This window comes from Scytonema sp. UIC 10036, from assembly GCF_009725235.1.
Genome location: NZ_WJFC01000104.1, coordinates 1 through 44,140 on the forward strand (window position 1 = coordinate 1; position 44,140 = coordinate 44,140).

34 protein-coding genes and 1 pseudogene are annotated in these 44,140 nt (G+C 40.7%); 16 read left to right on the plus strand and 19 right to left on the minus strand.

The features are described 5' to 3' along the window. Positions 1 to 221, plus strand: a 221-nt coding sequence (locus tag F7734_RS36000; RefSeq protein ID WP_155749288.1) for a DUF928 domain-containing protein, incomplete at its 5' end; no start/stop codon positions are given. A 119-nt stretch (positions 222 to 340) separates the two neighbouring features. Here F7734_RS36000 and F7734_RS36005 read toward each other — a convergent pair. The 4 genes from F7734_RS36005 to F7734_RS36020 form a co-directional block, all read right to left on the minus strand. Continuing rightward, positions 341 to 1,444 (minus strand): hypothetical protein, encoded by a 1,104-nt coding sequence (locus F7734_RS36005; RefSeq protein WP_155749289.1) that lies wholly within the window; start codon positions 1,442 to 1,444, stop codon positions 341 to 343. Positions 1,445 to 1,993: 549 nt separating this feature from the next. Then, positions 1,994 to 4,777: a CHAT domain-containing protein gene (locus F7734_RS36010; RefSeq protein ID WP_155749290.1), complete on the minus strand. Its 2,784-nt coding sequence runs from the start codon at positions 4,775 to 4,777 to the stop codon at positions 1,994 to 1,996. A gap of 126 nt (positions 4,778 to 4,903) precedes the next feature. After that, positions 4,904 to 9,067 (minus strand): filamentous hemagglutinin N-terminal domain-containing protein, encoded by a 4,164-nt coding sequence (locus tag F7734_RS36015; protein WP_155749291.1) that lies wholly within the window; start codon positions 9,065 to 9,067, stop codon positions 4,904 to 4,906. Continuing rightward, positions 9,019 to 10,755: a ShlB/FhaC/HecB family hemolysin secretion/activation protein gene (locus F7734_RS36020; protein ID WP_243147276.1), complete on the minus strand. Its 1,737-nt coding sequence runs from the start codon at positions 10,753 to 10,755 to the stop codon at positions 9,019 to 9,021. Before F7734_RS36020 ends, F7734_RS36015 begins: the two co-directional genes overlap by 49 nt. Positions 10,756 to 11,340: 585 nt before the next feature. Between F7734_RS36020 and F7734_RS36025 the strand changes: the two genes are divergently transcribed. Beyond that, positions 11,341 to 11,997 carry a hypothetical protein gene (locus tag F7734_RS36025; protein WP_155749293.1) on the plus strand — a complete coding sequence of 219 codons (657 nt, stop codon included), beginning with the start codon at positions 11,341 to 11,343 and terminating at the stop codon, positions 11,995 to 11,997. A gap of 195 nt (positions 11,998 to 12,192) precedes the next feature. Here the strand turns inward: F7734_RS36025 and F7734_RS36030 are convergent, their stop codons facing one another. Continuing rightward, the gene (locus F7734_RS36030) at positions 12,193 to 15,594 is read right to left on the minus strand and encodes a filamentous hemagglutinin N-terminal domain-containing protein (RefSeq protein WP_166482365.1); all 3,402 of its coding nucleotides are present in this window, start codon (positions 15,592 to 15,594) and stop codon (positions 12,193 to 12,195) included. A 382-nt stretch (positions 15,595 to 15,976) separates the two neighbouring features. Here F7734_RS36030 and F7734_RS65615 point away from each other — a divergent pair, with 382 nt between their 5' ends. The 5 genes and pseudogenes from F7734_RS65615 to F7734_RS36050 form a co-directional block, all read left to right on the plus strand. Continuing rightward, a complete protein-coding gene (locus tag F7734_RS65615; protein ID WP_279239798.1) occupies positions 15,977 to 16,111 on the plus strand; it encodes a hypothetical protein in 135 nt (44 codons plus the stop codon). Between the two features lie 17 nt (positions 16,112 to 16,128). Continuing rightward, entirely contained in the window at positions 16,129 to 17,706 is a 1,578-nt protein-coding gene (locus tag F7734_RS36035) for a hypothetical protein (protein WP_155749295.1), read from the plus strand. Positions 17,707 to 17,727: 21 nt separating this feature from the next. Then, positions 17,728 to 19,254, plus strand: coding sequence for a DUF1822 family protein (locus F7734_RS36040; protein ID WP_155749296.1), 1,527 nt, complete (start codon positions 17,728 to 17,730; stop codon positions 19,252 to 19,254). A 262-nt stretch (positions 19,255 to 19,516) separates the two neighbouring features. Beyond that, the gene (locus F7734_RS36045; protein ID WP_155749297.1) at positions 19,517 to 21,901 is read left to right on the plus strand and encodes a dynamin family protein; all 2,385 of its coding nucleotides are present in this window, start codon (positions 19,517 to 19,519) and stop codon (positions 21,899 to 21,901) included. Positions 21,902 to 22,041: 140 nt separating this feature from the next. Continuing rightward, positions 22,042 to 22,392, plus strand: a pseudogene (locus F7734_RS36050) (Uma2 family endonuclease); the annotation flags it as partial. 175 nt (positions 22,393 to 22,567) lie between these two features. Here the strand turns inward: F7734_RS36050 and F7734_RS36055 are convergent. The 4 genes from F7734_RS36055 to F7734_RS36070 form a co-directional block, all read right to left on the minus strand. After that, a complete protein-coding gene (locus F7734_RS36055; protein ID WP_155749298.1) occupies positions 22,568 to 23,305 on the minus strand; it encodes an ABC transporter ATP-binding protein in 738 nt (245 codons plus the stop codon). Positions 23,306 to 23,445: 140 nt separating this feature from the next. After that, complete coding sequence (locus F7734_RS36060) at positions 23,446 to 24,633, minus strand: FtsX-like permease family protein (RefSeq protein ID WP_155749299.1); 1,188 nt, start codon at positions 24,631 to 24,633, stop codon at positions 23,446 to 23,448. A gap of 91 nt (positions 24,634 to 24,724) precedes the next feature. After that, positions 24,725 to 25,894: a glycosyltransferase gene (locus F7734_RS36065; protein ID WP_155749300.1), complete on the minus strand. Its 1,170-nt coding sequence runs from the start codon at positions 25,892 to 25,894 to the stop codon at positions 24,725 to 24,727. A gap of 75 nt (positions 25,895 to 25,969) precedes the next feature. Further along, a complete protein-coding gene (locus F7734_RS36070) occupies positions 25,970 to 26,368 on the minus strand; it encodes a hypothetical protein (protein ID WP_155749301.1) in 399 nt (132 codons plus the stop codon). Between the two features lie 289 nt (positions 26,369 to 26,657). On the opposite strand from F7734_RS36070, the gene shc reads away from it, so the two are divergent. After that, entirely contained in the window at positions 26,658 to 28,574 is a 1,917-nt protein-coding gene (shc, locus tag F7734_RS36075) for a squalene--hopene cyclase (RefSeq protein WP_155749302.1), read from the plus strand. A 324-nt stretch (positions 28,575 to 28,898) separates the two neighbouring features. Here the strand turns inward: shc and F7734_RS65620 are convergent, their stop codons facing one another. The 6 genes from F7734_RS65620 to F7734_RS36100 form a co-directional block, all read right to left on the minus strand. Further along, positions 28,899 to 29,030 carry a helix-turn-helix domain-containing protein gene (locus F7734_RS65620; protein ID WP_279239799.1) on the minus strand — a complete coding sequence of 44 codons (132 nt, stop codon included), beginning with the start codon at positions 29,028 to 29,030 and terminating at the stop codon, positions 28,899 to 28,901. Between the two features lie 42 nt (positions 29,031 to 29,072). Further along, complete coding sequence (locus tag F7734_RS36085) at positions 29,073 to 29,522, minus strand: PIN domain-containing protein (RefSeq protein ID WP_166482366.1); 450 nt, start codon at positions 29,520 to 29,522, stop codon at positions 29,073 to 29,075. Further along, positions 29,519 to 29,785 carry a hypothetical protein gene (locus F7734_RS36090; RefSeq protein WP_155749303.1) on the minus strand — a complete coding sequence of 89 codons (267 nt, stop codon included), beginning with the start codon at positions 29,783 to 29,785 and terminating at the stop codon, positions 29,519 to 29,521. Before F7734_RS36090 ends, F7734_RS36085 begins: the two co-directional genes overlap by 4 nt. Before the next feature lie 313 nt (positions 29,786 to 30,098). Then, positions 30,099 to 30,329 (minus strand): UPF0175 family protein, encoded by a 231-nt coding sequence (locus F7734_RS64210; protein WP_243147277.1) that lies wholly within the window; start codon positions 30,327 to 30,329, stop codon positions 30,099 to 30,101. 19 nt (positions 30,330 to 30,348) lie between these two features. Beyond that, positions 30,349 to 30,483, minus strand: coding sequence for a hypothetical protein (locus F7734_RS65625; RefSeq protein WP_279239800.1), 135 nt, complete (start codon positions 30,481 to 30,483; stop codon positions 30,349 to 30,351). A 130-nt stretch (positions 30,484 to 30,613) separates the two neighbouring features. Beyond that, entirely contained in the window at positions 30,614 to 32,197 is a 1,584-nt protein-coding gene (locus tag F7734_RS36100; protein WP_155749304.1) for an FAD-dependent oxidoreductase, read from the minus strand. Positions 32,198 to 32,444: 247 nt separating this feature from the next. Here F7734_RS36100 and F7734_RS36105 point away from each other — a divergent pair, with 247 nt between their 5' ends. Then, positions 32,445 to 33,470 (plus strand): GTP-binding protein, encoded by a 1,026-nt coding sequence (locus F7734_RS36105; protein WP_155749305.1) that lies wholly within the window; start codon positions 32,445 to 32,447, stop codon positions 33,468 to 33,470. A gap of 160 nt (positions 33,471 to 33,630) precedes the next feature. Here F7734_RS36105 and F7734_RS36110 read toward each other — a convergent pair whose 3' ends face one another. Next, positions 33,631 to 34,179 carry a pentapeptide repeat-containing protein gene (locus tag F7734_RS36110; RefSeq protein ID WP_155749306.1) on the minus strand — a complete coding sequence of 183 codons (549 nt, stop codon included), beginning with the start codon at positions 34,177 to 34,179 and terminating at the stop codon, positions 33,631 to 33,633. A gap of 344 nt (positions 34,180 to 34,523) precedes the next feature. Between F7734_RS36110 and F7734_RS36115 the strand changes: the two genes are divergently transcribed. Together F7734_RS36115 and F7734_RS36120 are read left to right on the plus strand one after the other, a co-directional pair. Further along, positions 34,524 to 34,841: a hypothetical protein gene (locus F7734_RS36115; RefSeq protein ID WP_155749307.1), complete on the plus strand. Its 318-nt coding sequence runs from the start codon at positions 34,524 to 34,526 to the stop codon at positions 34,839 to 34,841. Further along, a complete protein-coding gene (locus F7734_RS36120; RefSeq protein ID WP_155749308.1) occupies positions 34,838 to 35,200 on the plus strand; it encodes an aspartyl protease in 363 nt (120 codons plus the stop codon). The genes F7734_RS36115 and F7734_RS36120 overlap by 4 nt, the downstream gene beginning before the upstream one ends. A gap of 169 nt (positions 35,201 to 35,369) precedes the next feature. Here F7734_RS36120 and F7734_RS36125 read toward each other — a convergent pair whose 3' ends face one another. Further along, positions 35,370 to 36,335, minus strand: coding sequence for an SGNH/GDSL hydrolase family protein (locus F7734_RS36125; RefSeq protein ID WP_166482367.1), 966 nt, complete (start codon positions 36,333 to 36,335; stop codon positions 35,370 to 35,372). Positions 36,336 to 36,567: 232 nt separating this feature from the next. On the opposite strand from F7734_RS36125, the gene F7734_RS36130 reads away from it, so the two are divergent. The 4 genes from F7734_RS36130 to F7734_RS36145 all read left to right on the plus strand — a co-directional run bounded on the left by F7734_RS36130 (position 36,568) and on the right by F7734_RS36145 (position 41,571). Further along, positions 36,568 to 36,729, plus strand: coding sequence for a hypothetical protein (locus tag F7734_RS36130; protein ID WP_155749309.1), 162 nt, complete (start codon positions 36,568 to 36,570; stop codon positions 36,727 to 36,729). Positions 36,730 to 36,989: 260 nt separating this feature from the next. Then, entirely contained in the window at positions 36,990 to 39,878 is a 2,889-nt protein-coding gene (locus F7734_RS36135; protein ID WP_155749310.1) for a glycerol-3-phosphate acyltransferase, read from the plus strand. A 173-nt stretch (positions 39,879 to 40,051) separates the two neighbouring features. After that, the gene (locus F7734_RS36140) at positions 40,052 to 40,939 is read left to right on the plus strand and encodes a lipid kinase (RefSeq protein ID WP_155749311.1); all 888 of its coding nucleotides are present in this window, start codon (positions 40,052 to 40,054) and stop codon (positions 40,937 to 40,939) included. Between the two features lie 17 nt (positions 40,940 to 40,956). Beyond that, positions 40,957 to 41,571 (plus strand): exopolysaccharide biosynthesis protein, encoded by a 615-nt coding sequence (locus tag F7734_RS36145; protein WP_155749312.1) that lies wholly within the window; start codon positions 40,957 to 40,959, stop codon positions 41,569 to 41,571. A gap of 433 nt (positions 41,572 to 42,004) precedes the next feature. Here F7734_RS36145 and F7734_RS36150 read toward each other — a convergent pair whose 3' ends face one another. Together F7734_RS36150 and aroB are read right to left on the minus strand one after the other, a co-directional pair. Then, complete coding sequence (locus tag F7734_RS36150; RefSeq protein WP_155749313.1) at positions 42,005 to 42,613, minus strand: Uma2 family endonuclease; 609 nt, start codon at positions 42,611 to 42,613, stop codon at positions 42,005 to 42,007. A 45-nt stretch (positions 42,614 to 42,658) separates the two neighbouring features. Continuing rightward, entirely contained in the window at positions 42,659 to 43,762 is a 1,104-nt protein-coding gene (gene aroB / locus F7734_RS36155; protein ID WP_155749314.1) for a 3-dehydroquinate synthase, read from the minus strand. Positions 43,763 to 43,991: 229 nt separating this feature from the next. Between aroB and petL the strand changes: the two genes are divergently transcribed. Then, entirely contained in the window at positions 43,992 to 44,087 is a 96-nt protein-coding gene (gene petL / locus F7734_RS36160; protein WP_038081036.1) for a cytochrome b6-f complex subunit PetL, read from the plus strand. Positions 44,088 to 44,140: the final 53 nt, after the last annotated feature.

Below are 44,140 nucleotides of genomic sequence, written 5' to 3' on the forward strand. Positions count from 1 at the left end.
CTTCAGTTTATTTCTTTATTGATGGTCATGTAGAACGAGTTTCACCCAATAATTACACTCCAGAGAATATTTGGTTTGATAACTTAACTGATTTAGCAGAAAAGCTGTGTGTTTCACCACAAGATCCAACAATTAGAGAAGAATGGACAGCATTTCTACAAGATGGAGAATTGACAGAATTTGCGAAAGAGCCTCTATTGCCTTGCTGTTTAGCAAAGTAGCTTGGTAATTAAAATCATAGCTGTGTATTAAGGTATAGAAAAATAGCTTTTATTACAAGAACTTCGATATACTGTGCCAACTTTTCACTTCATGGGAGATCGCACTGTTGGTATAACATTTAGTTCTGCTTCGTAATGATAGTAACTGTAAAATCTCCTCTATTATCCATAAACCATATAGATTCGGAGTATGAGAGTTTTTCGTATATTTTTGCGTAGCGTTCTTCTTGATGTTGCATATATCTTTTCAAGTGTTGTGGTGCTTGCTTCTCTTGACTCAAGCATTCTGAGAACATTTTAAACTCTTCTTTTTTTTGAACGACACTGTCATTAATCGTAAAATATAGGGTATCTCCTTCCCAATTCTTTGCTGGAATATCGCGAATTTGATTGTCTCCTTTCTCGTCTACGTATGTTACCCGGTATAAGTTGGTTTTTGGAAGAAATTCAATTTCTGCCTGCTTTCCTACCATGAAAAACTTGTTTTTATCTTTGCTGGTCAATACTTTATCTGCCGATTTGTCATTATTGTTCGCCAGAAATGCAAGTAAAACTCCATATCCCAATTCAGGAACTAATTTTTTCTGGCGTGATTTCTCATCGATGCATTTAGACCCATAAATGTTATCTTCAGATTTGTTAGAGTCATATCCTTGAAGAAGTTTGCCGTCCGCCTCCCTCCAGCCTAAATAAACATCTTCATTAAATTCAAGCCTTGAAAGACGCCATCCTAATTCATTACTGAATTGCTTGTACAGTTCTCGTTCAAGATACCTAGGAATGGCTAAACCAGTTGCGACAGAACCAGTCGCTCTGATTTGCACCTTAGCACTGTTGCTAAGGGTAATTCCTGGGGATATCCATCGTTGGTATGCCGGAACACTAATAACCTGCAGTGACTGTTTCCCCTTAATTCTAATGATAGGATTACCTTCACCTGAAAAAGTTATTTCATCCACTTGCACGACAAAGCAATCGATAATTTCCAAAGCTATTTGTCTTAAAAATAAAAATATTAAAGTCAAAATAATGAGCGCACGAATCAGATTATTTCCTGATGAAATTGCTTTAACTAGAAAGGATGCTTCTTGTCCGTTATCTTTCTCAGAGAGCCAAAGTATAAGCTTTTTTAACCAAAGCTTTCGTTCCTTAGACTGTTTTTCCTCAAGATGTTTGTTTGTGGTTACTTCACTTACTTCTTTACTATTTTTTTGGTTATTCATAGATAATCTGATAAAAGGATTATTTCCTTCAAAAAAAGTTTACTCATCCAAACTGAACTCCTAACTTTTTCCAGTATTTGAAAGAGTTAGTTTTATAGATTAAGAGGGTGTTTAAAAAGTTGAATTAGGTCAAAAATTATGCAAGCCATAGAATCATAATACGTATCATTGCAATATAGATAATAGTCATAAACTTTCCTTCTATTAGACATCCGATCAAAAAAATTATAGGCACAAGAAATTTTGTGTTTCTACTAAGGTTGTAAATAACGCAAAATTAATTATTGGAGATATTTAGTGGGTAAATATTGAACGAATTGTATTTTTGCTCTCACTCTTGTATCAGGAGAGAAAAGTAAAAATATGCAATGGAAGACAAATGTAAATTTTAATATTCTTTAAGCTCAATCTCCGTAACTTCTACTAAAATTAGAGACAAATCAGCAGTCTTAAGCAAAATCTCGTGGCTGTGTTGGTTTTGTGTTTTGCACTGGAAACTTAATATTTGATGGGTTGCTCTGAGTTGTATTTGGCAGTCAAAGCCTTTCACTACAACCAGTTACCAACTAATGTGTAGGATGCCCAATAATAAGGTTCCTCTTTTTCTTTCAACAAAGCTATTTGAGCATTTTGCAAAGCCTGAACTTTGGTAATATTGGGATTGGTTAACTCTTTGTAAAATTGTTTCATTAACAAACTTGTAGACTCGTCAATTACAGGCCATAAGGTTGCTACCGTACTTCGTGCGCCAGCACGGATAGCTACGCCTGCAAGCCCCAGTGCAGCACGTTCATCACCGGAAGCTGTCTGACAAGCACTGAGAACTAATAACTCTATTGTTTGCTTTCTGTTTTGGTTGGTATCGGTACTACGCAGCAAATTATTCAGTTCTCTTGCTTTGAGCAAATTGTCCCACAGAAGCAAAAAGGTTTTGTCTGGATCGGAACTAAATTGACCGTGGGTTGCTAAGTGTACTACAGCGTAATTTTCTTGATTAATTTGGCGCTGTAGGTTGGGTTTGGTAAATAACTCGTTCAATAATTGTTTGCTACCTCGGACTTGAGATGTTATTTCTCGCAATTCTGATTCTACATATACAAGTTGGTCAAATTCTTGCCCTTCCATTTTGCGTTCTTCACTGACTCCGGCTGTGAGAGCGCTTAGCTCTATCTTAGCTAAAGGACGGGGGCTTAAAAGTTGCAGCCCAGGAGTAAGTGCGATCGCATATTTTTCCACTAAATATTTTTGTCCATCGTAAAGCACCCCCATAGGGATATTCCGCAGCGCACCATCTAAAACAAATACTAAAGTTTTGACCTGACTGGAATTTAATTTTTCCCGTACAGGTGCAATTATCCAGTTGTAAACCTCTTTTGATAACCTTTGTACATCCTTGGTTCGGTCTATTTGAGTTAAGGCTTGCTGTAGTTGGGCTATGGTATTTTTTGCCAGATTTTGTTCTAGAGGAGTACTGTAGTGCTGTAAATCATCTCCTGGCAATTTCAAAATAACTTCTAAGCTATTTTGAAGAAAGAAAGCATAAAAAACAGCCGTGCGAGGATTTGCCTTATCAACTATCTGGTCAATTTGTTCGGGTTTAGCATCAATGCAAGCTTCTCGGAAGAAATCATCTAATTCTGCTAACTGTAACGATTCAATGACTTCACGGGCTAATTTGAGATTAGGTTGCTTTTCTTTTAGTAGTAAATCAACCAGTTCTCGATAAACAGGTTCCACACTTTCACGGAAAGAAAACTGGATATCTGGATTAGTTGCTACTAAATCACCGCGCAAAGATTGAAGATTTTTAAATGCATCAGTATAGGCAGAAATTGCATTTTGAGAGTCTTTCCTAGACTTAGCAATTCGACCTAATTGCCATTGCCAACGGTAGGCAATATCAGGAGCTTTGGCGGTCATTGCTAAATTTAAGGCTTGGCGAGTCAAGGTATCCGCTTCTGGTAAATTTTGTTTTTGTTGATACACAGCACCTCGATAACCAAGAGCATAAGCTTCTGCTCGTTTATCTTGTAAAGTTTGCGCTTGTTCGCTAGCAGTTATTAATAATTTTTCAATATCTGACCATCCTAAAAGATTTTGGATTTTGGATTTTGGATTTTGGATTAGACGATTTTGGATTTTGGATTTTGGATTTTGGATTATATCTTTGAGATTTTGGTTACTTATTGGTGTTATGCTTGTAAGTGTTACATTTTGAGAATTTTCTGAAATTTGTTGATTGTTTGATGTAACGCATTGTTGTAAAATGGGTGAGTTCAATTCTGACTTTGTTAAATCCGGTTGTTTTAAGCAGATTAAGCTCTGAGCAAGATGCATTCGTGCATAAATATTTGCGCTGCTAGCAGGTAAATTATTTAGCTGTTCTAAAATTGGATTCCACATGGCTTGAGCTAATTGCCATTGTTGAGTTTCTACTAATAAATTAAGATTGTTTAACCGTGCTCGTACTTGCAAGGTCAGTGAAGAAGAATTTTCTGCTTGTTTGTAGTAATTAATTGCCTCTTGAATCTTCTTCTGGAAACGTGCTAAATTTCCCATACTCAGGTAAATATCACTTTTGTCTTGCGGTGGTTGTAAAGATTGGGCAATTTTCAAACTTTGCTGCAAATTGTCTTCTGCTTTTTGCAAGTCACCGGAGACGCTGAGGGTATTTCCCAAACTTAATAAAGCCCTGGCTTTTAACGATGAATCTGGTTGTGTTTGGAGAGTTTGCTTGACATCGTTTAAAATCGTAATAGCGCGTCGGTAAAGCCCTAAAGCCTGAAATGCTTGTGCTTGATTCATTTGATTTTGAATACTTCCTGTTGTATCATAAAGTTCTGAGTAAATTTTTGTGGCTTGTTGCCAAGTTGATAACGCTGAAGAAGCATCTCCTGTAGCAAGTTGTAATTTACCTTGAATTTCCAAAGTTTTTGCAAGTACTCGCCGTTGGTCTTCTCTATCGCTTGTTGGCAGCAAATTTAGACTATTTTTAATAGCTTCTTTCGCAGCTTGCCACTTTCCTAATTGTTGATATGTAAGAGAAAGATTACTCAATGCCATGGCTTGATTAGTTTTATCTCCTACTCTTGCAAAAGCATGAGATGCCTTTTGCCACACTTCAGCAGACTCAGAAAATTTTAGATTTTGGTACAAATATTTGGCTTGTGCGGCTAGTTGTAAGCCGTTATTTTGGCTTTGGATAACGGGTGCTTTTTCTGTAATTTGAGCAACAATAGGTGTAGTGGCAATAGTGAAGTAAAATACTATAATTGCTAGCATGAAAAAATGCGATCGCTTCCGCAAGTAAAGCTTGAAATTTCTCATATTCATAAGTTTTTGATTGATGAATGTTTATTCGTTTCTTCCTAAAGGATGTTTGGAAAATTTCAATCCATAGTGACTTTCTGAACCCAAAATCCCAAATCCCAAATCCAAAATCCAAAATCCAAAAGGGTATTATTTTGTTGGACAACCTAGAAAATTATGAGCTTGTCGTGAGATTTTTGTACCATGAGCGGCATAAGCTGTCAAAATAACCTCATCGCGATCGCTAACAACCCATCCTTGAGCAGGTATAATTTCAATAGCATTCATTTGTACGGGCTTTTGATTGGAAATATCATTCAAGGTGTTAGTTGATGGTTGTTTTTGAGCGATCGTCAATGGTGCTGGTTCAACCAAGTCAACTTCCACTGCATCTGCATTCAATGCTTGGTTAGGACTCGGTGGAAGCCCTCCCTTTCCTGTAACAACAAACTCACTACCAGCCCTTCGCACACAAGGATTTTGGGCTATTAATGCATCGGGATCGATAACTATTTGCGGTAATTCTACCAATCCTTGACTGGGGTCTACCTCAGGTTGATTGATGGTAATTTGTCCTTGTACCCCAAGTTGCGAACTAGCTGTGATGTCGTTTGTAGTATTTGTAAGTTTTGGACGGGCTTGAATCCCAAAGATACCTTGGGTGCGGATATTAACGTTACCACCTTTACCACTGTAGGCATTTGCTGTGATGTCGCTGTTAGAGTTGGGCAGTGCAACAATAAATTGGGAATTGATATTGACGTTACCCCCATCACCGCCTTTTTCCTCCGTACCTGCGTTGGTGGACATTTGGCTGTTGCGACGGAGTAGAAGCAAATCGCTATTGAGGTTGATGTTACCACCGTTACCGGATGCAGATTCGGCGTTAAGTCTGCCTTGGTTATCTAAGGTAATTTTGGGCGAGTTGATTTCGATGTCGCCTGTGATTCCTAAACCTCTGGAACTGACAAAAAAGCCACTGTTAGCACCAACATTTCTGATATTGTTAGGAAAATTAGTAACTCGGTCATTGTAGTTCTGGTCACTACCGCTAATAATTACTTTGTCAGTAGCGTTGACTGTAATTTTACCTGCACGTCCATTGCTTAGGGCGTTAGTAGTCAGTTGTCCGCCATTGAGTGTTTCAACAACATTCGCATTGAGCGTAATATTACCACCTCTATTGTTATTTTGGGTGCTTGCATCTAATAACGCACCATCTTTTAATAAGAAGGAACCAGTATCAATGGTAATATTACCTCCATTGCCTATGGTTTCTGTATCCACACTGCTGAACATTCCACTGGAAAATCCATTTTTTACACCAGCAATATCAACGTCCCCAGAAACTTTCACATTCACATTCCCTGCATCTCCTTGTCCTGCGGGTTGATTTGCAGATGCACCACGAGTAATTGTTACTAGCTGAGCGCCATCTTGTAGTGATAGGGTTGCAGCATTGATGTCGATATTACCACCCTTACCTATACCTCCTGCTTGTACTGCGCTGAAGATGCTAGCATTACCTGTAAGGGAAACAGCATCTTTTGCACTCACTGTCACATTTCCCGCATTCCCCTGTCCAAAGGTTGAAGCAGAAAGTTGAGCGCCATCTCTTAACCAGAAAGAACCAGCATCAATGGTAATATTACCCCCATTGCCTCTTGTCCCGGTATCCACACTACTGCCAATTGCACTCGAAAGCCCATTTTTTGCACCAGCAATATCAACGTCCCCAAAAACTTTCACATTCACATTCCCCGCATCCCCTTGTCCTGCTCTTTGATTTGCAAATGCACCACGAGTAATAGTTTGTAGTTGAGCACCATCTTGTAGTGATAGGGTTGCAGCATGGATGTTGATATTCCCACCCTTACCCACACCAGATGCTTCTACTGTGCTGAAGATGTAACTATTTCCTGTAAGGGAAACTGCATCTTTTGCACTCACCGTTACATTCCCCGCATTCCCTTGTCCACTCGTTGAGGCAGAAACTTGAGCGCCATCTTGTAACTTGAAGGAACCAGCATCAATGGTAATGTTACCCCCATTCGCGACTGTTCCTGTTTCCACACTGCTTGAAATTCCACTAGTAAATCCATTTTTCACACCAGCAATATTAACGTCTCCAGAAACTTTCACATTCACATTCCCTGCATCTCCTTGTCCTGCTCTTTGAGTATCAGATGCACCACGAGTAATTGTTAGTAGTTGAGTGCCATCTTGTAGTGATAGGGTTGCAGCATTGATGTTGATATTCCCACCCTTACCTACACCAGATGCTTCTACTGTGCTGAAGATGCTAGCATTACCCGTAAGGGAAACGCCATCTTTTGCTCGCACCGTCACATTCCCTGCATTTCCCTGTCCACTCGTTGAGGCAGAAAGTTGAGCGCCATCTCTTAACAAGAAAGAACCAGCATCAATGGTAATGTTACCCCCATTGCCTTTTGCTCCGATACCCACACTGCTGCCAATCGCACTCGAAAGCCCATTTTTTACACCAGCAATATCAACGTCTCCAGAAACTTTCACATTCACATTCCCCGCATCCCCTTGTCCTGCTCTTTGATTTGCAAATGCACCACGAGTAATAGTTTGTAGTTGAGCGCCATCTTGTAGTGATAGGGTTGCAGCATTGATGTCGATATTCCCACCCTTACCTACACCAGATGCTTCTACTGTGCTGAATATGTAACTATTTCCTGTAAGGGAAACGGCATCTTTTGCACTCACCGTTACATTCCCCGCATTCCCCTGTCCAAAGGTTAAGGCTGCAAGTTGAGTGCCATCTTGTAATTTAAAAGAAGCAGCATCAATAGTAATATTTCCCCCATTCCCTACTGCTCCTGTTTCCACGCGGCTCAAAATCCCGCTAGAAAATCCATTTTTCACACCAGCAATATTAACTTCCCCAGAAACTTTCACATTCACATTCCCTGCATCCCCTTGTCCTGCTCTTTGATTTGCAAATGCACGACGCGTAATAGTTTGTAGTTGAGCGCCATCTTGTAGTGATAGGGTTGCAGCATTGATGCCGATATTCCCACCCTTACCTACACCCCCTGCTTCTACTGTGCTGAATACACTAGCATTACCTGTAAGGGAAACGGCATCTTTTGCACTCACTGTCACATTTCCCGCATTCCCCTGTCCAAAGGTTGAAGCAATAACTTGAGCGCCATCTTGTAATTTCAAAGAAGCAGCATCAATAGTAATGTTACCTCCATTACCTTGCGAACCCGATCGCGCTAAATTCAGAATTCCACTGTTAAAACCAGCAATGTTGATTTCTCCAGTTGCATTCAGCCTAATATCCCCCCCAACAGTTTCAGGTGTACCCAAACCTTGACCAATACCAGCAAAAAGAAGACTTCCGCTCAATATATCCAAGTTTTGGGCATTAATTGCAATCTCACCCGTACCATTGCCACTCACGTCAACTATAGAACCATTAACAAGTATTACATCTGCCCGTTGCAAATTTTGAGGAAAGTTGAAACCCACATTATTACCATTAGCCTGAAGTTCTACTGTCCCTGCTGTGAGTCCTCCTAACTGAATTTGTCCCCCTGGTGTATTTAGAACACCAGCATTAATTTCCACTTCTCCTCCAACAAGCGCGAGCGTTTTTCCTGGAAGAACATTCAAGCCAAAGCCTGACAAACTACCTGCAAAACCAAATCCGTTTACGAAAATTTTCCCTGGGGGCTGCCTAAAATTCAAGCCAACAGGAATATTCACCGCCAGCAATGGTGCTGCTTCTGGGCTCATGGCGCTAAATTGACTTCCGCCATCAAATATCATTTCACTGGCAGTTGTCGCTACAAAAGAACCGCGCAAATCCAGAAATGCTTCGGAACCAAAAATAATCCCTTTGGGGTTCATTAAAAATAAGTTGGCATTGCCGTTAACTCCCAAACGCCCCAAAATTCTTGAAGGATTATTCCCTGTGACACGAGTGAGAATATTTTCAATTCCTACTGGATTATTAAAATATACACCCCTTCTGGCTTCTACATTAAATTCCCGAAAGCTGTGGAAAAGATTCGATCCCCGTCTTGCTCCACCTGTAATTAATTCAACAGGAACACCATTTATCGGAATGACTGTAGAGCTTTCACTACCCAATGTATTATCGGGAGATAGCTGCGCCTGCACTGTATGTGAGTCGATCGGGTTCCCCAAGATGATACTGCTAGTAACGAGCAAAACCTCTAAAAATTGCCCTGCTAAGAACTTACTTTTGCTACTATCTCTTTTAATTAAAAAGGCTTGACATTTACAGAAAAATACAGTCCATTTTCTTGCCATGTGCGGTTTCTCCCTTCAGCTTCAATCAGTGGTATTCCCCAGTCAAAACGAATATCTAGCCAGTCTCCCATTTGCCATTGCAAACCCAAACCAGCCGCCAGCAAAGTATTATTTGTTTCCCTACCTCCAGAACTATTCCAACCCACGCCAAAATCAACAAATGGCGCAAGTCGCAAAATCCCTCGCGATTCTGGTACTCTAAGAATTGGTAATTGCACCTCAGCAGATAAAAACGCACCGTTGTCTGTCAACAGCAAATCTTGCCGATAACCTCTGACGCTACCAAATCCACCGATCGCAAATTGTTCTAATGGTACGAGCGCACTACTGGCAAATTGCAAGTCAGAACGCAACAGTAGCAAGGTATACGGTGCAAGAAGCCGCACATATTGGCTTTGTCCGCGCCAGTTAAAAAAGCGACTGTCGGGAGGGAGATCGTTAGTGGTGGCGTTGAATACGTCGATACCGATATTGAATTGCGATCGCAACGCAAAAACTTCTCTAGGATTGCGAGTTGTCCACTCTTGGAAAAATCGCAGTGCAGAGATACGAGTTCTACCGTTATTGTCAGCACCAGGGGAAAGGGGAAAGTCAAATCCCAATAGTTCAGTTTTACTTTCTTGTTGCGAAAAGGTTAAACCCAAGGCAAATTCCTGAGATGGTTTTTGCAACACAGGCTGACGTAGAGTGACTTCCCAAGCATAGGAATCACCCAAAATATCCAAACGGTCAAATGGTTCTTCGATAACTTCAGTATTATTTCTGCTATAGTTAATTGTAAGTGTATCGTTTCTTGGACTTAAGGGAACTGTATAGCCAATCTCAAAAGCATGACTACCATCAGTATTTGTGTAAGTAGCCCGAATTCCATCACCAAAACCCAGTAAATTCCGCTCGTTAATTTGAATCCCTCTGCGAAAGGTTCCCACACTAGGAGCGCGACCGTTGTCTGCAAAAATGCGAGTGTCAAAAGAGTCTGCTTCTACAACTGTTACTTCCAGTAAGCTTAACTCTGGACGTGCTCCGGCAGTAAGGTTCGCAGAAATATTTTTAACGAGGGGATCGAGTTGTAACAGTTGCAGCGATTGTAACAACTGATTGCGGTTTAAAGGTTTCTTTGTGGCAATAGCTAAACGACTGCTAATATATCCAGAATTAAGTCTGCGGGTACCTCGGACTTTTATCGCTTCGATACCTCCTTCAACAATTTGAACTTTGACAGTACCTCCTTTACGGGGAAATTTTTGTCCTGCGGGAATCACTGCACCAGAATTTATATAGCCAGCTTTCTGATATTTTTGATTAATAATTTCTTCGATTTGTAAAACTTCTGCAAAGGTAATAGGTTGATTGATAAATTGCTGAATCTCTTCGAGTAATTCTTCGCTACTAAAGGCAGTATTCCCAATAAATTCAATATGTTTAATGATAAATGTTCCTGAAACTTCAGGTATTGGTTTTGGTTGAAGTTGGCTTGGAGGCGAAATTTGTAAGGGATCTTCACTTGGAGACGGTAGGGGAGTGGGAGGAGGTTCGGGAAGTGTTGGGGTAACTGGGGAAGGTATTTGACTAATGGTAGTATTTGGTATACTGGATATTTCTGTAGAGCGATCGATTAACTCAAAGTCAGGGATAAATACTTCGCTTGAAGTCGCTAAGGCTTTAGTTTTAGTATTTAATAATGGCAAGCAAACTACACAAAATAAACTTATTTTTAACAAAATTTTATTTTTTCTTTTTTGAGTTATATGCATTTTTAGATTCTCAGACCGCATCCTTTCCTTCTTCTTGAGACCTTTGTCTGAAAAATGTATTTAACCTAAATTCACTATAAGAGAAAGGCTCAAAACTAGGCAGGGGAACAGTATGAACATTACATAGAGAATGTGAGAATCTTGTGAGGATTTTGTATTTTTTTAATTGCTTTAACTTAGAGGATGTTTTAAAAGTCATTTCATCAGTAGCAAAACGTTCACGTTCCCCCTAAATCCCCCTTAAAAAGGGGGACTTTAAGAGTATTTTCCCTGCTTTTTAAGGGGGGCTAGGGGGGATCGAAATGCCTAAAATCACAGCTAACCACTTTTCAAACATCCTCTCAGGCGCATCTTCATACAGAATTGGTATGAAGACTGAAAAACTCTCTATACAAACGTTTTAGTCAAACAAACGAATGGAGTTTAAACTTCAGTGCATAAATCGCATTTCCATCCCGATAAGAAAGTGACAACAAAAACAAAAGCCGTTCATTGCTCACACAATGGGAGGAAAAAGCTATGGCTACTATATCTATCGGAAATTCTCAATTTAATTTAGTCGAAGGTACTCAATATAACGATCTAGGAACTTTGTGGGGAACTCAAAATAAGGACTTTATTGTTGGTCATGGCGGTGCAGATCGCCTACAGGGACTAGGAGGTGATGACATTTTATTTGGCGATGATGTTTTTCTGGGCAATTCTATGACTTTACTAACGGCGGGAAGTGATTATTTGGAAGGTGGTCTCGGTAACGATATTCTCTGGGGTGGTCCTGGCTCGGATTCTCTGTTTGGTGACGACACTCAAAGTAAAACAGGTGGCAATGATATTCTCATCGGTAGCGATGCAGTACTTTCTACCAACCTTCCACAAACTGATTACTTAGCTGGAGGTTCGGGAAGCGATACTTTTGTCCTTGGCGGTAGTACCTGGGGAGTCTCCTATCAGTATTATGGCTCTAGTGATTATGCCCTAATTTTAGATTGGGACTACAAGAGCGATAAAATTGGAGTTACCGGAAGTTTAGATCGATACTCTTTACGAACAGGAAACTGGCACGGTCAATCTAACTTGCTTGATACTGGAATTTTTTACAACAACGAACTCATCGCTATAATTTCCGATTCAACTAATGTAAACATTGGACGAGACTTCTTAGTTAATGTTGTCTGAGAGCACTGGTTCGATGTATCTCAGTCAGTGACTTGGGTATGCGGGCGATCGCTTTCCATTAGTACAGGCTAGCTATTGAGAATTAGAAACTTGTAAAATGAGCGCATGAATTTTGTGAATAAGGATCGATGATATTCTTCCTTGGTCGCGTGCTCTTATTATCCACTTTTCAGCAATTATCTGTAGAACTCAGGTTTATTTAGGATAAGCACAGCCAACAGCGCGATCGCCAGAATTGCGAGAATGATTTGCTGTAAATATCACTTCGTCTTTCTCGTTAATCACCCACCCAGTAGCAGGTACGATTTCTGGTGAGCTTTGAGTTGATAATTGATTGGCTGATAGAAACTGACTAAATTTACCAGTAACATGACTGGAGTTGACTGGCTCAATCAAATTTACTTCCACACCCTCACTACTCAAAGCTTGACTTGGGTTAGGTGGTAACCCACCTCTTCCTGTCACAATAAATTCACTTCCCGCCCTTCGCAAACAGGGATTTTGAGCAACGAGTGCATCTGGATCGACAATTGTTTGGGGTAGTTCCACTAATCCTTGAGAGGGATCGACATCAGGGGTATTTAAAGTAATTTCACCATTGAGTGCAGGGGAAAATTGCGAAAACGCTGTGATATCGCTCAGAGAAGTCAATCGATCGCGAACTTCTAGCCCAAAAACTCTTTGTGCATTGATGTTAATTGCACCACCCCTACCACCAAAGGAGTTCGCTTTAATGTCGTTATTCTCACGGGGAATAGCAACTAAAAAATTAGTACCGATAGTGATGTTACCACCATCACCAGGGGCGCGATTGATACCTGCGCTAGTAGAAATTTCACTACCGCGACGCATAAAAATGAAATCTGAATTTTGCAGATTGATATTTCCGCCATTTCCGGAAGCTGTATCAGCCGCGATCGCGCCTTTGTTATCTAGCAAAATAAAAGGGGAAGATATCTCTATATTGCCTGCATTTCCTCCTCCTTGACTGCTCACAGCGACTTTTGCGCCGTCTTGAACAACTAACTCCCTTGTATTTAACCTCAAGGTTCCCCCTCTACCAGTATTAACCAATGTGGAAGCTGATATTATTCCCTGATTTTGGAGGAGTAAGCGCTGCGTACTGATTTGTAAATCTCCGGCGTTACCAGTACCACTAGTAGCAGTCGTGATGGCGCTGTTGTTTCCAATGGCAGAGGTTCCAGCAACTTCTACCAACTCAGTCGCATTGACAGCTAATGTACCGCCCTTCCCGCTATTAAAAGTCTCACTAGAGACCAATCCGCCATTTTGCACGCGCAGAATAACTGTATTAATCCTTAACCCGCCTGCATGACCACCATTACCAGGAACAATTTGACTTCCTGTTTGGGTTGTCAAAAGTCCGCGATCGAGGCTAACAAGATTGGCTTCTAGTTGTATATTTCCTGAATCTTGTTGACCGAAGGTACTTGATATAACTTTCGCAGCATCACTTATAGAAAATGAACCCGTTTGAATTTGGATATCACCACCCCGACCCACTGTAGCACCATCTACAGCAGGTGTTGCAAAACTAAGAATCAAACTTTCTTCATTGCGAATAGATAGAGAATCTCTAGCTTTCGCTGTAATCTTTCCAGCATTTCCTTGAGTAAAAGTAGCAGTTTGCAGTCGTCCGCCATTAAGCAAAGAAAGCGATCCAGATAGCACATTCACTGTAATATCTCCGGCGTTACCTGTAGCCTGGGGTAAACCTTGACTCGTAGGGCTAGCGACAGTAGAAATTTCGCTATTATCAAGAGAAACTAAAGTTTGGGAATTCACCACTATATTGCCTGCATTACCAAAACCAATGGTGCTAGCATTCAGACTAGAATTATTGGTCAGTAATAGTACGCCTGTCTCAAGGGAAATATTACCACCTTTAAATATATTGCTATTTTCAGGCACAAAAATTGAACCATTAGCATCTCTTCCTAAGAAGCTACCACTAGATATTGTGCTAACATTATCCAAAAAAACATTTTTTTTCGCATTGATGAAAATATTTCCTGAGTTACCTTGACCAAAAGCAATTGAACTAATACTTGCATTATTTCTCACCGCCAATGAGCTAGATTGAATGTTAATATCTCCTCCATCTCCACGAGCCGCAAAATCCACAGTACTGTTAAGGGAAGCTCTATCTGATAGGGAAACTAAATCGTTAGCTGTTATGAAAATCTTGCCCGCATTTCCTTGACCGCTAGTACTAGCAGACACCGTAGCTCTTTCTAAAAATACAGAACCAGCCTCCATATTAATATGACCTGCATTACCTTCAGCTTCAGCACCGATAACGCCACTGCTAATAAAACTATTATTTACTGATATTTCATTATTCGCTTTTAAGAAAATTCCTCCGCTATTTCCCCGACCCAAAACACTTGTAGATACTCTTGTACCATTACTTAAAGAAATATTTTGAGCATCAAGTGTGATAGTTCCACTATTACCTCTAGCAGTATCATTTATTGCACTAAAAATACGGCTGCGATCGAGTGAAATTAATCCACTGGCTTTGATAGATACATTTCCAGGATTTCCTTGTCCTTCAGCCGTACTAACAATAAAACTATTATCACTTGCACTGAAAGAACCAACGTTAATATTTATATCACCACTATTTCCGATTGCTCCCAAATCAACACTACTAGTCATGACACTATCTGCCACTGTCATTTTTCCAGTAGCATTGATAAAAAGATCTGCCCCTCTGCGATTAGTTAAAGCATTACCTGCGGGAAGTCCTGCTTGAATTATACTGCCAACATAATCTAAATTATTAGAGTTAATGACCAGACTACCACTTGTATTAGCATTTAAATCTAAATTTAAATCAATTGCGGTTCCTGTCAGAGAAAGATTTGCCCTTTGTCCTAGCGCCGGGTAACTTAAACTCAGATTATCCCTATCAAGATTTAAACCTACCGTCCCTGGTTCTGAGATTCCTCCTAGTTCTATTCTTCCTCCACGAGCAATTAAACTCCCATTGACTAAATTTACATCACCACCAACCAATGCTAAAGTTTTTCCTGGTTGTACTTGTAAACCCAATCCAAAAAAATTACCTAAAAGACCAGAACCCTCGACGTTAATCGGTTGAGGTTGCGTCCGAAATCGCAAGCCAATGGGAATATTCACTGAGAGCAATGGCGGTGTTTGGGGATTAATCGTGCTAAAATCAAACCCGTTATCAAATAATAAACTATTTGCTGTCGAAGCTACAAAAGAACCTTGTAAATCTAAAAAAGCATTTCTGCCAAAAATAATTCCATTTGGATTAATTAAAAATAAATTAGCATCTCCTAAAATACCAAGATAACCTAAAATTTGCGAAGAATTGTTTCCCGTAACTCTAGCAAGAATATTGGTAATTCCTATAGGATTATCGAAGTAAACTAATCTTCCTTCGCCAACATTGAATTCTTGGAAACTATGGAAAAGATTTTGATTGCGTCTGGCTCCACCTTCAATCAAATCCAAAGATAAATCTGGAATTGTAGTGACAATTGAACTTTCAGACCCTAGAGTTTCATCTTGAACTATCTGTGCCCAACTTTTTTTGGCAAACAAAACAGTTATTATTCCCAGTAGGAATAGGATTGATAGCTTAAATTGCAACTTCATCTTACAAAAAATAAATGTTAAAAAATACACTTTTGTTTTTAGTATTTTAACCTAAGCAATCACTTCTAAAGTATAAGTTTTTTTACATACATAGACTTTTGTCTGTATAGTTACAGAAGACGAAGCTGCAAGGCATTCCCAAGTAGCCGGCCCGGATCGAGGTCAATCTTGCAAGCTTTGTATCTGGGCAAATATAATTCACCTCAGTGCAAGATCCCCGACTTTTCCGAAAAGTCGGGGATCTTGTAATTTTGGCATTGCATAATTCACTAACTCGCCACGATAGTGTATATAGCAAGGATACGATCGCATCCGTTCGCAGGTGTATATGGCTGACCAAACGTACACGAGGAACTTCCCAATATTAGAAAGCACTCTCAGCGCAACGCGAGTCAGCGATCGCCACAAGTTACCTGAAAAGCTTTCTTGGCAAATCAGGCTTGGCGGTTCTCTTGCTAAGTGAATGAGGGAGGAAAATCCATGATAACAATTTTACAAGGGCTATCCGAAACTGAAATTGTACGGCTGTTCTCCTGGCGTTTCCGAGGTTGGCAAGATTCCAACGGACGTAGTGGTTCCAAGCAACCCTGCTGGTATTCTGATTCAAAATTGGAAGTTAGTATCAAAACTTGGCTTTTCTCTAATTCCCAAAAAGATGCAGAAACCTTTGCTAGGTATTGTTTGATAAACTTAGGTAATGAAAATGTAGGATTAGCATCAAAACACTTATCGGCTTTTTTAGAAAATATCAGCTATAACATTGCCAAAAGTGTGTTGAGAAATTTACGAGAAAGGCAAGATAATAACCGGACTATCCCACTTGAGAAATCTCTAGAAGAGATTTACCAATATGCTTGGTTAGCAGCCAGCAACCCAGAAGAATTTTTTTGTCATTTTCAATCAGAAACGCCTTATTTAGTAAATTATACTACGGTCAAAATAAAAGGTGTTATTAAGGATGGTATTTTTGCCAAAAATAACACTAGAATGACTGCTTATGGAATGCTACGTAAATTAGGACCAAGACAGCGGAAAAATGCACTACAATTGCAAGGTTACACAGAACCTTCCTTAAGTCAATATTGTTTGGCTTGGGAATGCTTTTCTCAAATTTGTACTGCCGTTCACGGGAGGATATCTCCAACGGATGCACATTGGCAAGCGATTACCAAGCAATACAACCGATTAAAAAAACAATTGCCAGCGCCAACAGCCAGTCAAAATCTTGATTCAACAACAATCAAAAAATGGCTTGATAGTATTTGTATTACAGCAGCAACAAGATATTTATTTCCCCGTTTGGAATCTATAGATATTCTCAATGAAGATATCAATGCTCCGCGCATAGAACTGACGGATTTATCTTCATTACCTAGTGAGATCCTAGAGCAGGAAGAAGTTAATGAAATAGCAAGAAAAATACAGATTAATTTTTCACTCATTGACAATATTGAAAGCCTGGAAAAAACGCAAAAAATAGTTTTATTCTTGAGATATGGATTAAAAATGACACAGGTAGAAGTTGCCCAAGAAATGTTATGGCTAGATAGAAATAATCGACCAATTAATTCGACAGTTTCCCGATGTGAAGATAGAGCGATCGTCAACATATTAAGGGAAATCACAACTTGGGTAAAGCAAGAACAAGACAAAAACAATTATCCTTCAGATGTAGTTCTTTCTCAGGAAAAAATGAATTTAGATTGGCTTAGAGAAATGGAAATTAAACCTGCTGTGGAGAGTTTATTGAGCCAACATTATTTAACTTTAGTTAATTCGTTGTTGAATACTGCTCCATTGTCCGTCGAATTTACCAGTCAACAGATTACAGAATTACTTTCTTTGAAGAGGAACAATGAAAATACAATTTTATTCGTGCAACGAATGTCTGAGGTACAAAATAACCAGACAATAGCAATTAGCCTACTCAAGATGCATCAGCGAATTATTCAGCAAATGCAAACTCATTTCAATATCACTCTTCAGGTAGAAGGAAAAGCTGCAGAAAGGGTTATGATCCTTATTTTAGATTTGTTGAAAATTCATTCTCCACAGTGAAGTAATTAAAGAGGTAACAACATGAAATCCGGTTTGCAAGAATTTCAAATAATCGATACTGCACAAATTTGGTTAGCTTTCTCCCCAGAATACGAAAAGCATCTCCTGTTGCTAGTTAAAGATTATTCCTATGAAGCAGCGCGTTGGAATGCTTACCTAAATCGTTTGTGCTTAAATGCTTTTATCAGTTGGGTTAAAGAATATCTCGCCTTACCAGAAATACTCTTATTATTACCAAGTAAAGATGAGTGTTATCAACTTTGGGAATTTCTCAACGGTACAGCAATTCAAGTAGGTGAAACTCGTATTGTCCTGATTCCTACCGAAGACAGCATTGTTGAAGAATTTTGCGTGCAACGGGAATGGGTTGATATACCGGGATGGGAAGCAAATTACTATATATCTATTCAGGTAAATCCCGAAAAACACTGGTTGCGAGTTTTGGGATGTGCTAGCCACAATACAATTAAAGAGAAGGCAGAATACGACGAAATTACACGTTCCTACTGTTTGTCGAGAAATCAGTTAATTGTAGATTTAAATTTTATGTGGATAAAAGAGGTGATTTATGAGGAAAAAAAAGTAGCTAATAACAAATTAGCACAATTATCGCTTATGGAAGCAAAGAAACTATTAAAAAAGTCCGATCGTTCTTTATGGTGTTCCCCTCGCTTAGATTTTGATTTTGAAAAGTGGGCAGCTCTATTAGCAGATGAAAATTTAAGAAAACTGCTGTACAATCAACGCTTGGATGTACATGATATAGCACAAGATGCTACAAATTTAACTAACTGGTTGCAAGGAATTTTTGACATACCTTGGCAGACTTTGGACGAACTTTTAGGTCCAAGAGGGAATAATTTAGCTTTTGCATGGCGAGGACGTGAAGAACGCCAAAAAAATATTGAAGACCAAGCAAAAAATATTCCTGCCTTGATTGAAATTTTGCAAGCAGACTATAATGAAGAAACTCGTTTGAAAGTTGCCAAATGTTTGGGGGCGATCGCACCTGGAAATTTAGAAGCGATCGCGGCTTTAATCGATCTATTAAATACCAGTCAGAGTAAATGGACTCGCTGGCAAGCTGCTGAGAGTTTGGGAGAAATTGGTACAGGCAACCAACAGGCGATAACAGCTTTAACCGCAGTGTTAAATAAAAAACAAGATGACGAACTATGCTGGCAAGCCGCCTTAAGTTTGGGAAAAATTGACCCTAGCAACCCAAAAGCAGGAGTTAGTAGATGTCGCCAAATTGACTTAGGAATGCAACTTGCAGGGCATCCTGTAGCTTTGCTGGTTTATTTAATGCCAGAAGCTAATGACAAAATAGCAGTTTTGCTCAAGGTACATCCCGCTGGGAAGGATACTTATTTACCACAGAACTTACAACTCATTGTACTTGACGAATCTGGAGCAGTTTTTGACCAAGCGCAAGCGAGAAGTGCTGATAATTGGATACAACTCAGTTTTACTTATCAAGCAGGGGATAATTTCCATGTAAAAGTGACACTGGGAGATGTAAGTCATACAGAAGAGTTTGTTAGCTAAAGCGGTACCAAGTTGCGTTCACAGAACAGAAAGAACTTTTTTAGGCGCACCAGAACACAGAGAAAGAGATAGGAAAAGAGAAAATTTTGATATGAATGCAACTGAAACTACGCATATTTTACGAAACTCTTTTCGATATACCAATAGCAGACAGGTGTAAACCCAATTTTACTACCTCAGTTTTACCCAAGATGATGCTTGGGTTGGTTTGCTTCCTCTGCTCTATCCGAAAGTTACTGTTAATAGTAAAAAAGTACTACTTATGAACGCTAATGAATTAAATCAAAAAGACTTTTCTCTCCATAATGGTAATGGATTGAATCCCAAACATAACCACCATATTAGCGATCGCATTGCGGAAGTTATCCAAAAACGCCAAAAACTTGCTGAGAAAGTCAAACCAGTCGAGCTACATTTGCAAACCTTATTGCAAGAGATAGAAAGTCTGAATCAGCACCGTCAGATACTACAAACTAATTTGGATAATTATGATGCTAGGGAGAGCCTAAACAAAATTAACCTGACATCTATAGAGGAAAATATTCGTCTAGAGATAGAACAACTAAGGCTGCTTCAACAGCGTTTTTCTCGTTCCACCCTAAATATTGGTGTGGTTGGGTGGACTGGACAAGGTAAAAGTACTTTTCTTAAAAGTTTGAGTGGATTGAGTGATGATATAATTCCCGCACGTAAAGGAGGGGCGTGTACAGCAGTTCGGAGTAAAATTGAACATCACGACGGTGAAACTCAAGCAATTGTCACCCTTTACTCTGAAAATTCTTTTATCGCAGAAGTTATTAAGCCCTATTACGAAAAACTGAGTTTGGGAACTCCTCCGAAAAACTTAGATGAGTTTGCTCATTTACCTTTTCCCAATCCACCGGAAGGGGTAACTAATCAAGCCATGTACGAGCATTTACGAGATGATTACTACTTACCCCTAGAGAACTATCGTCCTCTTTTGAAATCTGGCGAACCTAGAGACATCCGCATCACCGAAGCAGAAATCTCTAAATATGTTGTGCAGAAACGCGATGAGAAAAATCGTTTGACTACCTTCTCTCATCTAGCAGTACGAGATGTACACATTTTGTGTCGGTTTCCCAAAACAGAAGTGGAACGACTAGCACTCATTGATGTTCCGGGGTTGGGAGATACTCGTTTGGGTGATGAAGACTTGATGCTGGAAACTTTGGGACAAGAAGTAGATATTGTGTTGTTTCTTAAAAAACCAGATGAAGACAGATTTTTATGGAAAAAGGAAGATACAACTCTTTACGATATCACTTCCCAAGTCTTACCTGATTTCGGCGATCGCGCTTTTTTAGTACTCAACCATAAACCTGAAGGTAAAAACTTCGATGGTTGTCGCTGGTTGCGGGATAATGTTGGTAAAATGACGTTTGTCAGTCGCGAAATTGCTAACTGTGCTAACCCTGATGAAGCCAATCGCATCTTAGAACTCATTTTGCAATATCTCAACCAGCATATTCAAACTATAGAACAACGTTATGCTCAATTCCGGCAAAATAGTTTAATTGCTTTACATCAAACGATTCAAACTGAATTAAGTCAAGCTGAATACGCTATACGTAAATTAACTGAAGAAAATAAACTCTTCAGAAAGCTTTTTGAGGAGCTGATGCAAAACTTAACAAATGGTTTGCGAGATTTGCTGGAAACCCTCAAAGAAGAACAACATACAGTTGACACCAATTTTGAGGCAGTTGTCAATGCTGCATTAACAGCTTGTGAAAATAATATAGGTATTCCTTCTGAAGAAGAAATCCGAAATCGCGCTCGCAGTACAAATTTAAAAGACTCTTATCGCTCTACTTACGGTGTACTTATTGTCGAACTGCGTGCCCATTTATCTCAAAATTTTCTCACATTGGATGAAGGTTTGCAACAATCCGCAAACCAGCTAAAAGAGCGAATTGCAGAAATTTTAATTGAAAAAGCTGGTTTGGGTAAAATTTGCGATCGCAAAGGTGTGGAATTCCTGGATAAAATCACTGAAATTCTAGCCAAAGAAGGCAATGCACTAGAATTAGGTTTCCGCACTCTCAGTCATTTCAATATTTCCTATGGAGCATTAATTTTGCGATTGATTCGGCAAAATTTAATGAGTGTCCTTGAGCCAGATGAAATCATTAAAAACCATGAATTAAGAGAAGCAGCAGCTTATACCGCTAAAGTCATTGCGGAAGCAGGTGCAGCAGTTGGAGTCGCAAGTACGACAGAAATGAGTCCTGAATTAATTGGACGAGTCGTGGAAACAAGCGATAGATTAGCAAACAAAGTGCTAGAGTCTGTATTTGAATTTAATCCCAGTAAAGTTCGAGAAAATTTGCAACAATTGCACCAACAAGCTATTAACAAATGTAAAGAAACCCTTGAACGTTGGTTAACAGCACCTAGTGAAATTCGTTACTATATGGCAACAGAATTTGTCGATCGAGTTCTTGATGCTCATGAGATGAAATCAGAATGGGATAATTTTTTACGTGATGACGAAATCCGTTCCAAGATTTGGATAGAGTTTAGCAACATTGAAAAGATGAAGCGAGTGCAGCAGAATTGGCAAGATGCACTGCAAAAAGTCTTGCAACTGAACCAACGCAGCCAATTTGAGTTTATACATTAGGAATCTGGATTTTCAGATTAATAGACCACAAGAGCAGAGTTATGTAGCGAACTACTAGCCTGCATATTCTTCAAAACCAAACTCGATAGAGATTTAGAAAAAGTTTCAGAAACATCCAATGCTTTGTTACAGGTTGACAAGATACAAACCTTAAAGCACCTGATGTCTCCTTTGTTCGAGCCTCTCGCCTTCTTCAAACTCCTCGTTATTTTGGACAACTTGTACCAGATTTAGTAGTCGAGATTAAATCTCAAAGTGACAGAATAAACGCTTTAGAAAAAAAGGTGAAAAAGTTTCTAGAATTAGGAGCGATTGTTGGAATTCTCATCGATCCCGATGAATCTACTGTAAGCGTTTATCGACTTACAGGAGAACCAATCGTGTTAAATAATGAAGATATCTTAACCATTCCAGAACTTTTCCCAGGTTGGGAATTGCCTGTTTCTGAATTATGGCCTCCTATCTTTACTGAGGAAGAAATAAGCAGTTAGTAAAAAACATAGTATGGAGAACACATACAAGCCCCTGCTTTCTACTAAGACTATCTAGAGTCTTCCATCACTTTCGCTCTTGGAAAATTTGAAACCCTATTTTTAGGTTAGTCCGCGCAGGCGGACTTTGTTTGTATAGTCGTGACTTCCAGTGGCCCAACAGATTTCCATTGCCTCACTGTTTGAGGTATCCATCTTCTATATGGGCAATTCCATCAGCTAAGTCTAAAATTCGGGGATCGTGAGTTACAATCAAAACCGTACAGCCTTGTTCTTTTGCCAGTCCGCGCAGTAACTCCATCACCACATGCCCGCTATGAGAATCTAAAGCAGCGGTTGGCTCATCTGCCATAATTAACTGTGGATGCCCAGTTAAAGCACGTGCGATCGCAACCCGTTGTTTTTGCCCTCCAGATAAATCGCGAGGAAGTTGCTTGGTTTTATCCCCCAATCCAACAAGTTCCAACATAACTTGGGCTTGCTTGCGGGCTTGCTTTCCTCGAAACCCTTTCACATTCAAAGCTGCTTCTACATTTTCAATAGCTGTGAGTGCGGGGAACAAATTGAAATCTTGAAAAATAAAACCAATATTCTCTCTTCTAAAGCGCGATAGCTGAGTTCGAGACATTCTCGTAATCTCTTGTCCAAGCAGGTACACCTTGCCAGATGTTGGCGTTAGCAGCCCTGCTAAAATCGACAGTAACGTTGTTTTGCCAGAGCCAGATGGCCCCATCAAAATTTCTATATCACCTTTTTTAATTTCCCAGTTAATCCCTTTAAGAATTTGAAAGTTCTGCTGCTTGGACTGAATAGTCATTTCCACCCTTTCAGCAGCGATCGCAGCTACTGAAGAAGTATAGTTTTGATATCTGTTATTTGTTAACTCGTTAGAGTTCAATTTAAAATCAGCCATTTTTTCCTATTCTTTGCATAGTATACATATCAACTTTTTATGACCAAATAGTTTTGTGAGTTAAATTGCCTACATAGACTCCTTAATATTTTGTAGCAAACATCACTGTCTTTTGTGTAGGTCGAACTACTGCAAGAAAGCTATCCTTTGAATACAATGGCTGGATCTACACGAGTCACCTTCTGAATAGCAAAGATAGCCGAACAAACACACATCAAAGCTGTAATACCCAAAACCACAACTGCTGATGTTGGGGTAATGAGAATCACTATGCCCTGAGACGTTGCCGTCCAGGCTGCTACCCCCAGGCAAACAGCCATGCCCGGTATGTAACCTATAATTGCCATCCACAGTCCTTGCTCGATAATGACACTATATATAAACCAGTCAGACGCTCCCATTGCTTTGAGCGTTCCAAACTCTTTGATATGATCTGTGACAGAAGCGTAAAGAATTTGACTCACAACCACCGATCCCACAACAATCCCAACGACAGCACCAATACCGAGAACAAATCCAATTCCAGATCGTTCTTGCCAATAACTTTGTGTGACTTCAGCCATTGCCTCACGAGTATAAGCACGGGTATCCGGCAAAGTCTCTTCCAACTTCCGCCTAAGTTGTTCTATGTTTTGACCTGGTTTTGCTCGAATCAAAATAAAGCTAATTGGGTCTGTTGATGCTAGCTGTTTGGGAGACGAACCAGTGTCATTGACACGAGATGCTATCTGGGAACCGTAATTAGCATACGTGTTCGCGCTTTCTAAAGAGGTGAACATTAAAGTCCCAAAAACGATTGATTGAGTTCCTTCCGTAAATCCTACCAACTTTGCTGGTATATAATTGATTTCTCCTACTTCACCCAATTTTTGTAAATTCAGGGACTTTAAGCTAGTTTGGTCGATAATAAACCTGTAAGGTTCCTTGAGATCGTTAAAACTTCCATGGATAATATTTGAGGTAGGAAACAACATTCCTCCCGGTACTGCACCAACCATTGTGATCGAGCTGATTTTGTCTGACTCAAGTTCGTGCCATAGTCCCCCGCGAATGATAACTCCTTCAGCTTGAGAGACACCTGCTACCTGACGAGCTTTTGCCACTTGCTCATAATTTATCGGTGTACTTAGCCCTATATGTTGCATATTTTTGGAAGTTACCCAAATATCAGCACGAGATTGAGAAATCAACTGGGAAGAGGATTGGGCAAACCCGTATTGCAACCCTGTTTGAATTGTGACTAAACTAACGGCAAACATAATTCCTGCTTGCGCCACAAGAAAGCGAGGAATATCTTCAACTAAATTTTTACGAGCGATAGAAGTCATAATTTTACTAATGGCTAATGGCTAATGGCTAATGGCTAATGGCTAATGGCTAATGGAAAAAAACAATTAGCAGTTAGCAATTAGCAATTAGCTAATGAGAATATACTCGTCCTTTCCAGGCTCCTCCGCGCTTTTGCCAATGACGCAATGCAGAATCTAATGTCATTAGCGTGTACAGGAATGCGATCGCACTTAAGCAAAATGCGAATACAGGGGAACAACCATAAAATTTAACTGTGGGGAAGTAGGCGTAAGACATGAGAAGCCAACCAGATAAACCCACAATCGCTAAAAGCCAATTTCCGGCGATCGCTCCGGCAATTGCACATAGAGGTGGCACTATGTAAACAAGTATCATTCCAAATATGGTGACTGTTAACATCCCTAAAGAATAATGTAGCTGTGTAAAAGCAGTTCGGGCTACCATATTCCAAATTGTTTCTAAGGACGTATAAGGTCGCAAGCTGTGGGTTGAGTGAGTTAGCCCCAACCATATTCGACCTCCCCTCTTCTTTACTGCCTGAGCTAGGGTACAATCATCTATGAGAGCGGTACGAATGCTCTCAATGCTGCCAATTTCGTGTAAAGCTTCACGAGTTATCAAAATACATCCACCAGCCGCAGCAGCTGTGGGTTTTGTGGGATTGTTAACCCAAGGGAAGGGATAAAGTTTTTGAAAGAAAAACACAAAGGCTGGAATGAGTAGTTTTTCCCAAAAATGCTCGCACCTCAGCTTTACCATTAGGGAAACAAGATCTAAATTTTCTTGTTGTGCTTTCACAACTAAGGAACGGACATTCAAAGCATCATGTTCAATATCGGCATCGCTGAGGAGAAAATAATCTGGTGCCTCCTTGAGAGTTTCAGTATACTGAATTCCTTGATGTAGCGCCCACAGCTTTCCCGTCCAACCAGCAGGCAGTGGTTCGGCAATTAAAACTTTCAATTGATCGGTTTTCTTGAGTTTTTTTGCAATGTCAAAAGCAACACTCGCTGTTCCATCTGTACTGCGATCGTCTACCAAAACAACGCTCAGAGAACCAGGATAATCTTGGGTGAGGAGCGATCGCAAAGAAATTGGCAGTAAATCGGCTTCATTTCTTGCAGGTACAACAACGCACACTTTGGGGAATTTTGGTAAATCTGTTTCCTGTCCTGTTAATTGCTGGTCGCAACGCCAAAACTGACCCCAAAAACCTACGAGGACAATCCAAATTGTTAAGGAGAGAACCGAAAGCCACAACCCAATTTCAAAACTCATGGTATTTTCATATTTCTACAGAAAAAATACTTATGACTAAATCAGTCAAAATGGCAATCTATAATTTTGCTATGGCTATCGATCGTCGATAGTAAAACCTTTCTTTTGAATTGAACTCTTAACCTTTTCAATAACCGGAGTTTTCTTAGTATTGCTAAACTCCAAAACAAAGGGAATTGTCAAGGGTTCTTCAGAATTGTGCTTTGAAATTGCTTCAAGTAAATCTGGATAGCAGGTTGAACTGTATTTAAATCTTTCAGGATTGAAATTCATTTGCTCAAAAGCGTCTCCTAATAATTCTTCAATCCATCCTGAAACTTTCTGGAATTTTGAAATAGGTGTACCGACTTCCCCTATTTTCAGTAGAAATATTTTGTGTCCAGATATACCATAAAACATTTCTACTTTTAGAAATAACTCAAATGTCAAAACCTTCTCTTTGCTAATTACCCACTTGTGCTTGTTGTTTGTCATCTTACTAACTCCTTAAATTGCAACGCCTGTACATTGATTAGCTCTCCGAAGTATCGGCATATGCCAGAGGACAGAGGGCGAAAATACAAGTCTTGTTTATACTTTTTTAATCTTTGCTCTCTGCCCTGCTTTGCCCAAATCGGCTCTAATAACTATGGATAAGTTTCACCAAGTAGGTGTGTTTTCATATTTCTACACAAAAAACACATTACAATGCAACTTATAGTAAAAAAACAATTTTGCCTGCATACTACTTGTGTGTGGAATGTGTGAGGAGAAACGGAAAACTATGCAAATTCAGGACAAACAAACAGTTTCCCGTATACAAAAAGCGATCGCAACCAGTCAGAATTATCTTCTTTCTCTTCAATATCCGGATGGTTATTGGTGGGCTGAGCTAGAATCAAATGTTACAATCACTGCTGAAGTTGTCCTTCTCCATAAAATTTGGGGAACCGACAGCAAAAGACCTTTACACAAAGTTGAAGCGTATCTACGTGCTCAACAACGAGAGCACGGAGGCTGGGAACTTTTTTGCGGAGATGGAGGCGAACTCAGTACCTCTGTTGAAGCGTACATGGCACTGAAACTGCTTGGTGTCTCAGAAACAGATCCGACGATGGTGAAGGCGAGGAAGTTTATCTTACAGCGTGGTGGTATCAGCCGGACTCGTATTTTTACCAAGCTACACCTGGCATTAATTGGATGCTACGACTGGCTGGGTATTCCTTCATTACCGCCTTGGGTGATGTTATTACCCTCCAATTTTTTATTTAACATCTATGAGATGTCTAGTTGGGCCAGATCGAGTACTGTCCCACTGCTGATTGTTTTCGATCGCAAACCAGTGTTTGTCACTAACCCAGCCATCTCCTTAGACGAACTCTATACCGAAGGTGTTGAGCAAGCTAAATTTGAGTTACCCCGTCAAGGTGATTGGACGGATATATTCATCATGCTTGACAATGCTTTTAAATTAGCGGAAAACTTGAATTTAGTGCCTTTCCGCGAAGAAGGTATTCAGGCTGCAGAACGATGGATATTAGAGCGACAAGAAGCAACTGGTGATTGGGGCGGTATTATTCCTGCTATGCTCAATTCACTGCTAGCTTTACGGACTTTGGGTTACGATGCAGCAGACCCTATTATTGAAAGAGGATTGCAAGCAGTTGACAATTTTGTCATTGAAACAGAGAATACTTACACAGTACAACCTTGTATTTCCCCCGTTTGGGATACGGCTTGGGCGATGCGATCGCTAGTTGCTTCTGGATTAGCACCAGATCACCCTGCTGTTGTCAGAGCCGGAGAATGGTTATTGAACAAGCAAATTTTGGATTACGGTGATTGGTCGGTAAAAAATCGCCAAGGCAAACCAGGAGCTTGGGCATTTGAATTTGATAACTGCTTTTATCCCGATGTAGACGATACAGCCGTCGTAGTCATGGCGTTGGATGTGGTAAAACTTCCCAACGAAAAATTGAAACAAGCAGCAATGACTCGTGCAGTTAACTGGATTGCGTCCATGCAATGTCGGGCTGGTGGTTGGGCTGCTTTCGATCTGGATAACGATCGAGATTGGATCAACCTCATTCCCTATGGGGATCTCAAAGCCATGATCGATCCAAATACCGCAGACGTTACAGCTAGGGTGTTAGAAATGCTGGGTGGCTGTAACCTGTTTATTGACGATGACAAACTGGAACGAGCAATTACCTATCTTTTGCAAGAGCAAGAACCAGAAGGTTGCTGGTTTGGTCGCTGGGGCGTGAACTATATTTATGGAACCAGTGGAGTTTTAGCAGCTTTATCTCTTATAGCTCCAAAAAGAACGCAAGTCCGGATTGAAAAAGGAGCAGCTTGGTTAGTTGGTTGTCAAAATACCGATGGTGGTTGGGGAGAAACTTGTAGAAGCTACGACGATCCAAGCCTCAAAGGTAAAGGAACCAGCACCGCATCTCAAACGGCGTGGGCTTTGTTAGGATTAATAGCTGCAGGTGAAGCAACTGGTAAGTTTGCGCGTACAGCAATTCAACGCGGAGTCCATTATTTAACAGAAACACAAAAGCCAGATGGCACTTGGTACGAATCAGAGTTTACAGGAACCGGCTTTCCGAGTCATTTCTATTTGAAATATCACCTCTATCAACAAGTCTTTCCTTTACTGGCTCTGAGTAAGTATCAAGACATATCACATCTATTGTGATTTAAAGTACTTCCTCTTCTCTCCACTAGGAGAGAAGAGCTAGTCAATGGGGAGTGAGACCCCTCACTCGTTCCCAGCCTCAGGCTGGGAATGCCTTAAGAGAGGCTCCGCCTCCCGTACTCAAAGTTTCGAGGCAGCAGCCAATCAGTCTGGATTCACAAACCTTGGCACCGGATCGAGAGAACGAAAAAGTATCAACTCAGAGGTGATACCGCTCATTCGCCAACAGCATCCTTTTAGGAGAGAGCGGGCGAGGACACCCACCCCACAAGATGCGATCTATCAATCTAAAAATTAAAGTCATTCAGCAATGCCAATTTTCCGTTATTGGCTATAGCGTCTGTGACCGCCAGGGGATCTGATATAGTCTATTTTTCCATCGTCTGCCCAATCCGCTAGGGTTTTAGGGTGATAGCCATATTGTTTGTAAACTTGCTGTGGGGATAGATATTGCATAAATGGAGTTAAATATTACGGTTAACTCCATTTTACTCCTAATTAAAGTGACTTACTAAAATGGGGAACTTGTACCAAGCGAGCAATAACTTCTCCCAAACGGTTGAAGTGCTTAGGATTTAGGGTCAGCAGCTTATCAACATTGGCTTTTATAGCTGCCTGTGCAATCAGTGCGTCAAAAATACCTCCTCCTGGAAGATTAAGAGAAACCATTTGGGCGATCGCCGCTTGATAATCTTCAACTAATAATGGAACAAATTCAAAATGTTGCAAGTTAACTGCAAGCTGTTGTTGAGCCAATTGAGGGCGAATCGGTATTTGAAGAGGTAAACGAGTAATAACAGAGTAAATCTCTGCCAGACTATGAGTAGAAATAACACCTTGAATGTCTTGCTGTAAAGCTTGGTTCAGTTGAAGCGCACAAGCGGCATGACTGGGATGACTCACAACAAGTGCAGCAACTATTACGGAACTATCAAACAACACCCTCACGAAGACATAAGCTCCTGAATGCGTTCTTCTCTTACCTCATCAATAAACGCTACAAGGTCAAAATCTTTGGGTAGCGGAGCATCAACAACTAAAATTCTGTCTTCATAATAGGTAAGTGGTTCCTTTAAAGATGGCTCTTCTATATACTGATTAAGCTGGTTAATCTTTTCAGTGATAGTCTGAACAATAAACTCCTCGACTGAAATGCCTTGGGAGCTTGCCCATTTTTCGATTTCTTTTTGGAGATAACTAGGGAGATTCATACAAACCTTGAACGACAACGTTACCATCTTTAATTATATGGCGTAAATGGGTTCTACGCTTTACTGATACAGCCATTCTCAGGATATATTATGTTTGGATAAACTCTTATACTACATATGTATTAAGGATGTATGCGCTAAAGCGCAACTACGAACGCAATACAAGAATTTTACACTTCGTTATATAGTGTTGTTTTCTGTTCCCAATCTATTGACCTAAAACGAGGCATCATCTTCGATTTCCTTAGTAAGGTTGACAATGCCAACCCTACAAGAATCAGTAATTTTAGAGCGAAAAGGAAGTAATTGAACCTCAATCTATGTCCGTTTCAATATCACCGTGCAATCCCAATTCTTGCAGTGCCACTTTAGTTTCTTCAATCTTCTGAGTAGAAACAGCAATTTGGGCAGATCTCCCTTGGGAAATTTCTGTACGTTGATACCAGTAGATAGCAGCTGCTTTTCGGAGAGCAGAAGCAAATTCCTCTGGTGAGGAATAACAAGTCTTAAAAGCGTCTTCAGGTATGTCTAAAGAAATTTTCATCTAGTTTCTCCTATATTAATTAAAATCCTAAACCTTTCTTTCTTGCTAGCACACCATCCACCCAACGTTTTTCATCTGTATTATTAGGATACAACGCTGACAGTGCTTGGGCTAATCGCCAGAAACGTTGGTCACTTCCAGCCCCTTCTTCCACCTTGGATAAGAAAAATCGATTGACATTGAAACCTCGTAGAGACGCGATTAATCGCGTCTCTACATCCGCAAAATTATGACTCTACATCCGCAAAATTATGACGAAAAATTTTTAACCGAGTAGTATTGGTTTAAACAGCCATTTCAAGTTCAAAATCTTCGAGTTCTTCTACTGTCTCAGTGTTGCTTGTACCGTAAATTTGAGATAATCTTCCTGTCTGTGCTAACACATTTCGCACTTCTAGGTTAGAAATTTCTGCAAGGTTTCGCTGTTGTGCGATCGCAATTCCTGCAGCAATTCCCACTCCCTGACCGACACCACAGTTAAATTCTACTATTCTCCCAGGAAGACAGGCATAACCAATAAATCCAGATGCGGGACTAATAACTGCTAAGTTGGGTACATCTTTAATTAACGCGTGTTGAATGCCAATGTTAAATAATGGCGGGTTCTCTAACACGTTGCGGTCAAAACCTTTTTCAGTTGCTTTGAGGTCTAAACCTTCAATTTTACTGCGAGTGTGGAAATGGTAGCCAAAGGTTCCTAAAGCTTCTCTTTCTGGTACGCCACCTGCGAGCATTTCATAGCCACACAGAGGTTTCACTGCTCCTAAAATATTACCTGCATGGCGAATATACAGCTCGGGTGCGTGCTTGACTTCCGAAGCACCAATGCTTTCAAACCACTTCCTCACAAACAGCATCTCGTTGAGCATTTCTAAAGTTGGTTTGGCTTTAGCTCGTGCAAGTCCTTCTGCTTGTTCGGCATTGACTTTATATAACAATGCATTCCAAGACAATCGACCTTTAGACAAAATTGTTATCTTGCCTTTGTCAAAAACAGTATTGCCAGATTCTAAATCGATAGGTGTGCCTCTAACAGCATGATAGGCAATGGAGATCGCCCGACTGCGTATATCTATATAATCTTTGCCAACTATCATTGTTTTAAGATTGCCATCTTCATCTAGCAAATCTTCTCTTAACTGTTTTGCGATCGCGGCACTACCACCTGCTGCAGTATCTATCCACTTTCTGGCTTCTGGATCGACTGGATTTGTTAATAATTCCAGATAATCTAATTCTAAATTCTGGAGTTTTTCAATACTCAACCCGTAGGTTTCAAACACTAAGGTCACGGCTAATTCCGAATCTGGCAAACCAAAAGTTTGAAATCCCTTCAGTTTTTTCACCCCACATGCAAGCGCCAATTCCGCATTAACGGTGCAATCAATAAACTGTTTTCCCAAAAAAGTCTCATCTTTAGTCAGTTTGATTCCCTTGATTTTTTTTCCTTCTGCGATCGCAGACTCAATCTCTATATTACTCTCTATATCCACATGCGCTTCATACAACATCTCTCGCAAAACTGCATCTGCTTTGTCTGGATCGAGGGCAAGAAGTTCCACACCCGCCCGTTGCAAGAACTCCTGATAAATGGCAGGAGGAGCGCCAAACATTTCTAAATTTAGTGATTGGCGAATTGCAGGAGGTACGATACAACGATTGAGGTAAGACAATCGACCCCGTACTAAATGACCTCCTATCCCAACCTTGGCATTTCCTTTCAACAGAAGTAGAGTTCGCGGGTACTGATTCTTTTGACGATAGTATTCCCTTACCGCACATACCAAGGCAAGAATGCCAGGAACTTCATCTCCGAAGCAAATAATGTCGTAAGTGTGGACTGTAGAAGGGACACTAACCTGAGACATAGTCTTTTCAACCGATAACTCTTGTCACAGCTACAGCATACACTTTATTTCTTGCTAACATGTCTTTGCTATACTTGTGTCATTTTTCTATTGATAAAGATTATCATACTTGACGAACTTCTAAAAACAAGCTAGAAATCGAAGATAGCATATCTTTTGACCTTGAACCTTTTTACTAGAGGTTCAGGGTCAAAAGATATGCGTAATTTCAAGATTCCTTTTTGATTTCTACGCAGATAAATTTCCTATGACTCAACTAACCGTGCAAGAAAAGAATGCTGTTTCCGATATTCCCAAAAGAGGAATGCCTGTCACCATCATTACGGGATTTTTAGGGAGTGGAAAAACCACACTCTTGAATCAAATTCTAAAAAATAAACAAAACTTAAAAGTCGCCGTACTTGTGAATGAGTTTGGCGATATCAATATTGACAGTCAGTTGCTAGTTTCAGTAGACCAAGACATGGTAGAGCTAAGTAATGGCTGTATTTGTTGTACGATTAATGATGGATTAGTCGATGCCGTTTACAGAGTTTTAGAAAGAGAAGAACGCATAGACTATTTAGTGATAGAGACAACAGGTATAGCCGATCCCCTGCCAATTGTGCTCACATTCCTGGGAACAGAACTGAGGGATCTGACAAACCTAGATTCTATCTTAACTGTTGTCGATTCTGAAACTTTTAACTCCGAACACTTCCAAAGTGAAGCAGCATTGAAACAGTTAACTTATGGAGATATTATTCTTCTAAATAAAACTGACCTTGTCACACCGGAAAAGCTGCAAGAACTAGAAGCCTACATCCATAGTGTCAAAGCGAGTGCAAAAATTCTCCACTCCACATATGGTCAAGTGCCTTTACCGTTAATTTTAGGCGTAGGCTTAAATTCAAAAGATATTTGTGGTTTTGATGAGGACACTCACGAACATCACCACGATCATCATCACCATCATCACAATCATCACTCCCATCATTTAGAAAATGATGGATTTATGTCAATTTCCTTTCAAAGCGATCGCCCCTTTGACGTAAACAAGTTTGAAGCATTTCTTACAGAAGAGATGCCAGAAGAAGTCTTTCGAGCAAAAGGCTTTCTTTGGTTCAACGATAGTGAATTACGCCATATCTTTCAGCTAAGCGGACCTCGTTACCATTTATACGCTGATGAATGGACAACCGCGCCTAAAAATCAATTAGTTGTGATTGGCAGAAACTTAGACAAACACCAAATTACGTCACTGCTAAATAAGTGTTTAGTGGTTAGTAGTTAGTGGTTAGTAGTTAGTGGTTGGTGGTTAATGGTTGGTGGTTAATGGTTGGTGGTAGGGGCGCAAGGCATTGCGCCCGTACACAATCAGTCGTAAAATTTACTACCAACAACCAACAACCAACAACCAACAACTAACCACTAACAACTAACAACTAACAGATTTAACACCCTCCAGCCCAAGTAACCCATTTGTGAGATAAACCAGTGTGTGTCTTACTTCCACTCATTTCATGCTCAGTGACAGTAACTCCACTCACGTCCGCGCCGTTCAATTCAGCTTCATTTAAGTTAGTACCAATTAAATTTGCCTGACTCAGGTTAGCCCCACTTAAATCTGCACCACTCAATTCAGCTTCGCTAAGATTAGAGCCACACAAATTTGCTCTGACTAAATTAGCACTCCGTAAATCACCTCGACTGAGATTGGTTTTTTCCAAGTTAACATTAATTAAGTCTGCACCAATTAAGTTGACTTCACTCAAGTTAGAACCCACAAGGTTTGCGCTGCTCAGATCTGCATCTGTTAAATTTGCTCGACTTAGATCGCATCCACTCAGATCCGCACCCGTGAGATTTGCGCCACTTAAATCTGCTCCGCCAAAATTTGCACCACTTAAATCAATATCGCTGAGATTTGCTTGATGCAAATTCATACCATTAAAATCCCGTTCTCCTGCTGCATATCGACTCAGGAGCTGATTAACGTCCATATCGTCTACCTCGCAATTGTGAATGAAGGAATCCCCTCTTAAACCACACCTAGAGATAATTTGCCGAGTTGCCAGCAACTTAAATTCTAAGAAAATACTTACAGTATTATTTATTTTGCGAGATTTTTTTGCTCTCGGAGCATTTACTTAACGGAAGTATACTTAACATATAAACATAATTTACACCCAGCAGTTTGCACACTTTTCACCCCATGTAGATGCTTAAAACAGCGCATCTTCACGGAGTCAGCCATAATTTTTTATAAAAAGTAGTAATTTGCAAAGGTTCATGTTTTTATTATAAACTGTAAAATGAACATTAAAGAATTAAGCTCCTTACGGTTATGGCACAACTAGATTCCAACCACACTTCTCGTCGAGGAAGATTATTTCCAGAACGTACTATTTCAGATGAAGAAAAAGCAAAACACCAGTCAGAGATAGAAGCGTTTTACCAGCGTTGTCGTCCAATTTTTGAGCGCCTCCGACCCCTGTTAATCGAAAAATATAATAATTGGTTCATTGTTATTGAGCCTGAGAGTGAAGAGTACTTCCTTGACGAAGAGCGTATGGTTGCCTTACAAAAAGCACTAGAAAAATATCCCCAAGGTCTATTCTACACATTCCGTCTCAATGAGACAGGAGTTTGTGGAAGAGTATGATTCAGGGTGAGTTTGATGAACTAGGTCAACTATTTTTCGAGATTGAACTTATTGCTGCTAATGGTGAAAATTTCTTAGTAAATGCTCTTTTGGACACAGGCTCAACAGAATGGCTCGCTATTAATGAGCAGGATTTACAAGGATTGGAGTGGCAGCGTGTTGATAGATTGAACGTATTAACGGCTATGGGTGAAACTAGATTAGAAACTTTCTTGGGAAAAGTGGTAATCGATAGCCAGGAATTTACTATCCCAGTAGTAGCTGGTTCAGAATTCAGAGAAAAAAAAATTGGTATACCTTGGTTGAGAAATCGGCGATTAGTTGTTGATTTTCCAGTAGGAGTGTTAACTTTGGGTTAGGCTTTGGGCAAAATCTATCTCTTGGTAAAAATTCTAAATACGAATTGCGAATTATTCCGTCAGGTGGGCTTTAGCCCACCCTACTGATATTAAAAATCCTCTCTCTTCTTTCCTCTGCGTTCTCTGCGCCTCTGCGGTTCATTAAAATAAATTCATAATTCCGATCTAATTATTGTCTTAAACTTTCATAACTCAACAACTCAACAAGAGTTTTTTCCATCACTTGACTCACCAACTCATTTCCCTGAAAATTCAAGTGAATGTGGTCGTGATACAAAGCTTGAGGAGATTCAAAAGAATTAAACACAGGCAGAAAATCAATGTAAGTTATTTTCTGTTCCCGACAAAACGCATTCAGACGATCGCGCGAACTAACTTCATAATCTCTCGGTCCCGGTTGACCAATTTCCCGAAGCAGAGGAGTCATCACAAGTAAAAATCCACTGTTTGCTTGACGTGCAAATGCAGAAATTTTACCAATAGCTTCCAAATTAACACCCACCCGATCGCCACCTTCTTTCTGCACAGCCTCCAACTCCGGGATAGACTTTGGTTTTAAGACATAACGGTTCAAAACTTCCACCAAAGCAAAAGGTGGTTTTCGCTCCGGATAGTTGCGATCGCGTCCTACAGGTAAAGAAGTAGGAGCCGTTGCAAACAAATCATCCGTATTAATCACCAACACCACAACGCGAGCATTAAAATTGCCAAACTTTTGCAAGTAAGCCAATTCATTACGGGGACCCCAAGAGTTAGCAGAAGCATTAAGGACTTCCACTTGTGAGAAACGATTAGCAATAGCTGATGGGAGAGAATAACTCATTAAGCTAGAAATAGTCTTATCCTGGTCAGTCCACCATCCGCCATTAACAATAGAATCACCCAATAGCAGTATTCTTAAAGTAGAAGATGAAAGAGACTTTTGTACTGCTGCGCCTCGCATTGAGTACTCATTAATTTCTATACGATTGCCAAAGCGCTTGGTGCGCTGGTTGGGGGCTAGTAAATAGCCAATTTGTTCATCTGTAACGTAAGTGAGGGGATTACCAAAACCAAACAACCAGCGCAATCCCACCTCCAGAACAACAAATAATCCGATAAGTATTACCAAACCGACAACCAGAAAAGCTTTCACCACAACAGACTCCCAGTAAATTTTTGTAAAGAAAAATCCTATATAAAGAGTTCCAACTTACACTATTTTCCTTAAAAAGTGTCAAGTACCATCATGTATAAAAAAGAAAGTTACACTTTTTGTTATAAGTAATTATGTCGATGTCAACGCTACCTACATTGAATCATAATGATTAGGGGAAAGTTTGCAAAAAATGCAAACCGAACGACTAAAATCGACTTGATCGAGTTCTATGGAGTTGGCTGATAAAGCTATGTCCGACTTAAATCGAGGAATCATGAAATTTGATGGCGCTGACTCCCCAAAAGTAGTCACCACCTTCTCTGTGGTACTTTTGGGAGCGATAGCAGCACTCATCATTTGGGCGCTACAAGCCGCCTACGCAGTCCACTAATTTTTCATTAGCGGACTCTCAGCAATTGAGAAGCTAAGTTATCCTAAGAAGTCATCTCGAACCGACTTCCTAGCTGTTTTCAATCGCAGGTGTTAAGTTCGGGATGACTCGTAGTTTCAGTCTTATTGCTTACCCAACAACTGACCGAGTTATTGAGTGGCACTCTGAGAGCGACTATTGTAATTTTATAACTTAAGGAAAATTTTAGATTTCCGATTTTAGATTTTGGATTAACAATAAATCTAAAATCAAAATCAAAAATGCTAGAACTCTGGGGTATTGTAACTATCTGTATTATCTGCCCCCTCCTAGGTGCGCTACCGCTTATTGCCTGGATTACCCAAGCCCTAGCTAAGCGGAAGATAGCACAATTGGGGACAGGAAACATTGGTGTCTCATCTGCCTTCTACCACGGTGGTACGTTGGTAGGAGTGCTGGCAGTCTTATCAGAAGCGCTTAAGGGTATTGCAGCAGTCTTACTTGCCCGTGTTATTTTTAAAGATAACTCGGCGTGGGAGTTAGTTGCTTTAATTGCCCTAGTATTAGGTCGATATATAGCAGGTCGAGGTGCAGGTACGACAAACGTGGTTTGGGGATTTGCCGTACACGATCCCCTGGCAGCAACATTTGTATTGTTACTAGCTAGCGTTAGTTTTACGATTCTGCGATCCAGACAACTGGCAAAATTTGGTATTTTAATTTTGTTTCCACTGATTGTGGGGATTTTGCACAGCGAAGACCCGCCTCACATTGTAGCTGCAGTTGCGCTAGCGGCTTTACTGGGTTGGATTTACAAACAAATGCCTGATGATTTGGACTTACCAGTTGAACGGGCGCATCCAGACACGCAAACAGCATTTAAATTTTTTCGGGGCGAACAAGATATTCTCACCCTGGATGACGATTTAGACGCTAGTTTTGTCGGACAAAAGGCAGCGAGACTTGCAGAAGTGAAGCGATGGGGTTATCCAGTTCCAAAGGGATGGGTGCTTGCACCCTACGACGATCCCGCACCGTTGATAGAATTGCTTCAGCCATCACGTTTATTTCCTCTTGTCGTCCGTTCCTCAGCTATAGGAGAAGACACGGAACTGGCTTCGGCTGCAGGTCAGTATATCACGGTGTTAAATGTGACAACAAAAAAGGAATTGGGCGATGCGATCGCTCGCTGTCAAGCTTCCTATAATAGTGCATCAGCAGTGCAATACCGCAGCGATCGCGGAGTATACGATGGAGCAATGGCAGTCCTAGTTCAGCAACAGGTACAAGGAGTCTACTCTGGAGTTGCTTTTACCCGCGATCCCATTACCAAACAGGGAGAGGCTGTCGTTATAGAAGCATTACCAGGAAGTGCAACTCAGGTGGTTTCCGGACGAACCACTCCAGAACAGTATCGTGCTTATATTGCCGAGACAGACAACCTCACTGCCATAGAACTAGAAGGTAAAGGAACCATACCACCAGCCTTAATCAAGCAAGTTGCATACTTGTGTCGGCGTATCGAGCAGCGTTACCAGGGAATTCCTCAAGACATAGAATGGACTTTTGACGGTCAAACTCTTTGGGTGTTACAAGCACGCCCCATCACAACGCTGCTACCAATTTGGACTCGGAAAATTGCCGCAGAAGTTATTCCCGGACTGATTCGTCCCCTAACGTGGTCCCTCAATCGCCCGTTAACCTGTGGTGTTTGGGGAGGAATTTTTGCATTGGTTTTGGGTGAACGTTCTGTGGGGTTAGATTTCAACAAAACAGCAACTTTGCACTACTCCAGAGCTTACTTTAACGCCTCCTTGTTGGGAGAAATTTTCCTGCGTATGGGTTTACCTCCTGAAAGTTTGGAGTTTTTAACACGGGGAGAAAAAATGAGTAAGCCTCCGGTGGACACCACTTTACGAAACTTACCAGGACTGATACGGCTCAGTTGGCGGGAAATCTGTTTAAGAATGGATTTTCAGTGGGATAACCGCAAGTGGTTTGCTCCTGCGTTGTCTCAGTTAAGCCAGGAGTCTGTAGAAGACCTCGATCCGGTAAAGTTAGTTGCCAGAACAGAGGAGATTTTGGAATTACTTCGCCGTGCAACTTACTATAGTATCATGGCTCCTCTGAGCGTGGCATTGCGGCAAGCAATATTTCGGGTCAAAGATGAGGAACTTGATAATGGCAGAACTCCAGAAATAACGGCGTTGCGAAGTCTCCAAGAATTGGCTGCGAAAGCCCGAAAAGTTATGCCTGAGTTCGATGCAGACAAGGTATTTGAGCAGTTAGAGCAAACTCCTGAAGGGCAAGAAATTCTCACACAATTTGAGAATTTACTGAATAAATATGGTTATTTGAGCGAAGTAGGAACTGATATTGCTGTTCCCACTTGGAAGGAAGAACCATCAGCAGTCAGGCATTTGTTTGTGCAATTTATGCAGCTAAGGGAACCAGAACAACGCAAGCCCAAAGGTAAGAAAAAAAGAGGTTTTGTACAAAGCCGCGTTCATTTAAAGGGGCGAGTGACCGAGGTATACTCCCGACTTTTAGCTGAATTGCGTTGGTGTTTTGTAACCTTAGAACAGGTGTGGTTAAAATCGGGCTTGCTCCAAGAACCAGGAGATATATTTTTCTTGGAATTTGATGAGGTGCGGCGTCTTGTGGAAGGTTTTGAGCCAGATTTTGTGGATCGGTTACACGACTTGGTAAAATTGCGGCGCACCGAACTTGACCATGACAGTCAGTTAGAGCCAGTGCCTTTGTTAGTTTACGGTAACGACCCCCCGAAATTTCCATTCCGAAGTGCGATCGCTTTACCCGATCAAGTTCTGCAAGGTATTCCTGCGAGTCCCGGACAGGTGGAAGGAAGAGTAAAGGTGTTGCGAAACTTACAAGCTGGTGTAAATGTTGACAAGGATACGATTTTGGTAGTACCTTATACTGATTCTGGATGGGCCCCTTTGTTAGTAAGAGCGGGCGGATTGATTGCAGAAGCTGGAGGAAAGCTTTCTCACGGGGCTATCATTGCTCGTGAATACGGAATTCCCGCAATAATGGATGTTAAAAATGCAACATGGTTACTGCAAGATGGTCAGAGGGTAAGGATGGATGGATATAGGGGTATTGTAGAAATATCCAACGATTTGAGACCCGAACACGAACCCGAGTAAGCAACCCCCGGATTCAATCCGGGGGCTTCAGCTAAACCCAGTTTAGTCGAAGCCCGAAGCTTACCGTCTAAAGACGCAAGGTTTCCCCGCTCCCGGAGGTTTTTAGATGAGTAGGGTGGGCAATGCCCACCACAAGAAATATATTTGATTTATAAACCCAGCACAACAGCCCGATGAAAAACCGCGCACTGCTGTTAGTCAATAGCCAAGCCCGTCAGGGAGAAAAAAGCTTACCAGAAGCGATTCGTTGTCTTGAAGAATTGGGTTTGGTTTTGATCCGAGAAACCACCCAAAAACCACAAGATCTCCAAGAAATGATTCTCCGATACCAGCAAGAAGTTGATTTAGTCATTATTGGTGGTGGTGATGGAACCCTCAATGCTGCGGTAGATGCTTTGGTTGAGACTCGTTTACCACTGGGAATTTTGCCTTTAGGAACAGCCAACGATCTAGCTCGAACTTTAAACATTCCCAACTCCATACCTGAGGCGTGCAAAGTCATTGCCAAAGGAGATATCGCACGCATTGATTTAGGCGTAGTAAATGGCAAACACTTTTTTAATGTTGCTAGTTTGGGATTGAGCGTACAAATTACCCAGAAACTGACCAAACAAGCTAAGCGGCGTTGGGGAATATTTGCCTATGCGATCGCCGCACTAAAAGTAATTTGGGAATCGCGACCTTTTAGCGCAGAAATTCGGATTAACGGTCAATCAATTCGAGTAAAAACAGTACAAATTGCCGTAGGTAATGGTCGCTATTACGGTGGCGGTATGGCAGTTGTTCATGATGCCACAATTGACGACCGAAGATTGGATTTGTACAGTTTGGAAATTAAACACTGGTGGCAAATTATTCCTATTATACCGACAATGCGGCAAGGGCGTCACATTCATTGGTCTGGTGTTCGTTCTCTTTCAGGTGAAGAAATTGAAGTGTATACTCGCAAACCCCGCCCTATCAATACTGATGGTGAAATTACAACCTACACTCCCGCGCAATTCCGTGTTCTTCCTCAATCTTTAAGTGTATTTGTTCCATCAGTGACCACTGACCAATGAGCAATGACTAATGACTAATGACCAATCACCACCTCAAGTTCTCTCAAGATATTAAGTCCCTACTGCAACGGTTATCCGAACAGCCACTCAGTCTGGGTGATATTTTGGCTGAAACCTCAGAGCGAGGATTTTGCCTGGTGATTATATTATTGGTATTGCCTTTTCTGTTTCCCATACCGCCCGGTTTAACAGGTCCGTTTGGTGGTGCTAGCTTGATATTATCAATGCAAATGGTTTTGGGAAGGCGATCGCCTTGGCTTCCAGCAAAAATAGCCAAATATAAATTCCCTCGCGCTTTTGTTGAAATACTTCTACAAAACCTGAGACGAGTCACTCGATTGTTAGAAAAAATCACCCGTCCCAGGATGGCAAAAATCGCAAACCATACTTTTATTTGGAGATTTAATGGGCTTTGTATTTCTTGGTTAATTCTTCTACTGATTTCACCAATTCCTCTAACTAATCCCATTCCCACGGTTGGAATATTACTTCTTGCAGTAGCTACGATAGAATCTGATGGATTGTTAATGTGTGTTGGTTATATTTTTACTGTCTTAACAACCATTATCTTTGGATTTATTTTTTACGCTTTGTGGATGGCTCCAAGTTTATTGCCTCAAATTTTCCGATAAAAAAACCCTCAGCCACAGACTGAGGGCGGCAATTAGGGTGCATCTACCATCTCTATATCCCCCGAGTCTCTCTCTACCTCCGGAAAGAATAAAAAATTTGACGGGTAAGTTTGCTCAGATCCCAGACGGAGTCTGTCACCTCGTTCCCAGGCTCAGCCTGGGAATGCCTTCTCTTGAGGCTCCGCCTCCCGCACTACTCCCTTTCCGCCCGAAGTTTACCTATTTAAATGAACCACAAAGACACAAAGAGCACGAAGAAACAGGAAAAGCAGATCGGTAGTTCTGGTCATTCTATAGTATTTATTTACTATAGCTATCTATACACAGACTCCTACAGGTACCAGTGTTCTTTTTGACTCTTTATCAAATATTTACTCTAAAGTTATCTATCATCCCTTGCAGTACACAGAGGTCATACTTCAAGAAAGAGAATCTAATCAGCATTGAATATCTGTTGAACAGTTAAGTTTAATTCTGGGAATGTTGGAGAATGAATACAGTCATTATTTCTAAATTTAGTCATTTGGTATTCACCTTCTATTAAAGAGCAAATAAAGATAGTCGGTATTTTGGGATTACCCAGGAATGAGCGTCCACCTAAAGCCAAGTAATCTACTATCCAATATTCTGGAATACCAATTTGTTCGTAAATGGCATACTTAATATAATAGTCATCACGCCAGTTGGTACTAACGACTTCAACGACTAAAGGAATAGATGCAGCCTGCGTTACAGTAGATTCTTTTTTCCAGTAAGGTTCAAACTGCAAATTATCTTTGTTGACTATTAAAATATCTGGTGAATAAGCTGATTCATTTTCTAAAGGCTTAACTAATGCTGTTTTAGGAATTAGGTAGCGAAGACTTAACCGATCTAATTCTGTACCCAATTTTTTAGTTAAGAAGCCTGTGACTTCTTCATGTTCTCCCAGTGGTTGTGCCATTTCAATAATTATTCCATCATGCAGTTCATAACGTTTACCTTCTGGTTTCCATTCGATAAATTCTTGAAAGCTGATTCGGTTAGGTAGTGGTTGTAGCATAGTTGATGACTTAAAGTTTATTCTTCATTTTTTTTCATAAACTATTTATTCTACGGTTATCATCCTTTGCAACACTTGCTTGATTTTATCAGATGGCACTTCATCAGTAATTGTTACAGATCCAATCTGAGTTGGCAAAATAAACCGGACTTTACCCGCCTTCACTTTCTTATCCAGTTGCAAAGCATCAACTATGGCGTCAATATCTAACCCGGATGGCAGTTGAGTTGGTAAACCTGCTTTTTGAATCAGGAAATCTTGACGTTCTGCCTCTTCTTTCTGCCACATTCCCAGTTCTACTGCAATCTGCCCTGCTGCTACCATGCCAATGGCAACTGCTTCACCATGATTCACAACACGATAACCTGTCAAGCTTTCTACTGCATGACCAATGGTGTGTCCGTAGTTGAGAATGGCTCGCAATCCTGCTTCTTTCTCATCTTTACTAACGACATCAGCTTTTGCTTGACAAGAACGCGTTAATATAGTATGTATTAACTCTGGTTTGACGTAGCGCATTTGGTCAAGACGTTTGCTCGCTTCCATCTCGTTAAATAATTGAGCATCCCAAATGATACCGTATTTAATCACTTCTGCCATTCCCGCACGAAACTCCCGCATCGGCAAAGTTTTTAGTACCTCTGGATCTATAAGAACCAAGCGCGGTTGATGGAATGCACCAATCAAATTCTTTCCTTGGGGATGATTGACACCAGTTTTGCCACCGATTGACGCATCCACCATCGCCAGGAGTGTCGTTGGCACTTGTACAAAATTAATCCCCCGCAACCAAGTGGCTGCTGCAAAGCCAGTCATGTCCCCAATGACACCACCGCCTAATGCCACCATTGTTGATGAGCGTTCTATACGATTTTCTAGGGCAGTATCGTAAATTTTTTGTACTAAACTTAAGGTTTTATAGCGCTCGCCCGGTGGTAAAGTGCAGCTTGCGACTTCAAACCCAGCAGATTCTAGAGATCCAATTGCCCTTTCACCATAATGCTTAAATAATGTTGGGTTAGAAACTATCAGTACCTTCTTACCCAGCTTGAGATTGCTCATGTACTCACCAAGCTTGTCTATACCACTGGGTGCGATCGCAATTTCATAAGACTGCTGCGGCAGATTCACGTTAATAACAGAAGCCATTACCAAACCCCTTTCCAAGCACTACCGGGCTGTATTCTACAGCATAGGCATTATCGATTCCTGAATGTTAGACCCTTTTTATGTCCTTTTCTGTCTAATTTTTGGATATATCTTCCTTAAGGATGAGGGGACAAGGGGGACAAGGGGGACAAGGAAGACAAGGAAGACGGTTGAGTGTCAGCCCAGTAAATGTTTCAATAGATTTATAAATGAATGTGGAGAAACACAAATGTTTGCTGCGATCGCTTACGTAGGATTCTTAGCCGTGTTTACTGGTATTGCGGTTGGTTTACTGTTTGGTTTGCGTGCTGCCAAAATTCTCTAATTTATCAGTGCAACACTCTCGTGGGATGGGCATCTTGCCCTTGTGTTTTACCC

What these genes read in the sequence shown, in the direction of transcription:
- F7734_RS36100 (WP_155749304.1), bottom strand. Translation starts at nt 32,197, where the DNA reads ATGTCTCAGGTTAGTGTCCCTTCTACAGTCCACACTTACGACATTATT.
- F7734_RS36130 (WP_155749309.1), top strand. Translation starts at nt 36,568, where the DNA reads ATGGAGTTGGCTGATAAAGCTATGTCCGACTTAAATCGAGGAATCATG.
- F7734_RS36010 (WP_155749290.1), bottom strand. Translation starts at nt 4,777, where the DNA reads ATGAATATGAGAAATTTCAAGCTTTACTTGCGGAAGCGATCGCATTTT.
- F7734_RS36040 (WP_155749296.1), top strand. Translation starts at nt 17,728, where the DNA reads ATGAAATCCGGTTTGCAAGAATTTCAAATAATCGATACTGCACAAATT.
- shc (WP_155749302.1), top strand. Translation starts at nt 26,658, where the DNA reads ATGCAAATTCAGGACAAACAAACAGTTTCCCGTATACAAAAAGCGATC.
- F7734_RS36145 (WP_155749312.1), top strand. Translation starts at nt 40,957, where the DNA reads ATGACCAATCACCACCTCAAGTTCTCTCAAGATATTAAGTCCCTACTG.
- F7734_RS36055 (WP_155749298.1), bottom strand. Translation starts at nt 23,305, where the DNA reads ATGGCTGATTTTAAATTGAACTCTAACGAGTTAACAAATAACAGATAT.
- F7734_RS36110 (WP_155749306.1), bottom strand. Translation starts at nt 34,179, where the DNA reads ATGGACGTTAATCAGCTCCTGAGTCGATATGCAGCAGGAGAACGGGAT.
- F7734_RS36045 (WP_155749297.1), top strand. Translation starts at nt 19,517, where the DNA reads ATGAACGCTAATGAATTAAATCAAAAAGACTTTTCTCTCCATAATGGT.
- F7734_RS36090 (WP_155749303.1), bottom strand. Translation starts at nt 29,785, where the DNA reads ATGAATCTCCCTAGTTATCTCCAAAAAGAAATCGAAAAATGGGCAAGC.
- F7734_RS36015 (WP_155749291.1), bottom strand. Translation starts at nt 9,067, where the DNA reads ATGGCAAGAAAATGGACTGTATTTTTCTGTAAATGTCAAGCCTTTTTA.
- F7734_RS36150 (WP_155749313.1), bottom strand. Translation starts at nt 42,613, where the DNA reads ATGCTACAACCACTACCTAACCGAATCAGCTTTCAAGAATTTATCGAA.
- petL (WP_038081036.1), top strand. Translation starts at nt 43,992, where the DNA reads ATGTTTGCTGCGATCGCTTACGTAGGATTCTTAGCCGTGTTTACTGGT.
- F7734_RS36105 (WP_155749305.1), top strand. Translation starts at nt 32,445, where the DNA reads ATGACTCAACTAACCGTGCAAGAAAAGAATGCTGTTTCCGATATTCCC.
- F7734_RS36025 (WP_155749293.1), top strand. Translation starts at nt 11,341, where the DNA reads ATGGCTACTATATCTATCGGAAATTCTCAATTTAATTTAGTCGAAGGT.
- F7734_RS36070 (WP_155749301.1), bottom strand. Translation starts at nt 26,368, where the DNA reads ATGACAAACAACAAGCACAAGTGGGTAATTAGCAAAGAGAAGGTTTTG.
- F7734_RS36135 (WP_155749310.1), top strand. Translation starts at nt 36,990, where the DNA reads ATGCTAGAACTCTGGGGTATTGTAACTATCTGTATTATCTGCCCCCTC.
- aroB (WP_155749314.1), bottom strand. Translation starts at nt 43,762, where the DNA reads ATGGCTTCTGTTATTAACGTGAATCTGCCGCAGCAGTCTTATGAAATT.
- F7734_RS36005 (WP_155749289.1), bottom strand. Translation starts at nt 1,444, where the DNA reads ATGAATAACCAAAAAAATAGTAAAGAAGTAAGTGAAGTAACCACAAAC.
- F7734_RS65615 (WP_279239798.1), top strand. Translation starts at nt 15,977, where the DNA reads ATGGCTGACCAAACGTACACGAGGAACTTCCCAATATTAGAAAGCACT.
- F7734_RS36115 (WP_155749307.1), top strand. Translation starts at nt 34,524, where the DNA reads ATGGCACAACTAGATTCCAACCACACTTCTCGTCGAGGAAGATTATTT.
- F7734_RS64210 (WP_243147277.1), bottom strand. Translation starts at nt 30,329, where the DNA reads ATGAAAATTTCTTTAGACATACCTGAAGACGCTTTTAAGACTTGTTAT.
- F7734_RS36140 (WP_155749311.1), top strand. Translation starts at nt 40,052, where the DNA reads ATGAAAAACCGCGCACTGCTGTTAGTCAATAGCCAAGCCCGTCAGGGA.
- F7734_RS65620 (WP_279239799.1), bottom strand. Translation starts at nt 29,030, where the DNA reads ATGCAATATCTATCCCCACAGCAAGTTTACAAACAATATGGCTATCAC.
- F7734_RS36060 (WP_155749299.1), bottom strand. Translation starts at nt 24,633, where the DNA reads ATGACTTCTATCGCTCGTAAAAATTTAGTTGAAGATATTCCTCGCTTT.
- F7734_RS36035 (WP_155749295.1), top strand. Translation starts at nt 16,129, where the DNA reads ATGATAACAATTTTACAAGGGCTATCCGAAACTGAAATTGTACGGCTG.
- F7734_RS36065 (WP_155749300.1), bottom strand. Translation starts at nt 25,894, where the DNA reads ATGAGTTTTGAAATTGGGTTGTGGCTTTCGGTTCTCTCCTTAACAATT.
- F7734_RS36120 (WP_155749308.1), top strand. Translation starts at nt 34,838, where the DNA reads ATGATTCAGGGTGAGTTTGATGAACTAGGTCAACTATTTTTCGAGATT.